Here is a 57,671-nt window from a genome sequence, read left to right as displayed (position 1 = left end):
ACCGCCCAGGCCTGGTCCGCGCTCGGTGGCCCACTGCCGCTGCTCGACGGCGTGACGTACCACCGCGCGCCGGGCGCGCTCCCCGCTCGGCTGCCCGTCCTGCGGCTGGCCCGGGCCACGGTCGGGGTCTGCTCGCTCGCGGCCGCCGAGTTGCTGGCGGTGCGCAACGGCGGTGCGGTGCCGGCGCTGGAGGTGGACGAGGCGGCGGTGGCCACGGCCTTCGTGAGCGAGCGTCAGCTGCGGATCGACGGACGGGCCCTGACCGCCTTCGCCCCGCTCTCCGGCTTCTGGCGCACCGCCGACGGGTGGGTGCGCACGCACGCCAACTACCCGCACCACCGGGAGCGGCTGTTGGCCGCGCTCGGCACCACGCCCGAGCGGTTCGGTGCCGAGCTGGCGGGGCGGGCGGCGGTCGAGGTGCAGGAGACGGCGTACGCGGCGGGGGCGCTGGCGGTGGCGGTCCGCGAACCGCGGGCGGGGGACCAGCCGTTGGTGGAACGCGGCTCGAACGGTCCGACCGCCCAGCGGCTCGCCCCCGCCCCGCTCCCCGCCACTGGCGTGCGCGTCCTCGATCTCACCCGGGTGATCGCCGGCCCCGTCGCCACCCGCACCCTCGCGCTGCTCGGCGCGGACGTGCTGCGGATCGACTCCCCGCGCCTGCCCGAGAGCGAGGACGCGCACGCGGACACCGGCTTCGGCAAGCGCTCGGCGCTCCTTGACCTGGACCGCCCTGCCGACCTCGCCGTGCTGCGCGAGCTGATCGCCACCGCCGACGTGGTCGTCACCGGCTACCGCCCCGGCGCGCTGGAACGGTACGGGCTGCTGCCGGACGGCGTGATCGTGGCCCGACTGCGCGCCTGGGACCGGCGGGGGCCGTGGGCGGACCGGCGCGGCTTCGACAGCCTGGTGCAGGCAGGCTGCGGCATCGCCGCCATCGAGGCGAGCCCGGACGGGCACCCCGGCGCGCTCCCCGCGCAGGCGCTCGACCACGGCACCGGCTACCTGCTGGCAGCGGGAGTGCTGCGAGCGCTGACGGAGCGCCAGCAGAGCGGCCGAGCGACCCTGCTGCGCCACTCGCTGGCCGGCACCGCCCAGTGGCTGCTCGGGATGGACCGCGAGACGGCGGACGGCGAGCCGGGCACCCCCACACCCCGGCTCGCCGAGACCCCCTCCCCCTACGGCCTGCTCCGCCACGCCCGCCCCCCGATCGGCTACGCCGGCGCTCCCGCCACCTGGGCGTCCGGTCCGACCCGCTGGGGCAGCGACTACCCTGCCTGGACCACCGGCTCCTGAAGCTCCGTCACCCAGCAGGCCCGGTCCTCGGGGCACTCCAGGTAGAGCTCCCTGGTGTACCCCGTCGACCGCCAGCCGTTGGCGTCGATGGTCGGCTCGTAGTAGGCGATGCCCGGCCCGGCGGGGTCAGCCGGGAGTCCGCCACTCGCCGGCACAGCTCGTCGAAGAGCGGACCGGCCACCGGGCCGATCTGCTCGGGCTGGTAGCCGCCCGCCACCGCGCTCAGCTCGGCGACCCGGACTGCCGCGATCGGCACCACGAGCCCGCAGCCTCGATGTCTCAGCTGAGGCGGGGAGTTGTTACCTTCGATGACGATCTTCATGTGCGGGCTGGACCGTTGCCGGTCAGTGCGAGTCGGCGGGGACGGGCGAGAGCCGGTAGGCGCCCTCATGAGTGACGACACGGCCGGCGGTGGGCGGCGCGAAGTGGGTGCCCAGGACGAGGGTGTCCGTACTGGCGAGCGAACCGAGCAGCCTGCGGCGCGAGGCTTCGGACTGCTCGGGCTCGATGTCGACGCAGGCACCGATGGTGGGGTGGGCGAGCTGGACGGGGTGGTGGATGCAGTCGCCGGTGATCAGTGCCGTCTCTGCGCGGCTGGTCAACTCAAGGGCGATGTGGCCGGGGGTGTGCCCGGGGGTGGGGATCAGTCGCAGGCCCGCGACGACTTCGACACCGTCTGCGGGGACGTCGACGAGGTCGAGCAGTCCCGCCTCCTCCACCGGGATCACGGAGTCGCGGAACATCTGCTCGCGCGCCTCTTCCATGTCGTACCCGGCCCAGAACTCCCGCTCGACGCGCGAGGTGATGTAGCGGGCGTTGGGGAAGGTGGGAACCCAGTCTCCGTCCACCTCGTGCGTGTTCCAGCCGACGTGGTCGGCGTGCAGGTGGGTGAGGATCACCAGGTCGACGGAGTCTGGGGGGAATCCAGCCGCCGTGAGGCGCTGAAGGTAGTCGGTGTTCAGGTTGTGCCAGGCGGGGTTGGCCCGCTCCTTGCCGTTGCCGATGCCGGTGTCCACCAGGGTGCGCAGCCCGCCGACGGTGAACGCGAAGCTGTGGCTGTCGATGTGCAGGACGCCCTCGTCGTCGGCGAAGTGGGGGCGCAGCCAGTCCTGCCCGGCGACGACGTCCGGGGTGGCGTCGGGCAGCAGCCACGGTCCGGTGGCGGGCGGCAGGAGGACCTCGTCGATGCGGTGGACGGTGACGTCGCCCACGGTCCAGCAGGGGATGGCGGTCGGGTCGGTGGTCGGTGGAGTGCTCATGATCGGTTGTTTCCTCTGGTCTCGTTACGGAAGGTCGTTGTGTGCGCTATGGGCTGCCGTGCGTCTCGACATGGCGAGTGCAGCCAGGCCCGCGACGGCGAGCAGGGCGGCGGTTACGGCGTAGGCGTGGGCGGCGGTGTTAAGCCCGTAGTGCTGGGTGGCGGCGCCCGCGGCGATGGCGGGCAGGCTCATGGACAGGTAGCTGAGGACGTAGTAGGCGGCCAGGGTCGCGGCGCGGTCCTGCTCGTCGAGTGAGGCGAGCGTCATGCGCAGCGCCCCTTGGGAGACGGCCCCGAAGGCGACGCCCGCCAGGGCCGCGCCGCCGTAGACGGCGGGCAAGCCGGAGCCGTGCATACCGAGCAGGCTCAGGGCCGCGGACGCAATGACGGCCAGGCTTCCGCCGGCGGCGGCGCGCGGCGCTGTGCACCGCAGTGTCCACACGGTGAGCGTGGCCGCGGCGGTGAGCACGAAGAAGACCATGCCGCCGGCCGCCTGTGAGGCACCGGGGGCCACGAGGTGCACGAGCGCCGGTCCGAGGGAGGAGTAGAAGCCCCCCAGGGCCCAGACGGCGACGACAGCGGTGCCGACCGCCAGCAGGGCGCTGCGCGCCGACGACGGCACCGCGAGGTGAGGGCGCAGCGACCGCAGGGCACCGGCGTGTGCGCGGGCCGTCTCCGCGGTGAACGTGACCGCGATCGCTTGGGCAGCGAAGAGGACCGCCAGTAGGACGTACACGGTGACCGTGGGCGCGGGGGCGAAGCGGACGAGGACGGTGGAGGCCAGGACGCCGGCGGCCATGCCCGCCACCGGGGCGATGCTGTTGGTCAGGGCGGACCGGCCCGGGCGCAGGGGGTCCTGCAGGTCGAGGAGGGCCGCTCCCGCGGCGCTGGTGGCCGCGCCGGTGGCCGCTCCCTGCAGGATCCGGGCGGTGATCAGCGCTCCGGCGCCGTCCGCCGAGGCCAGCAGCACCATGGAGGTGGCCTCCAGCAGCAGGGCGCCCACTAGGACGGGGCGCCGCCCGAGGTGGTCGGAGAGCGCACCTGTGATGAGCAGCGCCAGCAGCAGCGTCAGGGAGTAGGCGCTGAAGACCACGGTGATGGTGAGCGCGGACAGGTCCCAGGCGTGCTGGTAGTGGGGGTACAGCGGCGTCGGCGCACTGGATGCCGCGAGGAGGGCCGCCAGGATCGAGGCGTCCAGGACGAAGGACGCCGCGTGCTTGGCGGTCTGGGTGCGGGCTCCCGGGCGGCTGGATTGCGCAGGTGCGCGGGGTGTGACGGTGGGCATGAGATTCCTCGGCGCTAAACGCAATGAGTTTGCTTTAAGCCACCGTAGGCTCTACCGTCGACTAACGCAAACCTTTAGCTTTTGGTCGGGGATTGCTCCGCCCCTCCAGCCCTGAGGAGAGAGAAGTCCATGTCCTGCGCTGAACTCACCCCGCCGGAAGCGGCCCGCTGGGCCGCCCGCACCGGGCTCCCGCTGCCGGCCGACCGCCACGCTGCGGTCGCAGCCACCGCCAACCACATCCACTCCGTCGTCGCGGTCCTGCGGGAGCTGGACTTCGGGGACACCCCGCCCGCCCCCGCCTACCGCGCGGAACAGGAGATGCACGATGCAGCCGTATGAACTGTCCCTGAACGCAGCCGCCGAGGCGATCCGGGCTCGGCAGCTATCCCCCGTCGAGCTGGCTGACTCCGTCCTGGAGCGCGTCGAACAGGTGGACCCGCACCTTCAGGCCTACGTCACCGTCACCGCCGAGCACGCCCGCCGGGCCGCGCGCGAAGCCGAGAACGACATCGCGGCCGGCCACTACCGTGGTCCGCTGCACGGCATCCCGATGGGCCTCAAGGACCTGATCGACGTCGCCGGCGCGGCGACGTCGGCCAGCTCCCGTGTCCGAGCCGACCACCGCGCGCAGGCCGACAGCACCGTCGCCGCACGCCTGTCGGCGGCCGGAGCCATCCTGGTCGGCAAGACCCATACCCACGAGTTCGCCTACGGGCTGACCACCCCGCAGACCAACAACGCCTGGGACACCGGCCGGATCGCCGGCGGCTCCAGCGGCGGATCCTCCGTCGCCGTCGCCGCGGGCACCGCCACCTTCACCCTGGGCACCGACACCGGCGGATCGATCCGGGTGCCCGCCGCGCTGAACGGGGTGGTCGGCTTCAAGCCGACGTACGGCCTCGTCTCCCGCCACGGCATCACGTCCCTGTCCTGGTCACTGGACCACGTAGGCCCGATCACCCGCACCGTTGAGGACGCGGCCCTGGTCCTGACGGCGCTGGTCGGACACGACCCCCGCGATCCCGCCTCCCTGCCCGCACCCGGCACGGACTACCGGCCGGTCGCGGACGCGGACCTGACGGGCCTGCGCGTGGGCGTGCCGCGTACCTACTTCTTCGACCACGTCGATGCGGAGGTGGAAGCCGCCGTACGGCGCGCGATCAACCAGCTCCGGACCCTTGGCGCACGCCTCGTCGACGTCGAGATCCCCATGACCCGCTACATCCAAGCCACTCAGTGGGGCCTGATGGTGCCCGAGGCAACCGCTTACCACGAGCGCACCCTGCGCACGGTCCCCGAGCTGTACCAGGCCGACGTCCGCATCCTCCTCGAGGCCGGCGAACTGATGCCCGCCGGGGACTACCTTCGCGCCCAGCGCGCCCGCACCCTCATGCGGCAGGAATGGGCGCGCATGCTGCAGGACGTCGACCTGGTCGCCGCCCCCACCGTCCCGGCAACCGCGGTCAAGGCCGGCCAGGAGACGATCACCTGGGCCGACGGCACGGTCGAGGGTGTCTCCGACGCCTACGTACGCCTTTCATCCCCTGCCAACATCACCGGGTTGCCGTCCCTGTCGGTACCGGTCGGCCACGATGCGGCGGGTCTGCCGATCGGCATGCAGCTGCTCGGGCGACCGCTTGGAGAGAGCGTGCTCATGCGAGTCGGCCACGCCTACGAGCAGACCCAGCCCGCCCGCGAGCTCGCGCGCGCAGCCTGAACGAGTGCTGCCGGCCCGGCCGAACCATTCCATCCGGGCCGAAGGCGCCGCTCCTCGCAGGCATGCACGAGGTGGCGGTGCGTACACGGCTCGTGGCGAGAAGGTCGTCGAACGAGTGGCCGGTTCGTCGCCCGGAGGTTGGGTTCGCTAGACGCAATGATTTTGCTTTAAGGTGGGTTCTATGAGCAGGCAGATGGTGCGCCCTGGTGGGCGCAGCGCCCGGGTCCAGGCGTCGGTCCACGCCGCCGTACACGAACTCGCGTCGGAGGTGGGCCGGGACGCCCTGACGGTGCCGCTGGTCGCCCAGCGTGCGGGTGTGACGCCGTCGACGGTCTACCGCCGCTGGGGGGACCTGCAGGAGCTGTTGTCGGACGTAGCGGTCAAGCGTCTGCGGCCCGATACCGCGCCGGGGGACCACGGTGCCCTGGCATCCGACCTGACGGCCTGGGCCGAGCAGTTCCTCGACGAGATGGCCCATCCCGCCGGTCGCTCCTACATCCGCGATGCCCTGCTCGGCGACCCGGACGGCAGCAACGCCGGCCAGTGCTCGGCCTACGCCGCCGACCAGATCGACTTCATCCTCACCCGAGCAGCTGAACGTGGGGAGAAGACGCCCGACGTCGAGACGGTCATCGACCGCGTCGTCGGGCCCATGATGTACCGCATCCTCTTCCGTCCGGACGGACTCGACGCCGCGTACGCGCGCCGACTCGTGGCGGAGATCCTCGGCTCGACCGGCCCGTGACCAGGGGGTCGCACCGGCGTGCCCCTCTGGCAGTGCCTCCGATGACCCTGACACGGTGTGAGGGTCAAGCGCCGGCGACACTACGCGAAACGGCCTGACCCCGGCAGGTCGGCCGCGCCGCGCCGGGCCTACGCTCCGAGGATGACCGAGATCACCGAGATCACCGAACCGCTGCGCACCGTCCGCACCGAGCGGCTCGAACTGCGGGCCGTCGGCCTCGACGACCTGGAGCCGCTCTTCGCGATCAACTCCGACCCCGAGGTCTGGCGGCACCGGCCGCAGGGACGGCACACCGAGATCGGGCAGACCCGGGAGTGGATCGAGCGGGCGGTGGAGGGCTGGGCCGACGGGCTCAGCTACTGGACGGTGCGGCTGCGCGGCCCGGGCGGCGCCGGCGGTGAGAGCGCCGGCGGCTCGGGTCCGGTGGTCGGCATCGGCGGCGTGCAGACCCAGGTGGCGCGCGCCCACTGGAACCTCTACTACCGGCTGGCGCCCGCCCACCAGGGCAAGGGCTACGCGACCGAGCTGAGCCGGGCGGCGCTCGCCGCCGCCCGGCAGCACACCCCGCAGCTGCCGGTCTTCGCCTGGATCCACCCCGACAACCCCGGATCCCGCTCGGTGGCCGGGCGGCTCGGGCTGATCGACCACGGGCTGCGGCTGGACCCGATCTACCACGACCTGCTCCACCTCTACGCGGACCGCCCGCAGTCCGAGTGGCCGGCCAGAGCCGTCTTCGCGAACAGCTGAGAATCAGTCAGCCGCCGGCGACCCTTCGCCAGTTCACTACGACTTCACCATCGGACAGCTCCTGCCTCCTGTTGCGTTCAGGGCCGCTGTGGCAGCCTGTGGCACGCACGACGGGGGGCACCGCTGTGCTCCCCGGACGGCGATCTACGCGCGTTCCGTCGCGGGCGCGCGATCGCGCCCAGAGAGGGAGCAGGATGCGCAAGAGCAAGGTGCTGGCCCTGTCGCTCGCGGCCGGGCTGGGGCTCGGGATGATGTCCGCGGGAGCGGCGTCCGCCGCGCCCGACCACCATCGCCCCGGCCAGAGCAGCTGCCAGATCTCGTCCGACGGACGCGATGTGCAGCACGTGATCTACCTGCAGTTCGACAACGTGCACTTCAGCCGGGACAACCCCAACGTGCCCTCCGACCTCGAGCAGATGCCCCACCTGCTCGACTTCCTGGAGAGCAACGGCACGGTGGACGACAACCACCACACGCCGCTGATCGCCCACACCGGGGACGACATCCTGACCTCGATCACCGGTCTGTACGGCGACCGGCAGGGCCAGGCGGTCTCCAACTCGTACCGCTACTACAACCCGAACGGCACCACCAACTCGGCCAGCAGCTTCGCCTACTGGACCGACGGCGTGGCCGACTCCTCGGTGCCGACGCCGTCCGACTCCGCGCCCACCATGGTCGGCCAGGACGGCAAGATGGCGCCGGCGCCATGGGCCGCGTACACCAAGGCCGGCTGCGACTTCGGCTCGGTCTCGATGGCCAACACCGTCCTGGAGAACACCAACGTCGACATCAACAAGGTGTTCGGCGCGAACTCCCCGCAGGCCGCCGAGGCGAAGGACGACCCGGCCAAGGCGCAGGCGGACTACGTCGGCATCGGCATCCACTGCGCGCAGCAGTCGGCGCTCTGCGCCAAGGGCGGCGCCAGCGCCGACCCGCTGCCGGACGAGCCGGGCGGCTACCAGAACTACCAGGCGCTGTTCGGCGCCAAGAGCGTGGACCCGGCGATCAGCGCGAACGGCGTGGTGAAGAGCACCGCGGGCAAGCCGATCACCGACCCGAACGGCAACCCGGGCTTCCCCGGTTTCGACGCGATGACGGCCGACAACTCGCTCGGCTACGTGGCCCAGATGCAGGAGTCCGGCGTCCCGGTCACCTACGGCTACATCTCCGACGCGCACGACCAGCACGGCGCCGGCGCCGGCGCGTTCGGCCCGGGGGACCCCGGCTACACGGCGCAGTTGAAGTCCTATGACACCGCCTTCGCCAACTTCTTCCAGCGGATCCACCAGGACGGCCTCAACGCGGACAACACCCTCTTCGTGGTGACCGCGGACGAGAACGACCACTTCGTGGGCGGCCGGCCCACCCCGGCGAACTGCGACGGGGTCGAGATCCCGTGCAGCTACAGCCAGATCGGCGAGGTCAACGCCAACGCCCGTGGCCTGCTGGCCACCCAGCAGGGCGTCACCACCCCGTTCCAGGTGCACGCGGACTCCGCGCCGAACTTCTACCTGAACGGCAATCCGAGCCCGAACGCCCCGGTCACCCGGCAGTTCGAGCAGGCCTGGTCCAAGGTGACGGCGGTCAACCCGATCACCGGCAAGACCGACACCGTCTCCAACTACCTGGCCGACCAGGCGGAGCAGAAGATCCTGCACATGCAGACCGGTGACCCGCTGCGGACACCGACCTTCACCTCTTTCGCCAACCCGGACTACTACGTCTACGCGGGCGGCAGCAGCTGCGCCACCGCCGCCTCCTGCGTCGCGCTCGGCCCGGCGTACGCCTGGAACCACGGTGACTTCTCGCCGGACATCAACACCACCTGGCTGGGCCTGGTCGGTCCCGGCGTGCGCAACCTCGGAGTGACCGACGCGGTCTGGTCCGACCACACCGACATCCGGCCCACCATGCTGGCGCTGCTCGGACTCTCCGACCCGTACACCCACGACGGGCGGGTGCTGACCGAGTTCCTCAACCGCTGGGCGCTGCCGCACAACCTGGTCAAGGCCGGTCAGGACTACCAGCGGCTGGCCGCGGCCTACAAGCAACTGGACGCGGGTGTCGGCCGGTTCGCCACCGCCACGCTGCAGGCTTCGACCAAGGGCATCGAGTCCACCAGCCCGGGTGACAGCCGGTACCAGGCGAGCAGCGCGAAGCTGACCGCGCTGGGCGACCAGCGGGACAAGCTGGCCGGGCAGATCGCCCAGTTGCTGGACCAGGTGGCCTTCGGTCACCAGCGGCTCGGCCACGACCAGGCGCGTGACCTGACGGCGCAGGCCGACCGGCTGGTGAAGCAGGCGCAGGCGCTGGCCTCCTGATCAAGCGTCAGATTCCGATCTTCCGCCCCGGGTTCGCCAGGACCCGGGGCGGAAGGTTCGGGGGAGACTGGTGGTGGGCATGACACATGAGCGTCGCCCAGCGGCCGCCCGGGAGTCATCTCGGCGCGAGACCGTCAGGGTCTGCCCGCGCATCCTGGAGGGGGATTGGGCATGCCGAGACCGCCGTCAACCACCGCGCCCGCCGCACGGCTGGGGGAACGTGCCCTGGCCTGGGCCTTCCTGTTGCCCTCGCTCGCCGTCTTCGCCGTCTTCCTCGGCTACCCGCTCTACCGCACGTTCTACCTGAGTGCCCACGCCAACGACCTCTTCGGCGCCCCCTCGCGCTATGTCGGACTGCGGCACTACACCGATCTCCTCGGCTCCGCCGAGTTCGGCCGCACGCTGGCCACCACCGCCCTGTTCGTCCTGCTCACCGTGGTCCCCGGGGTGATCGGCGCGCTGCTGCTGGTGCTGCTGCTGGAGAGCCGGATCCGGGGGGTGCGGGTGCTCCGCTCGGCCTTCGCGCTGCCCTTCGCCTTCTCGGTGGCGAGCGCCGCGGTGGTCTTCGGCGTCTTCTACAACCCGGCCACCGGCGTGCTCAACGGCCTGCTGTCGCACCTGGGTTCGGGCCCGGTGCCGTGGCTGACCGACCGGCACCACGCGCTGCTCTCGGTGGCCCTGGCCACCATCTGGCTGAACCTCGGCTACAACGTGCTGGTGCTCTCGGCCGGGATCGGCTCGATCGCTCCCGAGATCACCGAGGCGGCCCGGCTGGACGGCGCGAGCGGCTGGCGGCTGGCCCGCTCGGTGACGGTGCCGCTGCTCGGGCCGCACCTCTTCTTCCTGGTGGTGGTCTCCACCATCAACGCGCTGCAGAGCTTCGGCCAGATCAACATCCTGACCCAGGGCGGCCCGGACGGCGCCACCCGCACCCTCGTCTACTCGGTCTACGAGAAGGCCTTCGCCTACGGCTCCAGCGACTTCGGCGCGGCCAGCGCGCAGGCCGTGGTGCTGCTGGTGGTCGTGCTTGCCTGCACCGCCGTGCAGTTCGGGCTGGTCGAACGGAGGGTGCACTACTCGTGAGGCGAACCCTCGGCCGGCTGGCCGTCCACCTGGTGCTCGCCCTGGCCGCCGGCACCGTGCTCTTCCCGGTCTACTACGCGGTGGTGGGTGCCTTCATGACACCCGCCGACCTGGCCACGTATCCGCCGGCGCTGATCCCGCACCACCTGACGACGGCGAACTTCGGCGCCGCGGCCCGCTCGGTGCCGCTGCTGCGGCAGTACCTCAACTCGGCGGTGGTGGCGGGCGTGATCACCGCCGCCCAACTGCTCACCTCGATCCTGGCGGCCTACGCGCTGGTCTTCCTGCCGCTGCGCCGGCCGGCGGCCGTGTTCGGGATCTTCCTGGCCACCCTGATGGTGCCGTGGGAGGCCGTGATCATCCCCAACTACCTGACCATCTCGGGGTGGGGGCTCGGCAACACCTACTTCGGGCTGGTCCTGCCCTTCCTGGCCTCCGGCTTCGGCACCTTCATGCTGCGGCAGTCCTTCCGCCAGTTCCCGGCCGAGCTGCGCGACGCCGCCCGGATCGACGGGGCCGGGCACTGGCGGTTCCTGTGGCGGATCCTGGTGCCGCTCAACAAGCCCTCGCTCGCGGCGATCGCCGTCTACGTCTTCCTGTCGGCCTGGAACCAGTACTTCTGGCCGCTGATCATCACCCGCACCGCGCAGATGCAGACCCTGCAGATCGGGCTGAGCAGCCTGCGCGTCGCGGACTCGGCCGCCCCCGGGCTGATCCTGGCCGGCGTGCTGCTCTCGCTGCTGCCGACGCTGGCCCTGGTGGTCTTCGGGCAGCGCTTCATCGTCCGTGGGCTGACCGCGGGCGCGGTCCGCTGAACGATCGTCAGAACGTCCGTCAGAAGGAGAAGCGACGTGCGCAAGCTGCTGGTAGCGACCGTGGTGGCGGGCCTGGCCCTGACCGCGTGCAGTTCCTCGGGTTCGGCCGGCTCCGCTGGCTCCGGGGGCGGCGGCTCGGCCGCGGCGCCGGGGGCGCAGGCCCTCCAGGACGCCAAAGGCGTCACCACGGTGACCTTCTGGCACTCGATGACCGGCCAGAACGCCGCCGTGCTGAACAGCCTGATCGCGGCCTTCAACCAGGCGCACCAGGGCAAGATCGAGGTCACGGCGCTGTTCCAGGGCACCTATGACGACGCGATCGCCAAGTACAAGGCCGCGGTGCAGCAGAAGGCCACCCCCTCGCTGATGCAGGTCTACGACATCGGCACCCGGTTCATGATCGACTCTCAGCAGACCATCCCGACCCAGGCCTTCGCCGACAAGGACGGCTACTCGCTCGCCGACCTCGAACCGGGGATCCGCAACTACTACACGGCCGGCGGCAAACTCGTCTCGATGCCGTTCAACTCCTCGATGCCCCTGCTCTACCTCAACGCGGACGCCTTCAAGGCGGCCGGGCTCGACCCGAGCCGGCCGCCCCGGACGCTGGCCGAACTCGCGGACGACGCGCGGAAACTGACCGTCAAGAACGCGAGTGGCCAGACCACCCAGTACGGTTTCGGCGCCGCGATCTACGGCTGGTTCGTCGAGGAGCTGCTCGCCGAGTCCGGCACCCTCTACTGCGACCAGGGCAACGGGCGGGACGGCAAGGCCGGCAAGGTGGTCTACGACGACGCGCAGGGCGCGCAGGTGTTGCAGTGGTGGGCGGACCTGGTCAAGGGTGGCTACGCGGTGGACCTCGGACCGGTCACGGCGGACGCGCAGGCCGCGTTCAAGTCGGGCCGGATCGCGATGAACCTGGAGTCGACCGGCGTGCTGGGCGCCTACACCCAGGCGGCCAAGTTCAGCGTGGCAGCCGCGCCCTACCCGAAGATCGACGCGAGTGACCCGGGCGGTCCGGCGATCGGCGGTGCCTCGCTCTGGATCGACGGTCCCGGGCACTCGGCCGCCGAGCAGCGTGCGGCCTGGGAGTTCGTCAAGTTCCTCAGCGACCCGGCGCAGCAGGCCACTTGGCACGCGGGTACCGGCTACTTCCCGGTCAACAGCAAGGCCCTGGCCGAGCCGGCCGACCAGGCCTGGGTGGCGAAGAACCCGCAGTTCCGGACCGCGATCGACGAGTTGAACGCGACCAGGCCGAGCGCGGCCAACGCGGGCTGCCTGCTGGGTGTGATGCCGCAGGCCCGCAAGGGCGTGGAGACGGCGCTGGAGCAGACGATCAGCGGCTCGAAGTCGGCGCAGCAGGCGCTGGCCGACGCGGCGAAGGCGATCCAGCCGGCCATCGACAGCTACAACAGCTCGGTGGGGTGAGGGTGGAGTCGAGCGGGCAGCCGGCTGAACGTTCGGGGTGAATGCGGGGCGCAGCTCGGGAATTCTGCACTGGGAGCCGAACCCTGGGCCCACGCTTGCGAGTTCGTCCGGTATTCTCCGTCGGACTTCCCCGCGGGCCCAGGGATCTCCATGGGCGCGGCTCTTGATGATGAGGTGCGTACGCCCATGCATCGTTCTCTCGCCCTGGCCGCGATCGGCGCGCTGGCCTGCTCGGCCGTGCTGGCCGGAGCCCCCGCCGTGTTCGCGGCGCCCGGCACGCCGGTGACCAGCCCGGTGCCCGCGGTCTCGGCCGGCGCGTCCGGGGCGCGGCAGGTACAGCTCGACCAGGCGGTGCCGGACGCGGTCCGGCCCGGGCTGCGGGTCGAGGGGCTGCCGAACGAGATCACCGCCGGCGGGCAGCCGACCACCTTCAGCGTCGAGCTGACCAACCGCTCGGCCGGTGACCTGGTCTTCTACCCGGCGGTCAAGGTGAACGACCAGGCAGGCAAGCTCGACAACACCACGCTGCTGCTGGACTACCAGAAGAGTCGCCAGGACTGGGCCGAGAGCACCATCCCGACCTTCATGAACGACGTCCGGCTGCTCGGTCCGGTGGACGGGACCGGGGTGCCGGCGCCGAGCGCGCTGATCTTCGTCAAGGCGGGCAAGTCGGTCTCGATCAAGGTGCGGCTCGGGCTGCCGGACGGCAGCCCGACCGGGCCGGCCTTCGCGCAGTTCATCGCGTACTGGTTGCCGGTGGACGCCGCACCCGACCAGCCCGGTGTGCTGTCCGCGAGCACGCCGTCCTACTTCTGCGTGCTGCCGCCCGGGGACGGCCACCCGACCGGCAGCCCGTCGGCGAGCTCCTCGGCCGCCACGGGCTCGCCGAGCCCGAGCGGCAGCCCGTCGGGCAGCTCGACCGGCAGCCCGTCCAGCTCGGCGTCCGCCGGGGGCGGCACCCCGTCCGCCTCGCACTCGTCGCCCTCCTCCTCGTCGGCCGCGTCCTCCGCGTCCTCCTCGTCGGCCTCGGGCAACACGGTCACCCCGTTCCCGGTGCAGTCGCCGCAGGCCGCCGCCGTGCCGATCGCGGCCGCCGGGGTGCAGCAGGCCAAGGCCGTCGAGGCGGCGGACGAGAAGAGCCTGGCCTTCACCGGCGGTGGCGGCGATGCCACGCCGATCGCCGTCGCGGGTGCTTCGGTGCTCGCCGCCGGGGTCGGCACCCTGGTTCTGCTGCGTCGCCGCAGGGGTGGCGCACGGCACGCCTGACCTGCTGAGTCCGTTGAACGGACCGGCCGTGAGCGCCCCCGGACCCGGTCGAGCGGCCGCTCCGGCCGGTTCGGGGCTCGCTGTGGGTGATGTCACAGCCAACGGGCTGTTCCATCTGATCGCATAGGATGTCCGGCCGAGGGGGCCGGTGCGGGGAAGAGGAACAGAGGTGCGCGGAGCGAGCGCGGACAACAGTGCGAGCGACTACGGGTCGGATACCGGCCGAATCGCAAGCCTGCCTGTCCGCAGACACCACGTGCTCCTGGTCGCTTGGACGGTCATCTGGTTCCTGATGGTCGAGCCCAGTGGCGGGTTCTCCTGGCATTACCTGCGCCAGGGCGAGCAACTGCTCTTCAGCGGCGGCGAGGGCGGCGGTCTCGCCCTGTACGCGCACCACCCGGAGCTCCAGATCGGCCCGGTGAGCCTGGCAGCCGCCCGGCTCTTCGCGCCGTTCCCGGCCCACATCGGCCAGGTGCTGGCCGAGGGGACGATGTCCGTCCTCGGCCTGATCATGCTGGTCCTGGTCGGCCGCACCGCCGCCTGGTACTACCGGGGCACCGGCACCAACCACCGTCGGCTCCAGCAGCGGATCCTGATCGCGGGCCTGGCCTTCATCCCGATGTGGGTGGAGGTCTCGGTCCGCTTCGCGCACATGGACGACGTGCTGGCGCTCTTCTTCACCATGCTCGCCGTGCACGCGCTGGTCCGGAACAAACCCGCCGCCGTGGGCATCTACCTGGCGCTGGCGGTGGACTCCAAGCCGTGGGCGATCTCCTTCCTCCCGCTGATCCTGGCGCTGCCCCGGCCGGACTGGAAGCGCTCCTTCCTCTGGTGCGTCGGGCTGATCGCGATCGCCTGGCTGCCGTTCTACCTGAGCAACCTGGGCTCGCTGTCGGCCGCCAAGTTCACCATCCCCAACCAGCCGGCCTCCTCGCTGCGCTGGCTGGGCGTCTCCGACCCGTCCACTCCCTGGTGGGACCGCCCCGCGCAGTTCGCCGTCGGGATGGGCCTGGGCACCCTGGCGGTGCGGCGCGGGCGCTGGCCGGCCGTGGTGCTGGTCGGCGCGAACGCCCGGATCCTGCTGGACCCGAGCGTGTACACGTACTACACGGCCTCGATCCTGCTCGGCACCCTGCTCTGGGACGCGGTCGGCCAGCGCCGCCTGGTGCCCTGGTGGAGCTGGATCGCGCTGGCTTCGCTGTACGGCGGCACGCTGCTGATCCCCTCGGACTCGACCAAGGGCATGATCCGGCTGGCCTTCGTGGTGATCTCCACCGCCTACGTGCTGCTCTGGCCGACCAAGAAGCCGCGCCGGGGCCGTGGCAGTGCCCGCGGCGGCGGGAGCCGGGGCAGCGGTGGGCGCCGGGCCAAGAGCCGGGGCACCATCCCGCGGCAGACCGGCGGCGAGGTCCGTACCCCCGCCACCATGGGTGGCTGAACCGAGCCGTACCCGCGCGGGGTACTGAGGCGACCGACGGCACTGGCGGGATCTTGGCGGTCGTAGTCGTCCGCGCCACTGTCGGTGGCCGGGGCCCGGGGCGGAGGATCTTCCCACAGCCCGGTAATCCCCCACCGCCAAGGAGTCGACGATGACCGCCGCCGCCACGACCACGGCCGCCACCTCGCCCGCCACCTCGCCCGTCACCGAGATCCCGGCCCTCGCGCCGGAGCGCGCCTTCGCCTTCTTCGCCGAGCGCCTCGGCTGCCAGGCCGACCCGGCCGACGTCTGGTACGCGCTGCGCGACGGCAGGCAGGACTTCACCATCGTCGACGTCCGGATCGAGGGCGCCCACCGCAGGACCCACCTGCCCGGCGCGATCAGCCTCCCGCTGGCCGAGATCACCCCCGAGCGGGTCGCCGAGCTGCCCCCGGGCCTGCTGGTGGTCTACTGCTGGGGCCCGGCCTGCAACGGCTCCACCAAAGGCGCGATGAAGCTCGCCGCGCTCGGTCGCGAGGTCAAGGAGATGATCGGCGGCCTGGAGTACTGGATCCGCGAGGGCTGGCCGACCGAGGGCCGCCGCCCCGTCGACCCGAAGACCGCCACCCCCGCCGACCTCGGCCTGGTCTGCTGAGGCCCGGATCCCGAGCCGCGCCCTAGGCCGCCCCGGTGCCGAAGGAGCGCCGGTAGGCGGTCGGCGAGGTGCGCATGGTGCGGCTGAAGTGGTGCCGGTAGGTCGCCGCGCTCTCGAAGCCGACCGCCGCGGCGATCTCCTCCACCCTCCCGTCCAGCGACTCCAGCAGCGGCAGGCTGGCCGCGATGCGCTGGGTGATCACCCAGCGCATCGGGCTGCTCCCGTTGCGCGCGGTGAAGTGCCGCAGGTACGAACGGTCGGACATCCGGGCCGCCCGGGCCAGCAGCGAGACGGTCAGCGGTGAGCCGAGGTGGTCCAGCGCCCACCGCATGCTGCGCGCGATCCCGTCCTCCTGCTCGGCCACCGGCTGGACCGCGGCCTCGATGAACTGCGCCTGCCCGCCGTCCCGGTGCGGCGACACCACGAACCGCCGGGCCACCGTGTTGGCCACCTTGGCGCCGTGGTCGGTGCGCACCAGGTGCAGGCAGAGGTCGATGCCGGCCGCGCTGCCGGCGCTGGTCAGCAGGTCGCCGTGGTCCACGTAGAGCACGTCCGGCTTGACCCGCACCGCCGGGTACCGCTGCTGCAGCAGCTCGGCGTACCGCCAGTGGGTGGTGGCCTCCCGGCCGTCCAACAGCCCGGCGGCGGCCAGCGCGAAGGCACCCGAGCAGATCGAGACGATCCGGGCCCCGCGCTCGTGCGCCGTGCGCACCGCGGCGACCAGCTCCGGTGAGACCTCCCCGCTGAACGCGTTGGCCACCCCGATCACGATCACCGTGTCGGCCGCCGCCAGCTCCGCCAGCCCGTGCCGCGCCGTCAGCGAGAACCCGCCGACCGCCTCGAGCGGCGTCCCGGGCCGGTCCGCGCACACCTTGAGCCCGTACCAGGGCGCGGCCAGCAGCCCCGCCAGCTCGGGCCGGGCCAGCCCGAAGACCTCCACCACCACCCCGAGCTCGAACGGCGCCATCCCGTCGAAGACGTACACCCCCACGGTGTGCACCGGCTCGGGGCGCCGCCCGATCGCCACGTCCACCGGCCGCGATGTCCCTCGCTCGGTCATGGACCCCCCTGTGCACGTGGCGAAACCGCTTGCGAGTGTAGTGCGCGGCCGGCTGACGGAGGATCATCTCCGGGCCCGGCCGAGCGCCGCCGACCGATCGGTGACCGACGCTGCAAGAAGCGGCTCGACCCTGGCGCGCGGCTGACCCGGAGCTGCCGTTTCACCCCGGACCCGGTCGACCCCGGCGAGATACGCGTGGGGCCCGCACCGGTCGGCCGGTGCGGGCCCCACGCAGGTCGTTCCCGGCCGGATCAGCCGCTCAGCGAAGCCATCCAGGCCTCCACCGCGTCCGCCGTGCGCGGCAGCGCGGCGGAGAGGTTCTCGTTGCCGTCGGCGGTCACCAGGATGTCGTCCTCGATCCGCACCCCGATGCCCCGGTACTCCTGCGGCACCGTCAGGTCGTCCTGCTGGAAGTACAGGCCGGGCTCCACGGTCAGGCAGACGCCCGGCTCCAGCAGCGCCTCCACGTAGGACTCGCGGCGTGCGTGGGCGCAGTCGTGCACGTCCAGGCCGAGCATGTGGCCGGTGCCGTGCAGGGTCCAGCGGCGCTGCAGGCCCAGTTCCAGGACCTTCTCGACGTCGTAGAGCGAGGCGTCCAGCAGGCCCCAGGCGAGCAGGTGCTCGGCCAGCACGCGCTGGGCGGCGTCGTGGAAGTCACGGAACCGGGCGCCCGGCTTGACGGCCGCGATGCCGGCCTCCTGGGCCTCGTACACGGCGTCGTAGATCTTGCGCTGCAGCGGCGAGAAGGTCCCGCTGATCGGCAGCGTGCGGGTGACGTCGGCGGTGTAGAGGGTGGTGGTCTCCACGCCGGCGTCCAGCAGCAGCAGTTCGCCGGGGCGGACCTCGCCGTCGTTGCGGACCCAGTGCAGGGTGGTGGCGTGCGGGCCGGCGGCGGCGATCGAGCCGTAGCCGACGTCGTTGCCCTCGACCCGGGCGCGGCGCCAGAAGGTGCCCTCGATCCAGCGCTCGGAGGTGGCCACGGCCTGGCTCAACTCCCGCACCACGTCGGTGAATCCGTTGACCGTGGCGGTGCAGGCGGCGCGCAGCTGTCCGATCTCCCAGTCGTCCTTGACCACCCGCAGGCCGCTGAGGAAGACCCTCAGCTCCTCGTCGCCCTCCTCGGTGCTGGTGACCGCGGCCTCCAGGGTCGCGTCGTAGCCGCGCACGATCCGGGTGGGGACCGAGGCGTCGGCCGCAGCGAGCTCCTCGGCGACCTTGCGCACGTCCCGGGTGGGCAGGCCGAGCAGCTGCGCGGCCTCGGTCAGGCTGTTGCGGCGGCCGACCCAGAGCTCGCCCTGGCCGTCCAGCCAGAACTCGCCGTTCTCCCGGTTGGAGCGCGGCAGCAGGTAGAGGGCCTGGTCGTGGCCGCCCTCGGCACGCGGCTCGAGGACCAGCACGGCGTCCTCGCTCTGGTCGCCGGTCAGGTGCACGTACTCGCTGGCGGCGCGGAAGGAGTACTCGGTGTCGTTGGCGCGGGTCCGCAGGTTGCCGGCCGGGATCACCAGGCGCTGACCGGGGAAGGCGGCCGAGAGCGCGGCGCGCCGGGCGGCGGTCCGGGAGGCCTGCTCGATCGGGGCGAGCCCGCGCAGCTCGGTGTCGGCCCAGCCGGACTTCATCGACTCGGCCAGCTCGTCGGAGACCTCGCCGTACAGGCCGTTCTTCCGACCCTTGATCGGCTGCTCCACCGACTCCTCCTCGGTGCCGGCCCCCTCGGGGTTGTCCGCCGTTGCCGGGGTGCGGTCCTCGGTCACGCTCGTCGCCTCCTCGCAAGTCACTCCGCCCCGGCGTGTCGGATCGCGACACGTGCCGGGCGGCTGTGGCTCCCATGGTACGGATGACCTGCCGCGCCACCCCCCCCGGTGGCTCCGCCCGCCCCGCTACTCGAAGCGCGCCGCGAGCAGCACCAGGTCGTCGGTGGCCTCGCCGGGGCCGTCGGCGCAGCAGTCCAGCAGGTGCGCGCAGAGCCGCTCCGGGTCGTGCCGCACCTCGCGCGGGGCGTCGGCGGCGGCCTTGCGCAGCCGCGCCTGGCCGGCGTGCAGGGTGGCGCCGCAGCGGCGGGCCAGGCCCTCGGTGTAGAGCAGCAGCAGGTCGCCGCGCTCGGCGTTCAGCTCCACGCCGGGGGCCTCCCAGCAGCTGAGCATGCCGAGCGGGGCGGAGAGCGAGGTCTCGACGAAGTTGGCGCCGTAGCGGGTGACCAGCAGCGGCGGGCAGTGGCCCGCGCCGGCCAGGGTGATCCGGCGTTCCACGGGGTCGAGGCAGGCGTAGACGGCGGTGGCGGTGCGAGCCGGCTCGCAGGCCTTGAGCAGCAGCTCCAGGTCGCCGAGCACGGCCACCGGGTCCTCGCCCTCCAGCACGGCGTAGGCGCGCAGCGCGGCCCGCAGCCGGCCCATCGCGCTGGCCGCGCCGGTGGCGGAGGCGGGACCGGCGCCCGGCCCGTCACCGGAGACCGAGCCGACGGTCAGTCCGATCGAGCCGTCCGGCAGCGCGATCGCGTCGTACCAGTCGCTGCCGGACGCGTGCTCCAGGCCGGCCGGCAGCCAGCGGGCGGCCAGTCGCAGCCCGGGCAGGTAGGGCAGGTGGTCGGGCAGCAGGCCGCGGCGCAGTGCCTCGGTGGCCCGTCGGCCGCGCTCGGCGGCCAGCCGGCCGGCCAGCAGCGGGGCCGCGAAGGCGAGGTAGCTGCGGGCCAACTCCTGTTGCAGCTCGGTGGGTTGGCCGGCGGTCGGGTAGAACCAGACGGCGGCGGCGAGCGGGCCGTCCTGTTCGGTGGCGACCGGCAGCGCGAAGCAGGCGCCGAGGCCGAGGTCGGCGGCCACCTCGCGGAACCGGGGGGCCACCTCGGGGACCGTGGCGGTCAGGTCGCGGTGCAGCAGCTGGCGCGGGCGGCCGGTGGTGCGCAGCAGGCCGGCGAACGGGCCGTGGTCGACCGGGACGGTCTCCAACGCGCCGATCGCGCAGTGGTCCAGCGCCAGGCCCACCATCGGGCCGTGGCCCGCGTGGTCCTGCCAGGCGGCTCCGGCCGGGCCGCGAACAGCGGCTGGGCTCAGCGAGTCGGCGGCTGGGGTCGGCCGGTCGGCGGGCGGCCGGCTCTCGCCGCCCTCCCTGGCCACCGGGACGAGCAGCGCGCGGCGGGCGCCGAGCAGGTCGCCGCCGGAGTCGAGCAGGGTGGCCAGCGTGGCGGCCAGTCCGCGGGCCCTGGCCAGCCGCTCGGTGTGCCGGTGCAGCTGCTCCAGCGCCGCGAGCCGTTCCGGGGGCGGCAGTTGGTCCAGCAGGCTGCCCGGCTCGCCGGGCACCTCACCGGCCGGCACGCCGAGCGCGCGGCCGGCCGGTGGGTCGGGCAGCTCGCCGGATGCGTCGCCGGACGATCCGCCCGGCGCCTCGGCGGCCCGGCTGGACTGGGCTCCGGGGACGGCGGGTTGCGGCAGGTCGAGCAGCGTGGCGAGGCTGCCGAGCGAGGGTGGCGGCCCGTCTCCGCCCCCCGGGCTCTCGGCCGGGTCCGACGATCCACCGCTCGTGCCGCCACTCGTGCCGGCCGCGCCGGACGGACGCTTGTCACTCATGTCGCGACTCCCAGCGCTGTGGCCATACCGCACAAAGGCCTGCCAAACCACTCCAATGCCCCACTTCTACACAGGACGTTCTACACAGGACGATCGGGCGTGTCCAGGATCGGGGCCCGTCGGATGGCTGGTTCTACGCCGTGCGTGGACGGCACCGTCAGCGGGCAGAAGCTGTCCAGAGGTTGCCGGACCCTGCCCGGAGCGTAGGGATCCCCCCGCCCGGTAACCGGTCTGACCAGATGTCACTCACTCGTACGGTGGAACCAGAGGCCGCCGAAGGGCGTCCATCTGGTCGCATGAGGGATTCTCGTTCCAGGGACGCACCCGAGGCCTGCCCGGGTCGGCGTCCCGTCGCGCATGACGCCGAGCACATCCTGCGGCTCCCCGGCCGCGCCAGCTGTTCAGCCGGTTCGGTGGCTGCCGAGCAAGTAGCCGTCGAACCAGTCGGTCGTGAGCCGGTCCGCCGGCGGTCCACCCGGTCTTGATCCACCCGGTCGCGGAGAGGAACGAGTGCCCATGCGTGACTCGCGGGAGTTGTCCAGCAGGCACCGCAGGACCCGGCAGGCGCTGCTCCAGGCGGCGCTGACCTGCGCGGAGCGGTGGCGCTGGCCGGTGGTGCCCGGCGCGGTGCTGGTCGAACGGGTCGGCGGCCTGGGGGACCTGGGCGTTCCCGGTGAGCCGGGCCCGGGCGAACCGGTGGCGGGTGAGCCGATGGTGATCTGCTCCTGCGGTGACGCGCGCTGCGCGGTGCCCGCCGCGCACCCGCACGACCAGTCCCTGCTGGCGGCCACCACCGATGCCCGGATGGTGCGTTGGTGGTGGGAGCGGCACAGCCCGCAGGCGCCGGTGATCGTGGCGACCGGCGGGGCGGTGGCGGCGGTCAGCCTGCCGGCGGTGGCGGGCGGGCGGCTGCTGGAGTACCTGGCGGCGCTGCGGCTGCCCACCGGCCCGGTGCTGGCCGGCCCGACCCGTTGGGCGCTGCTCGTCGCGCCGTACTCCTACCCGGAGTTGGCGGAGCTGTTGGTGGACCAGGAGCGGACCCTGTGCTCGGGCGGGGCGCCCGGCGAGGTGCCGAGCTCGGTGCGCTACCACGGGCCCGGCGGCTTCCTGGTGCTGCCGCCCTCGCGGGTCGGCGACGGGGGCACCCCCGGCCGAAGGCTGCGGGAGGGCGCCGGGGTGCGCTGGGTGCGGCGACCGGTACCGGGGCCGGGCGGCGGGGTGTGGCTGCCGCCGGTGGCGAGCCTGCTGGAGGCGCTGGTGGCGGCGGGATCCGCGGCACCGGACGGGAGTCGACTGGCCTACTGACGGCCCACTCGAAGACCTGCTGAGACCCTGTTGAGACCCTGTTGAGATCCACTGACAGGCCGTCGGGAACGACACGACGGCCGATATGGAAGATCCGGCCGCTGGCGACGGGGGATGCACCAGCGGCCGGACTGTTTTAGACAGTAACAAGGATTCGCGCCGCCGCCAATTTCCTGACGCGACCCGACCCCGATAATCGGCACTTCCGAGGGTGAATGTGACTGGAGTCACATTCATGTGATCAGAAGCGATCACAATACGCCATGTCCGGTCAGTTCAGGGTGACCTGACGACTCACCAGATTGGCGCGGGCCCGGCGCTCGTCCGCCGTCAGGGGCGCGGTGACGCTCAGCGCGCCGGTCAGCCGCTCGGCGAAGGCCGCGGCCGGCTTCTCGCAGTCGGCCGCCGACATCGCCACCGGCAGGTCCCAGACCGGCACGGTCAGCCCGTGCGCGCGGAACGAGCCGACCAGCCGGGTGCCCTCACCGATCGAGGCCTCGCCGGTGGCGGAGAGCCGGGCCAGCGCGTCCAGCAGCTGCTCCTCGGGCACGGTCATCACCCAGCGCAGGTGGTTCTTGTCCGGCGTGCCGCACCAGTAGGCGCTGTCCACGCTGCCCAGCTTCTCGGTCGGGATCGCCGAGGCGTTGGCCCGCTCCAGCGAGGCGGCGACCTCGCCGGTGGCGGCCTCGGCGTCCTCCAGCCAGAACTCGAAGCCGGTGTGCACGGCCGGGACGAACGGCGCGGTGGGGTCGAGCAGGTCCTGCAGCCGCGGGCCCTCGGCGGCGGCCCGGCGGGTCGGCACCGGGTTGCCCGGCTCGGTGACCAGAGCCTCGGTCAGCGCGTCCGCCAGGTCGCGGCTCAGGTCGCCGGAGGAGGACTGGGTCTGCAGCCCGAGCAGGATCGAGCCGTCCGGACGGCGCAGGGCCGGCCAGGCCAGCGGCAGCACGGTGGCCAGGGTGACCGACGGGACCTCGCCCGACGCGCCGTCGGTCACGCCGGCGGCCAGCGTCAGCGGCACCGTGGCGGCGGGCACCAGCTCGCGCAGCGCCACCCAGTCGGCCTCACCCGGCAGTCCCTCGAACGGGCGGTGCACCAGCTCCTGGACGGCGTGCGCGGCCTGCCGGCCGTGGCAGGCCTTGTAGCGGCGGCCCGAGCCGCACGGGCAGTCCTCGCGGGCGCCGACGGCGGGGACGGTGCCGCCCGGCACGGCGGTGCGGCTCGGCTGGGACGACTTCTTGGCGGCCTTCTTGGCCATGGTGCGGCTCTCCCGGGAGTGATGGGCACTGTTCTCCGGGGCAGCCTACTGAGATTTCCGGCCCGGCCCGCCGCGGCGCCGGGCCGGTGACGGCAGACGCGCGTGCGCTCGCGCGCGGAGCACGGAGCACGGACAGGCAGCGCGTGACGAGCCTGCCCGGCGGGTTCCGCCCCGGGTGTCAGGCCGAACGGCGGGCCGGCTCGTCGTCCCAGGCCGCCAGCGCGGCCCAGACCGTCACCTCGCCCGGCGCGTCCCGCACGCCCCACTCCACGGCCAGCTGCCCGACGATGCTCAGGCCGCGCCCGCCCTTGGCGGTGAGCGAGGGGCTGGCCGGCAGCGGCCTGGTGCTGGCGCCGCCGTCCGTGACCTCCAGGGTCAGCAGGCCGTCGCCGTGCACGTGCCAGCGCACCAGCACCCCGCCGGGCTGCTCGGCCGGTCCGGCCGCCTCGCGCACCTCGTGCGCCGGGGCCTGGCGCCGGTGGGCACCGGCGCCGACCAGCAGCGCGTCGAGCGCGGCGGCTTCCTCGACCGCGATGTCGACCTCGATCTCCACCTCGACGTCGGCCGTCCCGGCGGTGGAGTCCGTCCGGTCCGCCGGCTTCGCCGAATCGGTGGGATGCAGCGGGAATTCCTCGGTCGCCCCCCCGGCGAGTTCCAGCAAAGGCGCGAGCGGCCGCGCATAGCGGCAGGAATTGCTGAGCAGTTCGGAAAGGATCAGAACCGCGTCATCGATGACCGTATCGGGCACCTCGCGCGCACCCAGATCACGCCGCAGCCGGCGCCGTGCGGCCCCCACACTGGCTGGGCCGTGCGGCACCGCCATGGTCGATGAAGTCGGCACTTCACGCGCCACCATCAACGCCACCCCCGGACCTCCTTCAGCGTTTGCCGAGGGATGGATGCCCCGAGGTAATGCGCCGGAAACGGGTTGACTCGCTCGTGGTCCGTCAATTGTGAAGTCGCCGATGGTGCCGCAACGCGCTGTGCGCAAAAGGTGATTAACTGCTTACGCTGCGTCAATCGAGGGAGTGGATTCCGTCCGCCGGGGCCCACCACGTCACCCGGTTTCGCGCCCGCGTACGCCAACTCGGCCACCCCGCGCGGGCGGTCAGCGGCCCAGCTGGCTCAGCACGTCCCGGGGCCGGTTGGTGATGATCGCCGACACTCCGAGCTCCAGGCAGAGCGCGACGTCCTCGGGGCGGTCCACCGTCCAGACGTGCACCCGGTGCCCGGCGGCGCGCAGCCTGGTGACCAGTTCCGGCCTGCGGCGGACCAGTTCGATGCCGGGGCCGGCGATCACCGCGCCGGCCGGCAGGCCCGCGCCCGGCCACGCCCGCAGCAGCGCCGGGTGCTCGAAGAGGTACACCCGGGGGAACTCCGGCGCAGCCGTCCGCAGCCGCCCGAGCGCCAGTCCGGAGAAGCTCATCAGCCGCGCGTGCGGCCGGTCGGGGTCGCCCTCGCCGCCCATCGCCCCGCTGATCCCGAACCGGCGCAGCATCCGCACCAGCTCGGCCTCCACCGCGCCCCGGTAGCGCACCGGGTGCTTGGTCTCGATCGCCAGGTCCACCCGCCGGCCGCAGTCGGCGACCAGCTCGAGCAGGCTCTCCAGGGTCAGCACCGACCGCCGCTCGGGGTCCGCCGCCGCGCCGCTCGCGCTCCCGTCCGCCGTCGCGTCGGCGTCCGGCTTCCAGGAGCCGAAGTCGTACGCCTGGAGCTGCGCCAGAGTGCGGGTGGAGACCACCTTGCTGCCGCCGTCCGAGACCCGCGCGATGGTCCGGTCGTGCACGCAGACCAGCTGCCGGTCCCGGGTCAGCCGCACGTCGCACTCGACCGCGTCGGCCCCCTCGGCCAGCGCCCGCCGGTACGCCGCCAGGGTGTGCTCGGGCAGTGCGGCGGAGGAGCCGCGGTGGGCGACCACCTGGACCGCCGGCGCGGTGTGGGCGGGGTCGGCGGTCCAGAGATCGGGAGTCGTCACAGGCTCACCCTAGAACGAGCCGGTGACGCGGACGCGACGACCGCCCGAACACCGGGTTCCGCAGGTCAGCCGGGTCGGGCGGCACGGCTCGACCCGGTCAGGCGGCACGGCTCAGCCGGGTCAGGCCCAGCGTCGCCAGCCCGGCCACCAGGAAGGAGAAGAGCGAGGCCGAGGTCCACTCCTGCGGGGTGAAGTGCAGCCAGCCCTGCAGGTCCGTCCAGAAGTGCGTCCACTTCCCCGCGTTCTGGGTCGGGGCCAGGAACTGGTAGGTGCAGAAGCCCAGCGCCCAGGGCAGCAGCATCAGCGGCCGGGCCGGCGCCTGCTGGGAGAGGTCCCAGCCGTGCCGTCCGCGCCCGAGGAAGTAGTCGGCGGCCAGCACCGCCAGCAGCGGCACGAAGACCGAGCCGATCAGCCCGAGGAAGGCGTAGTACGCGTTGGTGTACGAGGTGATCTGCAGCGCCAGCACCGTCACCAGCACGCCGAGCCCGCCGGTCAGCAGCCGCCGGTCGACCCGCGGGAACAGGTTGTGCACCGACATCGCGGTCGAGTAGACGTTGGCGAACGACTGGTCCGCCTCGCGCAGCACCAGGACCAGCAGGAAGGCCCAGCCGGCCGTCACCCCGGTGAAGGAGTTCAGCAGGTTGTCGGCGTTGCCGTGCGACTGGAGCAGCGCGATCAGGCCGAGCGCGTAGCACCAGACCTGGGCGATGGTGTAGCCCGAGAAGGTCCCCAGGAAGGCGGCGCGCCCGGTGCGCGAGTGCCGGGTGTAGTCGGCGGCCAGCGGCACGAACGAGATCGAGACCGCGATGATCGCGTCGGTCGCACTGAGGAAGCCGGTCCAGTTGCCGGCCCCCGGGTTCGGCCAGCCCTGCCGGCCCAACTGCACGGTGAAGTAGACCATCGCGACGCCCACCGCGATCGCCACGTACTTGCGCAGCGCGGTGATCGAGCCGAGCGGCCAGATGGTCAGCACGGTGGTCAGCGCCCCGGCCAGCACCACGAAGAGCCAGCGCCAGCCCTGGGTGCCGGCCACCGTCTGGGCGCCGCTGGAGATCACGATCAGCTCGTAGACGCCCCAGCCCACGCACTGCAGGATGTTCAGCACGGTCGGCAGGTACGACAGCCGGGTGCCGAAGAGCCCGCGCAGCACGGCCATGGCCGGTGCGCCGGTCCGAGCGCCGATCAGCGAGGCCACGCTCAGCATCGCGGTGCCGATCACGGTGCCGGCCACGATCGCGGTCATCGCCGCGGTGAACGAGAGCTCGCTGCCGGGCTGCCCGAGCACCGTGGCGGCGCTGGTGAACCCGATCAGGCTGATCCCCAGGTTCGCCCAGAGCGCGAACTGGTCCTTGAAGCCGAGGGTGCGCGGCGGCGCGGTGTCCAGCACCAGCGGCGCCTCGGCGCGGCCGCCGTCCGCGGGCCGATCGAGCAGAGCGGTCGAAGCAGGGGAAGGCGAATCAGCCGTCATGGCACAGACTCCCTACGCCGGCATTACCCGGACAGGTTCCGGCGGTCTGCGCTCCCTCGGCCGCACCGGCGTCATCGCCATGGCGTACGGTCGACCAGCGCACTCTCAGCCTGGTGGGTCCAAGCTCCCGCGTGTCGATGTTAAGAAGCGACAGGGTAGCCCGGGGCTCGGCTCACGCCAAGGCGGGACAGCGCACCGTCCGGATCGCGGGACGCCGTCGGGGAGGCCGTCCGGGTGTCGCGAGTAGGGCGAACGGGGGCTGTTCGGTCTGTCTAAGGATTCTTACCAGTTCTTCAGGCGGCCCCTTACGGCAACCAGATCGGGCATAGGAAAAACTAGGGGCCAACGTCCCTGTCAGCTATGGAGGTCGTCCGTGAGCACCGAGCACGAGAGTGGTTCCACCGGTCCGCAGGGGGAGCAGCTCTCCACCGGGCACGGCGAGCCGGGGGGGACTTCGACGGTCGGTGACACTCCGACAGCGAGCGAGCCGACGGCGCAGCTTCCCGTGGTGAGCGACAGCGCGAGCGAGCCCGCGGGCCGCCAGCCGGTGGCGCCGGCCCAGCCGACCCTGGCGCTGCACAAGGTGCCCGCGCCGGAGGAGGCCCCCGCGGCCGCACCCGCCGCCGAGCCCACCGTCATCGACGCGCCGCCGGCCCCGTCCTACCTGGACGCGCCGCCGCCGGTGCTCTCGACCCCCGCGGTCGAGCCGCCCCGCAACCCGTACGCGGCCCCGGCCGCCCCGCCCGTCGCCCCCCTCACCGCTCCCGTGGCGGGCGCAGCGCCGATCACCCCCGGCGGGCCGGCCGCCGCCCCGCAGGGCGAGCCGCACCCGTTCGGTACCGGCACCCCGCACGGCGACAGCTGGTCGGCCCCCCAGCAGGGCTACCCCGCAGGTCCGGACTACACCGCAGGTCAGGACTACTCGGGCGGTGCCGGCTACCCGGGTGGCCCCGGCTACCCCGGCGAGTACCCCGGCGGCTTCGCGCCGGCGCCCGCGCCGCGCAAGAAGGGCAAGGGCAGCCTGGTCGCGCTGATCGCCGCCGTCGCCCTGGTGGCGGGCATCGCGGGCGGCGTGACCGGTGCCGCGCTCAAGGGCGGCAACTCGGGTTCGGCCGTCACCAGCGGCAACAGCCGCAACAGCACCACGACCACCACCGCCGACAACACCGCCGCGATCAACCGGGCCCCCGACTCGGTGGCCGGCATCGCGAACGCGGCGCTGCCGAGCACCGTCACCATCAAGGCCGAGGGCAGCACCGAGTCCGGTACCGGCACCGGGTTCATCTTCGACACCCAGGGCCACATCCTGACCAACAACCACGTGGTCGCCCCGGCGGCCAACGGTGGCAAGCTGACCGTCAAGTTCTCGGACGGCAACAGCTACCCGGCCTCGGTGGTCGGCAAGGCCTCGGGCTACGACCTCGCGGTGATCAAGCTGGACGCCCAGCCGAGCGAGAAGCTGACCCCGCTCCCGCTGGGCGACTCCGACAAGGTCGCGGTCGGCGACGCGGCGATCGCCATCGGCGCGCCGTACGACCTGGAGAGCACCGTCACCTCCGGCATCATCAGCGCCAAGAACCGCCCGGTCGCCTCCGGCGACCAGGCCAGCACCCAGACCTCCTACATGAACGCGCTGCAGACCGACGCCTCGATCAACCCGGGCAACTCCGGCGGCCCGCTGCTCAACGCGAGCGGCCAGGTGGTCGGGATCGACTCGGCGATCCAGTCCAACTCCAGCGGCAGCGGTCAGGCCGGCAGCATCGGACTGGGCTTCGCGATCCCGATCAACCAGGCCAAGCGGGTGGCCCAGATGCTGATCACCACCGGCACCCCGGTCTACGCGACCCTCGGCGTGCTGCGCAACGACGACTACAGCGGCGACGGCGCGCAGATCATGACCTCCCCGGTCCAGGGCACCGCACCGGTCACCGCGGGCGGCCCGGCCGACCAGGCCGGCCTCAAGCCCGGCGACGTGATCACCAAGCTCGGCGGCGAGATCATCGACAACGGCCCGGCCCTGGTCAGCGCCATCTGGACGCACGCCCCCGGCGACAAGGTCGACGTCGACTACACCCGCAACGGCACTCCCGGCCACACCACCGTCACCCTGGGCAGCCGCTCCGGCGACCAGAACTCCTGACCCACCCGCACCACGAACCGGTGCACCGAACCCTCGTGGACCCGTTAGGCTGACCTCCGCTTGGAGAACTGCCCGAGCGGCCTAAGGGAACAGTCTTGAAAACTGTCGTGCGGTGACCCCGCACCGTGGGTTCGAATCCCACGTTCTCCGCCACGGACCGGCCCCTGACCAGCGAAAGCGGTCGGGGGCCGAGGTCTTTCCAGATCTTCAGCTGGTCTTCAGCTTGGCCTGGCAGGGTAGGGCGCATGACGACTGCTCAACTGCGGCCGAGCGAGCCGGTCGCCACCGCCGGGCGCCTGCTGAGCAAGGTGCCCGAGGTCACGGCGCTGTTCTGGGTCACCAAGGTGCTCACCACCGGCATGGGCGAGGACGCTTCGGACTACCTGGTCCGCACGCTGAATCCGATCCCGGCCGTCGGGCTGGGCGGGGTGCTGCTGCTGGCGGCGCTGGCCGTGCAGTTCCGGGCGAAGCGGTACGTCCCGTGGGTGTACTGGCTGGCGGTCACCATGGTGAGCGTCTTCGGGACGATGGCGGCCGATGTGCTGCACGTCGGGTTCGGGGTGCCGTACCTCGTCTCGGCGCCGGGCTTCCTGGTCGCACTGCTGGTGATCTTCGCCTGGTGGCGCAAGAGCGAGGGGACGCTGTCGATCCACAGCGTGTGCACGCCCAAGCGCGAGTTCTTCTACTGGGCGGCCGTGCTGGCCACCTTCGCGCTGGGCACGGCGGTGGGTGACCTGACGGCCTCCACCGGCGGCTTCGGCTACTTCTCCTCCGGCGTGGTCTTCGCCGTCGCGATCACGCTGCCCGCGCTGGCGCACTGGAAGCTGCGGCTCAACGCGGTGCTCGCCTTCTGGCTCGCCTACATCCTGACCCGGCCGCTGGGCGCCTCGTTCGCCGACTGGATGGGCGCCGACCGCAGCCACCACGGTCTGGGCTGGGGCTTCGGACCGGTGAGCCTGGTGCTCACCGCGCTGATCGCGGTGCTGGTGGGTGTGCTGACGGTGCAGGGACGGCAGAGCGGGCGCCGGCGCCACGCCGGCTGACGGTACGTCACACTGGCCTCCTCCGAGGACGAGGAGAGGGCCAGTGATGAGCGAGCTGATGGACCGCCTGCGGGCGGGGCTGCCCGAGGCGGCGGTGGTCGTCGATCCGGCGGTGACCGCCGCCTACCGGCATGACATGGCCGGCTTCTGCGAGGCCGGCGAGCCGGCCGTGCTGGTCTTCCCGAGCACGGTCGAACAGGTCCAGCACGTCCTGCGCACCGCGACCGAGCTGCGCGTCCCGGTGGTCCCGCAGGGGGCCAGGACGGGGTTGTCCGGCGGGGCGAACGCGGTGGCGGGCTGCATCCTGCTGTCGCTGCTGAAGATGGACCGGATCCTGGAGCTGGACCCGGTCGACCGGATCGCGGTGGTCGAGCCCGGGGTGGTCAACGCCGCGCTCTCCCGGGCCGCCGAGGAGCTCGGCCTGGCCTACCCGCCGGACCCGTCCAGCTGGGAGTCCTGCACCATCGGCGGCAACATCGGCACCGGCGCGGGCGGCCTGTGCTGCGTCAAGTACGGGGTGACCAGCGAGTACGTGCTCGGTCTCGACGTGGTGCTGGCCGACGGCCGGCTGCTGCGCACCGGGCGGCGCACCGCCAAGGGCGTGGCCGGCTACGACCTGACCCGGCTCTTCGTCGGGTCGGAGGGCACCCTGGGCGTGGTGGTCGGCGCGGTGCTGGCGCTCAAGCCAGCGCCCGCGCCGCAGTTGGCGCTGGTGGCGGAGTTCGGCGGCGCGACGGCGGCCTGCGCGGCGGTCAACGCGATCACCCAGGCCGGCTTCACGCCCTCGCTGATGGAGCTGATGGACGCGGTGGTGGTCAGGGCGGTCAACAGTTACGGGCGGATGGGGCTGCCGGAGCACACCGAGGCGCTGCTGCTGGTGGCCTTCGACGGTCCGGAGCGGACCCGGGAGCTGACGGCGGTCGCCGAGCTGTGCCGGGCCGCGGGGGCCACCGAGGTGGTGCCGGCCGAGGACCAGGCCGAGTCGGAACTGCTGCTGCAGGCCCGGCGCCTGGCGCTGACCGCGATGGACACCCTGGGCACCACGATGGTCGACGACGTGGCGGTGCCGCGTTCCCGGATGGCCGAGATGCTGACCGGCGTGGCCGAGATCGGCGAGCGTTGCGGGCTGACCATCGGCGTCTGCTGCCACGCGGGCGACGGCAACACCCACCCGATCGTCGCCTTCGACGCGAAGGATCCGGACCAGGTGGCCCGGGCCATGGAGTCCTTCGAGGCGATCATGGCGCTCGGTCTGGAGCTGGGCGGCACTATCACCGGCGAGCACGGGGTCGGACTGCTCAAGCGGGAATGGCTGGCACGGGAGCTGGGGCCGGTCGGACTTGAGCTGCAAAAGCAGATGAAAGGATTGTTCGACCCGCTGGGAATCCTCAATCCGGGCAAGCTGTTCTGAGCCATTCCGGGGTGGCGCGGGTGGGGTGGCGCGGCCTGCCGTCGTGCTGGGACCAGGCTGGTCACGGGTGGCCTTGGCCGAAGAACGGCCTATGGATATCGGCATTTCGGGGCCGCGGGTTTAGCGTTCCGACTTCACGCGATCGAGCTAATTGTCGAGTGGGGGCTGGCGGATCGGCGGGTGGCCGCTGAATGCTGATCTCGGCGTCGCAGCCCGCAGGAGTTCGTCTGGCCGCGAACTCCCGCAGCAATCAGTCCACTTCCGGATTTCTGGAGGATTCCATGGCACGCAACCGCACCGCTCGGGTGATCGTCGCACTGGCCGCCGCTCCGCTCGCCGCAGGCCTGCTGCTGGCCGGCGCCGGAGCGGCCTTCGCCGACAACGTGGGCGGGGCCAACGACGGGTCCAACAGCAGCGTCGTGTCCAACGTGGGCAGCGGCAACATCTTCGGCTCCGTCGACGGCAACTACAACGCCACCCAGCAGACGGCGACCGGCAGCGGCGCCTCCAACCAGAACAACACCGTTGGGGTGAAGGACAACTCGGGCTGGGTCTACGCGGACCAGTCGAACAAGGACGTCAAGATCGACTTCGCGCCGATCATCAAGTGAGTCGGTGACGGGCGGCGGAAAGGGTCACCGCGCCCCGAGCCGGTGGGCGGTGTCGGCAACGGCACCGCCCACCGGCATGTCCGGCGTCGGCCCGGTCCGGCGCTGCGCCGCCCGGGTGATCCTGGAGCGCGTGGGCGGCGCGTCCGCCCCCGGATCGCCCGACGAGCCGTCAGACGCGGCCAGTATCGAGGGATGGTCCGCTACCTGCGTTCGGCGGCGCTGTCGGCCGCCGCCCTCGTTCTGCTGCTGGCCACCGACGGAAGTGCGGTGCGGGGCTTCCCGCTCGCGTACGCCGAGACGGCCAGCCGGACCCCGGCGTCGGGGCACCCGGGATCCCCAGGGCACCCGGGACACCCAGCACACCCGGGACACTCCGCGCATCCGGCGTCCAACGCCCCCGTGCCGCCGCCGGATTCAGCCCCGGACGCCCCGTCAGCTCCAGCCGCCCCGGCCGCGCCGCCGACCGTGCTGCCGGATCCAGGTGCGGCCGCGCTGGCCGCCGGCCCGCAGACCGTCTTCACCGGCAGCGCCTTCGACACCTGCACCGCCCCGTCGCTGGACGCCATGCGCGCCTGGCGCGGCGCCTCCCCGTACGGCGCGGTCGGCGTCTACACCAGCGGCCGGCAGCGCGGCTGCACCCAGCCCCGGCTGACCGCCGACTGGGTGCGCCAGGTCCGGACGCTGGGCTGGCGGCTGATCCCGACCCACGTCGGACGGCAGGCGCCGTGCAACGACACCCCGAACAAGCCCCAGCGGATCGACCCGGCGCAGGCCGTCGACCAGGGCCGGCAGGAGGCGGCCGAGGCGGTGCACGGCGCCCAGCGGATCGGCATCGGCCCCGGCAGCCCGGTCTACCTGGACATGGAGGACTACCGCGGCGGCGACCCGGGCTGCGCGAAGGCGGTGGTGGACTTCACCCTCGGCTGGACCCAGGCGCTGCACAACGCCGGCTACTTCGCGGGGTTCTACTCCAATCTCGACAGCGGCGTCGCCGACCTGGCCGCCGCCGCCCGGGCCGGGGCTGCCCCGCTGCCCGACGCCGTCTGGTACGCCCGCTGGGACAGCCGCACCAGCCTGGACGGCGGCGGCGTCCTGACGGACGACCAGTGGTCGGCGCACCGTCGGGCCCACCAGCTGCGCGGCGAGGTCACCGAGTCCTACGGTGGCCTCAAACTCACGCTCGACCGCGACCAGTTGGACGCCCTGGTCGCCCGCTAGGGCCTGTACGGCGGATCTTTCCGGGCCCGCGACGCCGGGCATCCCGGCTGGACGCACGCCCGAATCGCCCAAGTACGTCCAGTACGAGGACGACTCGGGCGCACGCCCAGCCGGGCGCCCAACGCCGCGGGCTCATCCGAAAAGATCCGCCGTACAGGCCCTAGGCCGCACGTCACTCACGCGTCTGGGAAGAGCACCTTGGCGACGTGCTGGGTGTCCGCGTACTCGCGCACCGTCGCGATCCGGCCCGCGCGGACGGTGAACACCCCCAGACACTGGTTGTCGTACCGCGCACCGGCCACCGTCACTCCCTCGGAGCGCCACTCGGCGACCACCTGGTCGCCGTCCGCCAGCACGTTCGTCAGGGTCACCGTCGGCGCCCCGTCCGGGGCGAAGAGCGCGCCCGCGCCGACCAGGAAGTCGTTGACGATCGCATCGCGGCCGGTCCACACCCGGGTCAGCGGGACGTCGCCGGGGTAGCACCAGGTGGCGTCCTCGGTGAAGCTGTCCACGATGGTCGCCAGGTCTCCCGCGGCGACGGCGTTGACGTAGCGGACCACCACGGCCTTCGGGGTGAGTTCCTCGCTCATGACTCTTCCTCTCCCAATGCTCGTGAATTGCATGTCAGTTGACGGTCAGTACGGCGTTGCCGCGGATCCGCCGCCCGCGCAGCTCGGCCAGCACCTCGCCGGTCCGCGTCCAGTCCCGGACCGTGCCGATTTCCGGGTGCAGCCGCCCGTCGGCGGTCAGGCGTACCAGGGTGGCCAGGTCGGGCCCGTCCGGCCCGTCCACGTCGGCGTAGCTGAACTGCCGGATGGTGGCGCTGACCGGCCCGTTCAGGATGGCGAAGAAGTCCAGCGTCACCGGCTGCCGGCTGGCCTGCCCGAACCAGAGCAGCAGCCCGCGCGGCGCCAGCCGGTCCAGTGCGAGCGGCAGGTCGGCGCCGCCGGTGGACTCCAGCACCAGGTCGAACGGCCCCTCGGCCTGCTCGACCTGCCGCACCACCTCGGCCGCGCCCAGCTCGCCCAGCCGCCCGCCGCGCTCGGCCGAGGCACTGACGGCGGTCACCCGCGCGCCGGCCGCGGCGGCGAGTTCGGTGACGTAGTGCCCGACCCCGCCGGAGGCGCCGGTGAGCAGGATCCGCCGGCCCGCCAGGTGTCCGGTGTGCCGGGCGGCGGTGCGCAGCAGGCGCAGCGCGGTCAGCCCGGCCAGCGGGAGCGCGGCGGCCTGGGCGGTGCTCAGCCGATCGGGGATCGGGGCCAGCGCGGTGGTCGGCACCGCGACGTACTCGGCCCAGCCGAGGGCCGGCGGGTGGGCCACCACGCGGCGCCCCACCGGCGGCCCGGAGCCGTCCGGCGCGGCCTGGACCACCAGCCCGGCCACGTCCTTGCCGGGCCGCCAGCCGGCCGGCGGGCGCTCCAGCACGAAGGTCTCGCCGCGGTTCACCGAGTACGCCTCGACCTTGACCAGCGCCTGGTCGGGCCGCTGCACCGGCTCCTCGACCTCGGCCAGGCGCACGGTGGGGCCGAGCTCGTGCGGTGTGCCGGTGGGCACGAACGCCTTCATCCGCCTGCTCCTTCTCGAGTTCTCGAGTTCTCCGACTGCTCCGAAGCTCCGTGCTGCCGTGCTGCCGTGCTGCCGTGCTCACAGCCAACCGCCGCCGCCCGGGGCCGGGCCAACAACCCGCCCGAGGCCCCGACAACCGACGGTTGTCGGTCAAGATGAGGGGCATGGACCTCGACCTCGCCCAGGTGCGCGCCTTCGTCGCGACCACCGAGCACCGCCACTTCCGGCACGCCGCCGAGGAGCTGTCGATCACTCAGCAGGCGCTCTCCAAGCGGATCGCGCGACTGGAGGAGGCGCTGGGGGAGCGGCTGCTGGAGCGGGACGGGCGGGGCGGACGCGGGGTGGAGCTGACGGCGGCGGGCGAGCGCTTCCTGGAGCCGGCCCGCGCACTGCTGTCGGCCGGGGAGGCGGCTGTGACGGCCGTGCGCGGGACGGTCCGGCCGCTGCGGCTGGACGTCTGGGGGCACCTGTTCGCACCGCTGCGGACGGTGCGTCAGGTGCTCGACGCGCAAACGCCGTCGGCCGTCGAGATCGGGCACGGACGCGACCTGCCCTCGGTGGCCGGTGCGTTGCTGCGCGGGGAGGTGGACGCCGGGTTCGGCCGCTACCACGCGCTGGGGGACCGGCGGGACCAGGAGCTGGCGCACCGCCTGGTCCGGCTCGAACCGGTGGACGTGATCCTCGGGCCCGGCCACCCGCTGGCCGGAGCCGACGCGCTGCGGCCGGCCGAACTGCGCGGCGGGCGGCTGCTGCTGCCGGCCGCGCTGGAGCGGTTGGACTTCCTGCAGCGGTTCGCCGAGCGCTTCGAGCTGGGCGCGGCGCTGGTGCCGGAGGCCAACCTCGGCGCCGAGCACTTCCTGGCCCAGCTGCGGGAGCACCCGGACGCTTTCGCCCTGCTCCCGGCCGACGTCCCGCTGCCCGAGGGGACGACCCCGGCGGGGCTGCGCGCCGTGCCGCTGGTCGACCCGACCCCGCTCTACGCCTGGTCGCTCAGCTGGCCGCGCCACGCCGCCCACCCGGCCGTCGCCGCCCTGCTGCGCGGCTTCGCCGAGGTCGGGCGCCGCAACCGCTGGCTGGAGTACCGCCCGGAGCGGGACTGGCTCCCGGAGGCGGAGCGGGCGGAGCTGACCGACCTGACCGACCTGCGCTGAGCCTGCCGGCCGCATGATCGACTGGCACCCGCCGACCTGCGCGGTGCCGCCGAGTCCGGGCCGGATCCGGCCCCGAGCCACCCCGCGACCAGCGGCTTTTGAGCCGATCGTCTCATTCGCCCCGGAGCTACTGACATCCGCTTCCGCCAGGGCCAGAATCGGCAGCGGGCCACCCCTGCTACCTGCCGGTAGCCGGCGCGGTGGCCGAAGGCAGGCAGCCCGGTCAAGGAGGACCCGCGTGTTCAGCACCATGCAGGACGTACCGCTCACCGTCGCCCGCATCCTGGGGCACGGCGCGACCATCCACGGGCGCTCCACCGTGACCACCTGGACCGAGAACGGCCCCGAGGTGCGCAGCTTCGCCGAGGTCGGCGCCCGCGCCGCGCAACTCGCCTACGCCCTGCGCGACGAGTTGGACGCCACGCCCGACACCGTCATCGGGACCTTGATGTGGAACAACGCCGACCACCTGGAGGCCTACCTCGCGGTGCCGGCCATGGGTTCGGTGCTGCACACCCTCAACCTGCGCCTGCCGGCTGCGCAGTTGGCATTCATCATCGACCACGCGGCCGACCACGCGATCATCGTCAACGGCAGCGTGCTCCCGCTGCTGGCCGCCGTGCTGCCGCGGTTGGCGCCGACCCTCAAGCACATCGTGGTCAGCGGCCCGGGCGACCGCTCGCTGCTGGCCGGCTTCGCCGGCACCGTGCACGACTACGAGGAACTGCTGGCCGGCCGCCCCACCGACTACCCGTGGCAGGAGGAGCTGGACGAGCGCCGCCCGGCGATGATCTGCTACACCTCCGGCACCACGGGCGACCCCAAGGGCGTGGTCTACAGCCACCGTTCGCTCTACCTGCACTGCCTGCAGGTCAACTCGGCCGCCACCTTCGCCCTCACCCAGCAGGACATCGCGCTGCCCGTGGTCCCGATGTTCCACGTCGGCGCCTGGGGCATCCCGCACGCCGCCTTCATGTCCGGCGCGAGCCTGCTGATGCCCGACCGCTTCCTGCAGCCGCAGCCGCTGGCCACCATGATCGAGCGGATCCGACCCACCGTCAGCGCGGCCGTGCCGACCATCTGGAACGGATTGCTGGACGAGCTCGATCACCCGACGGACCGTCAGCAGTCCTACGACACCTCCTCGTTGCGCCAGGTGGTGATCGGCGGCTCGGCCTGCCCGCCCGCGCTGATGCGCGGCTTCGAGGAGCGCCACGGTATCCGGGTGGTGCACGCCTGGGGCATGACCGAGACCTCCCCGCTGGGCACCTTCGGCCTGCCCCCGGCCGGCCTGACCGAGGACGAGGAGTGGGCCTACCGGATCACCCAGGGCGTCTTCCCGGCCTCGGTCCAGGCCCGGCTGACCGGCCCGGGCGGCGAGCGGGTGCCGCACGACGGCGTCTCGGCCGGTGAGCTGGAGGTGCGCGGCCCGTGGATCGCCGGCGCCTACTACGGCGGCCCGGACCGCGAACCCGAGCGCCCCGAGGACAAGTTCACCGAGGACGGCTGGCTGCGCACCGGCGACGTGGGCACCATCACCCCCGACGGCTTCCTCACCCTCACCGACCGGGCCAAGGACGTGATCAAGTCCGGCGGCGAGTGGATCTCCTCGGTCGAGCTGGAGAACCACCTGATGGCTCACCCGGAGATCGCCGAGGCCGCGGTGGTCGCCGTTCCCGACGAGAAGTGGGGCGAGCGGCCGCTGGCCACCGTGGTGCTGCGCCCCGGCGCCACCGTCGACCTGCGCGGCCTGCGGACCTTCCTGGCCGGGCGGATCGCCTCCTGGCAGCTGCCCGAGCGCTGGGCGCTGGTGCCCGCGGTGCCGAAGACCTCGGTCGGCAAGTTCGACAAGAAGGTGATCCGCGCCTCCTACGCCGCGAAGGAGCTGGACGTCACGGTGCTCGGCAAGGAGTGACGCCGCGTCGGCGCCGGACCCCGCGACGGGGCCCGGCGCCGACCCGTCAGCCGACCTGTCAGCCGGCCGCAGTCACCTCGCCGAGCGAGCCGATCCGTCCCAGCAGGTCCACGATCCGCGCCTGCACGTCGGCGCTGGTGGAACGCTCGGCCAGGAAGAGCACGGTCTCGCCGGTGCGCAGCCGCGGCAGCTCGGCGGGGTCGAGGTCGACCGAGGTGTAGACGACCAGCGGGGTGCGGTGCAGGCGGTCGTTGGCGCGCAGCCAGTCGAGCAGGCCCATCCGGCGGCGGCGGATCTGCAGCAGGTCCATCACCACCAGGTTGGGCTGCACGCTGCTCGCCTTGGAGACGGCGTCGTTCTCCGAGACGGCGTGCTCGACGTGCATGCCGCGCCGCTCCAGGCTGCTGGTCAGTGCGGCGGCGATGTCCGGGTCGCTCTCCACCAGCAGCACCCGGGCGGCGTGGTTCTCACTGTCCCTGGGCGCCAGCGCCCGCAGCAGCACGGCCGGGTCGGCCCCGTACGCGGCGTCCCTGGTGGCCTGGCCGAGACCGGCGGTGACCAGCACCGGCACCCGGCTGTTGAGCGCGGCGGTGCGCAGCGACTGCAGCGCGGTACGGGTGATCGGGCCGGTCAGCGGGTCGACGAAGAGGGCCGCCGGGTACGCGGCGACCTGGGCGTCCACCTCCTCGCGGGAGCGGACTATCACCGGGCGGTAGCCGCGGTCCTGGAGCGCCTGCTTGGTCGACGGGTCCGGCTCCGGCCAGACCAGCAGCCGGCGCGGGCGGCCGTCGGCGGCCGGGTTGACCATCGTCGGGTAGTCCGGGTACTCGGGCACCCGTGGCGTGGCGTCGGCGGTGGCGGCGACCGGATCGTCCTCGCCGGAGAGCCGGGGCAGCCCGCTGTCGCTGTCGCCGGGGCCTGACGGCGTGCCGGTCGCGGCCGGGGCCAGCTCGGCGATCGGGCGCGGCGGCGTGCGCGGCTCGCCGGGGCCGGGCACGTGCGGGGGGCTCGGGACGGCGATGGCCGGCGTCGGGAACGCGGCCGGGAAGGCGCTGGCGAACCCGGCCGGGCGCGGCGGCGCCAGCTCGCCCAGCCCGCTGCCCACCGGCACCTGCTGCGGCAGCGGCGGGGTGCTCTGCGGCGGCACGGCGGGCAGCGACGGCGCCGGCTCGGGCAGCGCGAGCGCGCTGGACGGGCCGGCGGACGGCGCGTCGGGCGCGGGCCGGGCCGCTTCCAGTGCGGGCTGGGCCTGCTCCAAGGCAGGCTGTGCCGCGCCAGGGATGCCGAGCCGGCGGCGCCGCCCGGTGGGCTGCTGCTGTTCGGGAGCCGCGGCGGCCTCGACGATCGCCGGCTCGCTCGGCACGGGCGGCAGCGCGTGCTCGAGACCCGGGTAGAGCGGGGTGCCGGGCCCCGGCACCCCGGGCAGCGCGAGCGCCGCGGCCGGCGGCTCGGGCTCGGTCGGCTGTGCGGGCAGCGCCCGCCGCCGCCGGGCCGACTGGGTCGGCTGCTGTTCGGTGGGGTTCGGGCCGGGGCCGAGCGCGATCGGACCGCGCCCCGCCGATTCGCTCGGGCCGCTGGAACCGTCCGGGCCGCTGGGACCGTCCGGGCCGCTGGGACCGGGGCCAAGGGCGAGCGGTCCACGCTCGGCACGGCTGCCGGCCGCGCCACCGACCGCTGCCGGGGCGCCCTCGGTCGAGCCGGTCTCGCCGTCCGACCTGTCCGCCCCGTTCGCCCCGTTCGTCGCCGGGCTCTCGGCCGGCGCGGTGGGTCCGCCCGCCAGGCCCGGCAGATCGGGCAGCACCGCCGTGTCGGTCTCCCGGGGCACCAGCCGCCCGCCGTTCGCCGCCGCCCGGGCGGCCGCGGCCTTGGCCGTCGCCGGGTCCAGCGGCAGCTCCACCACATAGGTGGTGCCCGCGTGATTGGGCAGCTCGTGCGGCTGGAGCACGCCGCCGTGGCGCTCCACCAGGCCGCGCGCGATCGGCACGTGCACCCGGCTGCCGCCCCGCCCGGGGCCGCGCACCTCGATCCGGGCCACCTCGCCGCGCTGCGCCGCCGCCAGCACCACCGTCGGCGGCTGGCCGCCGCCGGTGCCGGGGCCGCCGGTCAGCTCGGCGCCGCTCACATCGGCCACCAGGTGGGCGAGTGCCTGGGCGAGCTTCTCGTGGTCGGCGTTCACCTCGACGGGGGCGGCGTGCACCGAGAAGCGCAGCCGGCCCGGGCCGACCAGCTGCCCGGCGAACTCCACCGCCCGCGCGACCAGCTTGTCCAGCGAGGTCTGCGTGCGGTCGAGCGCGTCGCCGCCCTCGCGTCCCTCCGCGCCGGCGGCCGGTTCGTGCTCGTGGCGCTGGTGCGCCAGTACGCCGTCGATCAGCAGGCCGAACCGCCGGCAGTCGTCGGCGAGCGCGCGCAGCGTCCAGTTGGCCTCCGGCCACAACTGTCCGGCCGGGTCGCCGGCCAGCGTGTCGATCCGCTGCCGCAGCGCCTCCAGGGCGCCGCTGACCTCGGTCTCCAGCACGGCGGTCAGGTGCTCGGCGCGGGCGGTCAGGGCCAGCTCCCTGGTCCGGTCGGTGAAGGTCATCACCGCGCCGACCAGCTGGTCGCCGTCGCGCACCGGAGCCGTCGTCAGGTCGACGGTGACCGCTCTGCCGTCCTTGCGCCACAGCGTGGCCCCGCGCACCCGGTGCTTGCGGCCCGAGGTGAGGGTGTCGAGCAGCGCGGACTCCTCGGCGGCCAGCGGCGTGCCGTCCGCCCGGGAGTGCTGGACCAGCGGGTGCAGCTCGCGCCCGCCCAGCTCGCTGGCCCGGAAGTCCAGGATGTGCGCGGCCGCCGGATTGACCAGGACGACCCGGCCTTCCAGGTCGACGCCGAGCACGCCCTCGGCCGCCGCCCGCAGGATCATCTCGGTCTGCTTGTGCTGGCGGCGCAGCTCCGCCTCGACGCCGAGCCGGCTGGTGAGGTCGCGGACCAGGAGCAGCAGCAGGTCGCCCGCGTTCGAGCCGCGTGCGCCGCCGTCCCGGTAGGAGTCATAGGAGGTGTGGGAGGAGAACGCGTAGCCGCGGCCCTCGCTGCCGTGCTCGTCGGCGAAGTCGTTGCCGGAGACCTCGACCGGGAAGGTGCTGCCGTCGGTGCGCCGTGCGGTCATCCGGACCGGCTTGTCGACCTCGTCACGGTCACGGGGCGCGGGACGCATCGAGCCGGGAATCCGGCTCGGGTCGAACTCGGGCAGCAGGTCGAGCACGCCCATCCCCACCAGCGAGGTGCCGGGGGTCTGCATGCTGCGGACGGCGGCCTGGTTGGCGTCCACCACCGTGCCGTTGCTGTTGACCAACAGCAGTGCGTCGGGCAGTGCGTCGAGTATCGCGGCGAGGCGAGCAGCGCCTCGGATCGGCCTGCTGCTCACGTCGACAGGTCTCCTCACGACTTACGACTTGCGGTTCGCGCTCGCGGACCGGGCTGCCTCCGGGGGTTGGAGTATCCCATTGTTTTTGCCGAGAGGACGACCCGCCTAGTAACGTAAGCGGTGGTTGGTGCCGGAGCCCCGAGCTGTGGCATCATCGCATGCACGCGGTCCGCACCGGAGACGGTGATGGGCCGAGTGGATGGAGGCTTCGCCTAGTCCGGTCTATGGCGCCGCACTGCTAATGCGGTTTGGGTCTTAAAGCCCATCGAGGGTTCAAATCCCTCAGCCTCCGCCCGATGAGAGCCCCGCCGACCTCGGTCGGCGGGGCTCTCGCCATCGGTGGCACCGGTCGACCTGCCCGGAACTTATCGATTTCACCCCAGGTCGACGGTCATGTAATGTTGTCCCCGCACCGCCCCGGTGGCCAAGTCACCAGGGCGAGCGCTCATAGCTCAACGGATAGAGCACTTGACTACGGATCAAGAGGTTGCAGGTTCGAATCCTGCTGAGCGCACCAACCCACCGCTCGCGGTCGCCTTTTCGGGGCCGTCCGAGCGCTCATAGCTCAACGGATAGAGCACTTGACTACGGATCAAGAGGTTGCAGGTTCGAATCCTGCTGAGCGCACCACCTGTCGAAGGCCCCTCAGTCGAGGGGCCTTCGGCGTTTCCGGCTCCGGCCCGGCGGGCCCGTCCGGGTGATTCGCAGGCTGTTCGATCGGGTGGCGTGCGTGACGGACCGTTAGATCGTGATTCCTTCTTGTCACATCGTGTGCACAGGAGGGTCTCATGCCCGCGGGAACCACCCGTCGAACGGTCGTGGTCGCGGCGGCGCTGGCCGTCGGGCTCACGGTCGGCTGGCTTCCATCCGTCTCGCAGGCGCAGCAGTCGCCGGACGCGTGGTCGGACAATCAGCGAGCGGTGCTGCGCTCCGGGCTCGACGTCGACCTCGACTTCGCCGCCGTCCCCGGGATCACCGCCCGACCCGCGCCCGGCACGCTGGACGCCACCGGCGCGGCCGGCTACGTCGACGGGGTCCGCCCCGGGGCGCCCGCCGAGACCTTCCAGCTCGGCGAGGACCGCCCGCAGGTGGACGGCAGCTGGCGCACCCTGGGCACCCTGCGGCTCAGCTTCTCCCGGCCGGTCCGCAACCCCCGGCTGCACGTCAGCGGCCTGGCCGGAGCGGCGGACGGGCCCGGCGGCCGGGTCAGCTCGGCCGTCCGACTGAGCGTCACCGGCGGCAGCCCGGGCGGTCCGGCGCTCACCACCCGCTCGCCCTGGCGGGGCTGGACGGCGGACGGCGGCACGCTCACCCCGAGCAGCACCGACGGCTCGGGCGACGCGACCGCGGACCCGGCCGGCAGCCTCGAACTCGACGGCACCTTCGACACCGCGACCTTCCGGGTCGAGCGGCGGGACACCGCGGCGCCCGGCACCACCACCGCACCCCCGGCGCTGCGGCAGGCGTTCACCGTCACGCTGGACGAGACGCTGGGCAGCGCGCCGCTCGGGTACGGGAACGCCTCGCACGTGATCTCCGACCTCTTCCTCGGCAGCGACGCGGGCAGTGCGGTGCCGACCGCCGGACTCGGCCACCGGGGCAGCGGGCCGCAGCCCGCGCCGCCGGAACTCCAGCCGGGCCGGGTCGAGCACACCGCCAACGACCCGACCCTGGTGTTCCCGGCGACCGCCGCGATCGGCGGCTACTACGACGTCACCGTGCCGATCAACCCGGGCCAGAGTGCCGCGACGCTGGCGGGCTGGATCGATTTCGACCGCGACGGCCGCTTCGAGCCGACCGAGCGGGCCCAGGTCGACGTCCCGCCCGGGGCGAGCAGCGCGACGTTGGAGTGGATCGTGCCGCCGAGCGTCGCCGCCGGCGACACCTGGGCGCGGCTGCGGATCGCCCGCGACCCCGCCCAGGTGGTCGCGGCCGATGGTTTCGCGGACGCCGGTGAGGTGGAGGACCAGGCGATCCGGCTGGGCGTCGGCGCGGCCGAACCGGAGCTCGCCAGCCCCGTGTCGGGCACCGAGATCGGCGAAGCGCGGCCGCAGTTCGCCGGCGACAACGGCGTGCCGGGCGCGATCGTGGCGGTTCAGGAAGGCACGGTGACCCTCTGTCAGGCCACGGTGGCGCGGGACGGCAGCTGGACCTGCCGGCCGGAGGCGGCGCTCACTCAGGGCGAGCACACGGTACGGCCGGCCGAGACCACCAGCGGGGGCGTGGCGCAGGCCGGGGAACCGGTCCGGATCACGGTCAGCACGACGCCGCCGGTCGTGCCGGTCCTCACGCTGCCCGAGTACACCAACGACCCCGGGCTGCTGCTCACCGGCACGGGCGGACCCGGGAGCACGGTCTCGGTGACGGACGGGGGCGGCAGTGGCAGCGGCAACGAGCTGTGCCGGACGGCGGTGAAGGCGGACCGGTCCTGGTCCTGCCTGCCGGTCGAGGAACTGGCCGAGGGGCCGCACGTGCTGACCGCGACCGCCGTGGACGAGGCGGGCAACCACGCGGTCGGGCGCCCCACCACGCTGGTGGTGGACACCGTGCCGCCCGCGAAGCCGGTGCTCACGGTGCCCGGGCCCGGTGAGGAACTGCGCGTGCTGCGCCCGCGCCTGGCGGGCAAGGGCGAGCCTGGAACCACGGTGACGGTGGTGGCCGGCGGGGACGGGGCGCTGTGCGCGGCGGTCGCGGCGGTGGACGGCAGCTGGCGGTGCAACGCGATGCGGGACCTGGCGGCGGGGGAGCAGCTGCTGACCCCGACGGCGACCGACCGGGCCGGCAACACCACGGCGGGCGACCCGGTGCGGGTGCGCGTGGTGGCGGGGGGCGCCAGTGCGAGTGTGCCGCCGACGTCGACGCCGAGCCCGACTCCAAGCCCGAGCCCGAGCCCGAGCCCGACTCCGAGCCCGAGCCCGAGCCCGACTCCGAGCCCGACTCCGAGCCCGACTCCGAGCCCGACTCCGAGCCCGACCCCGACTCCGACTCCGACTCCGACTCCGAGCCCGACCCCGACTCCGACTCCGAGCCAGACTCCGACTTCGAGTCCGAGTTCGAGCGCACGCCCCAGCCCGAGCGGCAGCCCGAGTCCGAGTGTCGGCATGGGTCTGAGCCCGGGTGCCAGTGCGAGCGCCCGCCCGAGTGCCGGCGCGAGCGCCACCCCAAGGCCGAGCGCGACCCTCCGCCCGAGCGTCAGCAGCAGCCCGAGCGTGAGCCGCAGCCCGGGTGCTGGTGCCGGCGCGATCTCGAGCAGCAGCGTGCCCAGCGCCGCACCGACACCCTCCCCGTCCACCTCCACCTCCACCTCACCTTCCCCAGCGCTGGTGGCCCCGCCGGCTTCCCCCTCCGTCCTTCTGCTCGGGCCGCCGCCGGTGGCGGACAGCTTCCCGCTGCACCGGAGCACGCTCGGAGGCTGGCGGGCGGCGAGTTGTGGGGTGCTGCTGATCCTCACGGGGCTGACCTTGATCACCAGGCGGCTCCTCGCCCGTGGTCCGGGTGCTCGACGCCGCTGAGTCGGGTCGGGCCCGACGCCACCTCGGTGAACCGACACACCATCAGCCAAATGTCGCATTTGCTGACTTATGTCCTTAACCTGACTGCGCGTAACAAACCGACTCTGAGGATCCCGCATGGACGTCCCCCGCGATTTCCCCCGCGATCTCGCCCGCCGCTCCCTCGCCGGCGCGACCCCGCTCCCGAAGGGGTCGATCGGCACCGGTCCCGGTCCCGATCCCGTCGCGCTCCTGGCCCCGGCTGCTCATCCACAACGTGTGGACACCCGTGCCGAGGTCGCCGCCCGCCGCCCCCCGAAGGTGGACCCGGAACTGCGTGAGCGGGCGGCGTTCGCGCTCCCCGGATGGGTGGCCCTGCTCGCGCTGCTGCTCTCGTTCGGCTCGGTCGGCCTGGTGCTGGCCCGGGTCGGGCTGATCCCGCAGCTCGCCGACCCACTGCCCGACCTGCGCGGCAGCGCTGCCCGGCTGGCGGGTGGGCCGGTGGTGACCGGGTGGGCACTGGCGGCGGCGACCGTGGGCGCGCTGGTCGGCCTGGTCGTGCTGGCAGGGCTGCTGGCCAACGCGGGCGGTGAGACCCGGGTGCTCAGCCGCTGGGGGCGCTACCGGGGGACGGTGCGTCGGGCGGGGCTGCTCTGGGTGAACCCGCTGGTGCGCCGGCGCCGGGTGGACGTCCGGCTGCGGCACTGGCGCAGCGACCCGGTCCAGGTCACCGACCGGTCCGGGACGCCGATCGTGGTCCGGTTGCTGGTGGTCTGGCGGATCAAGGACAGCGCCCGCGCGGTCTTCTCGGTGGGCGACCACGAGGAGTACCTGCGCGAGCAGATCCACGCCGTGCTGACCCGCACCGCGAGCACCCTGCCCTGCGACAGCAACGCGGCCCCGGGCCCCGCGCTGCGCGACGGGCAGTGGTTCGCCGACGAGTTGACCCGCGCGTTGGCGGCCGAGGCGGCTCCGGCCGGGCTGGAGGTGTTCTCCGTGCAGCCGCTGGCGCTGGAGTACGCGCCGGAGGTGGCCGAGTCGATGCGCCGCCGCCGGCTGGCCGACCTGGACGCGGGGCTGCGCACGGTGCTGGTGGACGACGCGGTGGAGGCCGCCGCGCTCGCGGTGCGCCGGCTGGAGCGGGCCACCACCCACGAGCTGGACCAGGCCGCCCGCAGCGCACTGATGGAGCAGCTGCTGGTCGCCTTCGTCGCACCCGCCGGGGTGCCGAGCGCGCTGCCGGGCACCGTCCCGGCACCTGCCGCCGGGCATTCCGTTGGGCGCGCCGCGAAGAAGTAGGAAGGGAACCGCACATGAAGATAGCCACCGACCCCGCCCTGATCGGATTCGAGGAGTGGCACGGCGAGTCACCGGTGCCGCAGGCGTGCAGGTGCCCGCACTGTGTGGCCCGGGCCGGTTCGCGGGCCTGGCCGGCTACTCGGCCCGGCCGAATACCGCGGCTCAACCGCACGGTCCGGGGCGCCTGCCTGGCCACCACCGTCCTCGCGGGGGCCGGCGTGCTGGGCCTGGGCCTCGATGCCGGGACCGCCGCCGCCGAGTCGGCCCCGAGCGGCCCGGGCTGGGACGGTTCGCGCTACTGGTTCAAGAACGAGTCGGGGGAGTGGCGCTACACCAGCCACTACGACGTCTATCTGAGCCGGACCACTGCCACCACCAGCAGCACCAGCACCACCAGCGAGAACGGCATCCAGCAGGGCTGGGACGGCTCGCGCTACTGGTTCAAGAACGCGGCGGGCGAGTGGCGTTACACCAGCCACTACGACGTCTACCTCAGCCGCATCGGCGCCACCAGCGGCGCCCCGTCCCCCGCCGCCCCCACCAACAGCAGCACCGAGCCGGCCATCGCCTTCGCGCTCGCGCAGCTCGGCAAGCCCTACGTCTGGGGCGGCAACGGGCCCAGCGGCTACGACTGCTCAGGCCTGGTGCAGCAGGCGTACCGCCGGGCCGGGATCGACCTGCCCCGGGTGGCGGACGACCAGTACGCGGCCACCACGCCGATCAGCGCCGACCAGTTGCGCCGCGGCGACCTGCTCTTCTGGTCGGACAGCGGCCGCGCCTCCGGCATCCACCACGTGGCCATCTACCTGGGCGACGACCAGTACGTCGAGGCCCCGCGCCCGGGTCGCGGCGTCCGCATCTCGACGCTCAACGCCGGCTACTTCCCGACTCAGCTGGGGCGGCCCTAGGTCCTGTCAGCTCCTCGCAGGCCCCGCGTCGATCCCTGTCCACAGGCTGTGGACAGGGATCGACGTGTTCCGCCGTCACGCCGAGGCGGCGTCCAGCAGTGCCAGCTCCTCGCCGGTGAGCCGCAGCGTGGTGGCGGCCAGCAGCGGGGCGAGTTGCTCGACGGTGCGGGCGCTGGCGATGGGGGCGGTGACCGTGGGCTGGGCGATCAGCCAGGCGAGCGCCACGGCGGCGGGTTCGACCTGTTGGGCGGCGGCGACGGTGTCCAGCGCGGCGAGCACCCGCGGGCCGCGCGGGTCGGCCAGGTGGCGGAGCGCGCCTTCCGCGCGGCGGCTGTCCACCTGCGGGCCGTCCACCCGGTACTTGCCGGTGAGGAAGCCGGCGGCGAGCGCGTAGTAGGGGACGGCGGCCAGCCCGTGCTCGGCCACCACGGCGGCCAGCTCGCCCTCGTAGGTGGCGCGCGAGACCAGGTTGTAGTGAGGCTGCAGGGCGACGTACTTGGCCAGGCCCTCGCGGTCGGAGAAGTCGAGCGACTCGGTCAGCCGTTCGGCGCTGATGTTGGAGGCGGCGATCTCGCGGACCTTGCCCTCCTTCACCAGCTCGTCCAGCGCGCCGATGATCTCGGCCACCGGGACCTCGGGGTCGTCGAAGTGGGTGTAGAGCAGATCGATCGTCTCGATGCCGAGCCGGCGCAGCGAGGCCTCGGTGGCGGTGCGGATGTTCGCTGCGCGCAGGCCCATGGCCTGCGGGTGCCGGCTGATCTTGGTGGCCACCACGATCTGGTCGCGGTTGCCGCGCGAGCGCAGCCAGTTGCCCAGGACGGTCTCCGACTCGCCGCCCTGGTGGCCCGGGACCCAGGCGGAGTAGCTGTCGGCGGTGTCGACGAAGTTGCCACCGGCGGCGGCGTAGGCGTCCAGGACCGCGAACGACTGGGCCTCGTCGGCGGTCCAGCCGAAGACGTTGCCGCCGAGCGCGAACGGGTGGACGGAGAGCTGGGAGGGGCCGAGGGGGACGCGGGCGACGTCGGTGGTGGTCATGGTGTGAACAACCAGCGCCGTCCGATGGCCATTCCGGGGCGAGGGGTGAGCGGTCGGGCCATCTCTCGCTCTTTTGGATCAGCCGCTCACCCCGGGCTGTCCCGGGCAGGCCCGGATTGGTTAGAGTCCCATGCCATGGCTGAGAACAACTATGAAGACCCCGCCGGCAGCACCCAGATGTTCCGGGCCTTTGTGGAGACGCCGGCGGCCCAGGCCCCGAGCAACGTCTCCGTTCACCGCAGCAACGGCGGCGGCCGCGGCGGCCTGATCGCGGTCGTGGCGATCGTCGCGGTCGTCGTGGTGGTCGCGGTGGTCTGGCTCGCCGCGAGCTGACCGCTGGTCAGGACAGGCCGACCCGGGCGCGGGTCGTGATCAGCACGGCTCGCGCCAGGCGTCCAGGTTGAGGTGCTTCTCCATCGAGCTGAGCTGGAGCTGCTTGGACTGCGCGCAGTACTGGCTGTTCGGCACGTTGTACTCGACGTGCAGCACCGCCTTGCCCTCCTTGATGAAGGGCGTCAACCCGTTGCACTCCTGGAACTCGGCGCACTGCTCGTCGACCGAGAAGTCGAAGTAGTCGACCAGCTGCGGGACCTGGTTCACGTCGTTCTTCAGGGCCACGCCGAGGCCGCGTTGGTGGGCCAATCCGGCGATCATCTTGTTGAAGGCGAGTTGGTCGTCGGCGGTGACCGGGAAGCCGGAGTTGTTGGAGTAGGCCTCCAGCAGGTCGGGCTCGACCGCGTCGAAGCCCTTCTCCTTGCACATGTCGAAGCGCTTGGCCAGCAGCGGCTCCAGCACGTTGAGCTGCCGGATGTCGAACCACTTCTCGCCCTTCCAGCCGTCGGCCGAGCCGAGCGCCGAGCCAGGGAAGGCCGAGGCGTCGGGGCGGAAGCTCTCCCAGGCGCCGACGTTGAGGTAGCAGATCACCTTGCGGCCCTTGGCATGCAGCGCGGCGACCACCGAGGCGTCGTTCTCGAAGCCGTCGATGTCGTAGACCGGGACGTCGACGGACTGGTCGACGGTGCCGCTGAGTTGCCACTGCCAGGCGGTGCCCGGCGCGGGGTGCCAGTAGGCCGGGGCCGCACCGCTCGGCGACCCGGACGCCGCCCCCGACCCGGACGCGGATGGGCTCGCAGGCCGGCTCGGCGGCGCGGAACTCGGTTGTCCGGTCGCCGAGTTCGCCGCGCTGCCGGTCGGGATCGGCTCGGGCGAGTCCGAGTCGTCGCCGCCCCCGTCGCTGGAGCAGGCGCTCGCCAGCAGCGCGGTGGTCAGGCTCAGGGCGGCCAGCAGGGCAGCGGTACGACGGCTCACTGCGGACACTCCAGATGCCTCGGATCCGGCGGTGGCGGGGCAGGGCTTCCCATGCTGTCCGACGGTACGTCAGTTGTGCCCAGCCCGTGCGGCGACGTGGCCCAGGGGTTGTCGCCGCTCCCGGGTACCGCGCAGCCGAAGCCGGCCCGGCGGGAGGTGATCAGCGCGGCCGCCGCCTCGGCCCGCTCGGCCGGGACCTGGTAGACCAGGTGGCAGAACCGCTCGGCCGGATGATGAGCCGTCCAGAGTGGCAGCACCAAGGCGCCGTACTCGGTCCAGCTGCCCTCGAAGGTGACCAGCAGATCACCGAACTCCGGCTCCGCGTACGATGGTTCAGGATGCAGACCGTGGCCGAGCACGACCAGGTCGCAGCCGGCCGCGCGGGCCGCGGTGGCCAGCCGGCGGTAGTGCGCGAGGGCCGCCGGGTGGGCCGCGACCTGGTCGAAGTAGACCCCGGTGGTGCCGTACCACTGACGGTGGTTCAGCAGCTCGGCGATCACGCAGGCGTGCGGGCGCCGGCCGTAGCCGGTGTCCACGTAGCCGAGCAACGGGATGCCGGCCTTGGTCAGTTCGGCCGCGGCCTGCATGAAGACCGGTTCCGGCTCCGCGCCGGGGCCGTCGGCGATGTTGAGCACGACCGCCCGCACCCGCTCGGGGCCGGCGGCCGCGACCGCCTGCCAGGCCGCCGGGTCCACCGCGGGGTGGACGTACAGCGGCACCAGCAGGCGGATCGGGGAGGTGCTGGTCATCGGGTGCCGGCCGCCTGTGGGCCGGCGCTCGACGCGGTGTTCGGTGGGCCGCTCGCCGCGGTGCTCACGCTGCTCCAGAGGTCGCGCAGGCTCTGGTCCAGCGCGATCCGGGGCCGCCAGCCGAGCGAGAGCTCGGCCGCCGAGATGTCCCCCTGGTGCCAGGAGACGTCGGCCGAGCGGTCCGAGCCGGTCCCGGTCTCCTCGATCCGGCCGGTGAAACCGGCCGCCGCCGCCAGTCCCTCGGCGATCGCCCGGACGGGCTGGGCGCGCCCCCCGGCGACGTTGAGGATCCGCGGCAGCGGTGCGGCGGCCAGCGCGGCGGCGACCACCGCCGCGCCGACGTCGCGGGCGTCCACGAAGTCGCGGTAGGCGGACAGGTCGCCGACCGTCACCACCCCGCCGGGGCGGGCGGCCAGTTCGGCGGCCAGCCGCCCCGGCAGTGAGGCGGCCGAGGCGCCGGGGCCGATCGGGTTGAAGACCCGCAGTGAGACCGCGTCCAGTGCGGACTCGGCCACCGCCAGGGTCCCGGCCAGCTTGGTCGCCCCGTAGATGCCGGTCGGGCGCGGCAGGTCCCGTTCGCTCAGCGAGCTGCCGGGATCGGCCGGGCCGTACTCGCCGGCCGACCCGAGGTGGATCAACCGTGCCTTGGGGCAGGCGAGTTCGAGCGCCTCGACGAGTACGGCCGGGCCCCGGGCGTTGACCTCGCTCTGGTGTCGGGCGCTGCCGGCCACCGCTCCGGCGCAGTTGACCACCAGCTCCGGTGCCAGCCGCCCCAGGCCGACGGCCAGCAACTCGACCTGACAGTTCGTCAGATCAACCCGCAGGTCGTGGGCCGCACGCCGACCAGCGGTCGCCAGTTCGGCTCCCGGCAGTTCCCGCAGGGCGGTGGCGACGTGCCGGCCCAGGAAGCCGTCCGCGCCGAGCAGCAGGATCCTCACGCGGCCCGCCCGTCTGCCGCGCCGACCGGGGTGGGTTCGTCCAGTTCCAGCTCGACGGCCTCCTCGACCTGGGCGCCGGTCCGGCTGAGCTCGTTCAGCGCGCGCTCGGTGCGGTCGTCCCGCAGCAGCATCGAACGGCGGCCGGCGAACTCGGCGTTGGCCCGGTCGTAGTCGTCGGGACGGCCGATGTCCAGCCAGTAGCCGTCGAACTCGTAGGCGGCCGGCGGGGTGTCGGCGCCCAGCAGGTCCAGGACCAACTCGTCGAACCCGAGCGGAAGTCCGGGGGTGTAGCCGGCCAGGGCCGCCCGCGAGACGCCGTAGACGCCCATCGAGACGCGGTAGTCCATGCTCGGCTTCTCGCGGAAGGCGGTGATGCTGCCCGCCACGGCGGTCAGCACCCCGAAGTCGATCTTGACCTCACGGGCATAGGTCGCGATGGTCAGCGGCGCCCCGGAACCCTCGTGGTGCTTCAGCACCCCGGCGAAATCCAGGTCGGTGAGGATGTCGCCGTTCATCACCAGGAAGTTCTCGGGCAGCCGGTCGAGCATGGTCAGCAGCGGGCCCATGGTGCCCAGTGGCGTGTCCTCGACGGCGTAGCCGACCCGCAGCCCCCACTGCGAACCGTTGCCGACGTAGGCGCGGATGATGTGGCCGAGGTGCCCGATGGCGAGCGTGACGGTCTTGAAGCCGGCGGCGGACAGCTGGCGCATCACGATCTCCAGGATCGCGTGCTGGTCGCCGATCGGAACCAGCGGCTTGGGCAGGGCGGTGGTGTAGGGCCGGAGCCGAACGCCTTTGCCCCCGGCCAGGATCACTGCGTGCATGGTGGTCTCCCCCACGATGAGGTGGACGTGCTCAGACGAAGTTGACGTGGACGGGCTCAGACGTTGTACAGGTCGGTCTTGTAGCGGGCCAGGTTGGCCGGGTCGCGGAAGAAGGCGATGGTCTTCTCCAGGCCCGCCTCCAGCGAGTACGCGGGCGCCCAGCCGGTGGCCGCGCGCAGCCGGCCGGCGTCGCAGACCAGCCGCATCACCTCGGAGCCGGCCGGGCGCAGCCGCTGGCTGTCCTCCTTCACCGTCAGCTCGACCTCCATCAGCTTGCCGACCAGGGTGACCAGGTCGCCGACCGAGATCTCGCCGCCGGTACCGGCGTTGAAGGTGCGGCCGACCACGGTCGCGGCCGGCGCGGTGCCCACCGTGTGGAAGGCCGCGGCGGTGTCCTTGACGAACATGAAGTCCCGGGTGGGTCGCAGGTCGCCCAGGGTGATCTCGCGGGCCCCGGCGGCGATCTGCGCGATCACGGTCGGGATCACCGCGCGCATCGACTGGCGCGGGCCGAAGGTGTTGAACGGCCGCAGGGTGACCACCTGGGTGTCGAAGCTGGCGTGGTAGGAGTCCGCCAGCCGGTCCCCGCCCGCCTTGGAGGCCGAGTACGGGGACTGGGTGTTGATCGGGTGGTCCTCGGTGATCGGGACGGTCTGCGCGGTGCCGTAGGTCTCGCTGGTGGAGGTGTGCACCAGCCGCGGGATGTCCTGGTGGCGCACCGCCTCCAGCACGTTGAGGGTGCCGCTGACATTGGTGTCGATGTAGGAGTGCGGTGCCTGGTAGGAGTACGGGATGGCGATCAGCGCCGCCAGGTGGTACACCGCCTCCGCGCCCTTGACCAGGCCGTTCACCGAACCGGGGTCGCGGACGTCGCCGAGCACGATCTCCACCGAGTCGAGCGTGTGCGCGTCCAGCGTCTCCAGCCAGCCGAACGAGGAGAAGGAGTTGTACTGGACCATGGCTCGTACCCGGTGCCCGTGGGCGACCAGATGCTCGGTCAGGTGGGAGCCGATGAAACCTTCGGCTCCGGTGACTGCGACAGTGCTCATGTCAGTGAACTGCCTTCGCTGTGTGGTGTGGTGACAGACCATCAGTGTGGAGGTCCGGAGTGCGTCGCGGCGCCATACTGGAGATTTCCCAGCGCTTGTTCAGCGGTTGTTCAGCAATGGTGAAAGTTGTACGCCGGTCTTTCAGCGGTGCCGGGTGGTGCGCCCGAGGACGACCACGGCCAGCGGTACCAGCAGTGCGGCGGCTGCTCCGCAGCCGTACAACTGGACGCTGCTCGGGTCGCCGCCGGTCAGGGCGGCGGTGATCTCGAACCCGGCCGCCGCGAGACAGAGGCCCGAGGTTCGCCAGGCGACCGACAGGGCCTGCAGCAGCAGCGCCGTCCACAAGGTGGCGGCGAGCAGCAGCAGCGCGGTCAGCCGGGTCGGACCGATCAACGGGGCCCGTGCCCACACGGCGGTGGCCGCGTAGTCCAGTGCGGTGACCGCGAGCAGGTAGCCGAGCAGGCAGCCGGCCAGCGCCAGGGCGGTGCGGCGGCGGAAGTCGGCCGAGCTGGTGCTGCTGCGCAGCGCCCGGGTGGCCAGGCTCCGGTAGCGGTAGAGCAGCCATTCGGCCAGGCCCAGACTCAGCGTGAGCGCGACCAGGGCGGGCCCGGTGGCGCCCGCGCCGGGTACGGCGGGCGCGGTGGGGCGCACCGCGTGGTGCAGGGCCGGACCGAGCCCGGCGATCATGGTCAGGGTGCCGACGGCCAGGCCGAAGAGCCCGGACGCGGTGGTCGCGGACCAACTCGGCCCGCTGGCCCGGGCTCCGCCGCCGCTGAGGCGACGGCCCAGCTGCCAGGCCGCGAGGCCCACCGCGGCGACCAGGGTGGCCAGCAGGATCGCCGCCTTGGCCCAGGCGGGCAGCCGCACCGCCAGCACCAGCGCGGCACCGGTGGCGGACGGTGCCAGCGCCGCGAGCAGCAGCTTCTCCTGGCCGAGCACCAGCAGCGCGGTGGCCGCACCCAGGTAGAGCGACTGCCCGATGATGAAGAGCAGCGCGGCCAGCGGACCGCCCAGGAGCCAGCCGGTGCCCGCGGCCAGCAGCGCGCCGAGCGGTGCGCCCAGCGCCAGCGTGCGGGCCGCCGAGCGGCGGTCGGCCAGGCTCAGCCAGCCGTACGCGCGGTGCGCGAGCGCCTGGTTGAAGGCCCAGCTGAGCAGGGTCGCGGCGGCCAGCGCGGCCATCCCCGAGGGCAGGCCGAAGCGCAGCCGGTGGGCGCTGAACAGGTCGGCGCCGAGCAGGTAGGCGAGCCCGGGCAGCGCGAAGACCAGCCCGCGCAGCAGGCAGCGCCACGGGTCGGCCCGCCAGGGATCGGCGTCGGCCGGGGCCGGCCCCGGGTAGCGGCGGGCGACCTTGGCGAACAGGTCCTCGGCCAGCGTGAAGGCGTCCGCCCGGCCGTAGACCAGCGCGGCCTGCTCGTCGGTCAGGCCGTCCGACTCCAGGAACGCCGCGATCTCGTAGGGGTGGACCGCGTCCGCGCACAACTCGGCGAGCCGGTCGGCGAGTTCGTCCAGCGGGTCGGGCGAGAGCTCGGGGTGGGCGGCAGCCGGCACCGGCCGCTGGCGGCGGCGCGGCAGGGTGCGCAGCCGCATCGTCTCCTCGGCCCACCCCGGCGTGCCCTCGTCCGGGACGAGCCTGAGCGGCCCGCTCATGCGGCGCCCTCGGCGGCGAGCAGTCTGGTCGACTCCGGCCGCTGTCCGAGCAATTCGGCGTAGATGCCGCGGAAGGCGTCGATCGTCTGGCGCAGGGTGAACTGTTCGACCACCCGGATCCGGGCGCCCGCGCCCATCACGGCCCGGCGCTCGGGGTCGCGCAGCAGCTCCAGGGCGGCCCGCGCCATCGGCTCCGGCTCGCGCGGCGGCACCACCAGACCGGTGTCGCCCACCGCCTCGCGCACCCCGCCGACATCGGTGGACACGGTCGCCCGCCCGGAACTCATCGCCTCGATCAGGGTGAACGGGAAGCCCTCGCTGATGCTGCTGAGCATCACGATGCTGCCGGCCGCGTACGCGTCCTTGATGTCCTCGACCCGGCCCTCGAAGGCCACCGAGTCGGCCAGCCCCAGCTCGGCGGCGAGCGCGATGCAGCCGTCCCGGTAGCCCTCGGCGCCCCGCGCGGTACCGCCGAACAGGCGCAGCCTGGCGTCGGGCAACTCGGCCTTGACGATCGCGAAGGCCCGGATCAGCGTCTCCAGGTCCTTGATCGGGTCGACCCGGCCCGCCCAACTCATGGTCGGCAGCTCGGGCTCGGGCCCGGCGGCCGGGAAGAGCTCGGGGTCCACCCCGTTGTAGACGGTGCGGATGTTGGCCGAGGGCGTGCCCCCGCGCTCCTCCCAGCGCCGGTTGTACCGGTTGCCGGGGGTGACCAGCGCCGCCCGCGCGTAGCTCTCCTCGGCGAGCATCCGGTAGAAGCCGAGCAGCAGCGCCTTGACCGGCCAGCGGTACGGTCCGGTCCGGTAGCCGAGGTAACGTTCCCTCAGGTAGATGCCGTGCTCGGTGAGCAGGAACGGCACGTTGTGCTGCTGGGCCGCGATCAGCCCGGGCAGTGCGGCCAGGCCTCCGCTGACCGCGTGGGTCACTCCGTCGCTGGGCGCCTCGACGACCAGCGGGCGCAGCGCGTGCTCCAGCAGGTCGGTGGCGTGCAGCGCGTCGTGCAGGGTGGGTTCGGCGGCGGCGGTGGGCAGGTAGGGGCGGGTCCAGACCTCCTGGAGGGTGCGCAGCGCCGCTTCGCCGCGCAGTGCCGGACCGAGCAGGCCGCGCCGGGCGAAGTCGGCGAAGCCGTACAGCTCGGTGCCGAAGTGCGTGGCGTAGACCGGGTCCAGGACGGAGTGCAGGAAGCGCTCGTAGGCGTCCAGGAAGCGGCGCAGCTCCCGGCCGCGCGGCGGCTTGCCGGGTGCGGCCGGGCCCCAGAGCGGGGCGGTGGTGACCTTGCGGACCCAGCCGGGCAGTTGCCAGGCGAGCTCCTCGTTGCCGGTGCCGGTCACCGCGATGACGTCGAACTCGACGTCGGGCATGCCCTGGACGAGCTGGTCGCACCAGACGCTGACGCCGCCGTGCGCGTGCGGGTACGTCCCCTCGGTGAGCAAGGTGACACGCATCTTGCTTCCCTTCCCCCCAAATCGGTTGCGCCCGCTGGCGATCGGGCGCGCTGCGGCAGCTCCGGGCCGCGCGGGGTCGCCGCGCGGCCCGGACCGGTCGCGTCCTGGTGCTCGTTGGTGCTGGCGGTGCTGTGCTGTCGTGCGGCTGGTGCCCGAGTTGCCTCTGGCCGGCGCTACTTCTGGTCGCCGGTCGGCACCAGCGAGCCGGCCCTGGTCCGCTGGGTGTCACCGGGGCCGACGGCGACCGGCTTGGCGGCGCCGGCCGGGACGGTGGTCCTCGGTGCCTTGACGACCTTCTTCGCGGCGCCCGCGGCCGCGTTGACCGTGCTCGACGAGGCCTTGGCCGCGCTCGGCGTGGCCGCCGACGCGAGCCGCAGGTTCACCGTGCCCTGGAACGGACCGGGAGCCACCCAGCCGGACAGCTCACCGGCGTAGGCGGTGCCGAACTGCGAGCCGCCCAGCAGGAACTGCTGGATGGTGCCGGTCGGCATGGTGGCCTCGACCCGTACGCCCGACGGCGCCTGCACGGTGACCGTGCCGCCGATCCGGTAGCCGGTCACCTGACCGGCCGCGACCGCCGCGTTCCAGGCGGAGCGCTGCTGCAGCTCGGTGCCGATCTGGCTCTCCCGCAGGTTCACGATCGGGGTGTTGGCCGCGTACAGGTTCTTGTAGGTGCCGAGGATCGAGTCGAGCACCGGGTAGGCGATCTGGTCCTCGGCGAAGTTGGACTGGTGGATGAAGTTCGGCCGCGGGTCGTTGTCCAGCACGTAGCCGAGGTCGATCCTGGTCTGCGTCGGCACGATGTACGAGGCGTAGCCGGTGCTGGTGTTCAGCGGCGCGGGCAGGCAGGTGGAGTTGGCCGAGCTCTCGCAGATCCCGCTGCCGCCCTGGGCCTTGCTGGTGTAGATCCAGTTGTACTCGTCCACCTCCTCGTTGGTGTGACCCGCGTTGTAGAAGACGTTCATCGGGTAGCGCGGGACGGTCAGCGTGCTGCTGCCCACCGCGCGCTGGTTCGGCTCCCGGGAGGCGTCCGAGCCGGTCCACTTGATCCCCTCGGCGGCCAGCGCGGGCGCCAGGTTCGGGTTGTCGACCGGCTGCTGGGGCAGCGTCAGCAGGCCCGAGTGCTCACCGGTGATCAGCTCGGTCGGGTCGATCGGCAGGCCCTGCTGCCCGGCCCAGGTGAGGTTCTGCTGGATCTCGCTCTGGATGGTGGCCTGGTCGACCCACGCGGTGTTGCCACCGGCGTCCGTCGTGCACTGCCACGGCACCACGGTGACGTTCTGCACGCAGCCGAGGAACGGGTGGTCCCAGGTGTGGTTGATGAACCGGAACGAGCCGGCGTCGGCCTTGAAGGCGGTCAGCAGCGGGTCGGTGGTGGTGTTGTTGTCGGACTCCCAGTCGCCGCTGCCGCCGCCGTTGAAGGCGAAGTCGAGGGTGAAGCCGTTGGCCTTCTCCCACTGCGCCAGCGTGTTGACGTCGGCCGGCGTCATCCGGATCGGGTTGTTGTCGGTGTTGCCGCTGCCCGGCGGGCAGGTGACGTCACCTGGGGTGCACTTGAGCGTGGTGTCCCAGCGGTCGTCGGAGAGGAACAGGTCGTCCACGTGGACCGCGAAGTAGTTGCGGTCGTAGCCGAGGTGGATGCCCTGGGTCAGCCAGTCCACGAAGCCGCGGGCGAGCAGGCGGTACTGCTGCTGGTACTGGTTGTAGACGAAGGTGACCACCAACTCCTTGCGGCTGTCGTGGTCGTACTCGCCGACCAGCGAACCGCGCGAGCCGCTGCCCGGGATCGGGGCGTCCACCAGCGGCGTGAAGGAGGCGCCGGCCGGCAGCGTGGTCAGCGGGGTGGCCAGGTAGCCGTAGCTGGTGCTGA

At 73.0% G+C, this 57,671-nt stretch carries 44 protein-coding genes, 4 tRNA genes, 2 pseudogenes and 1 riboswitch (2 of these 51 running past the window's edge); of the genes and pseudogenes, 28 read left to right on the top strand and 22 right to left on the bottom strand.

The window, feature by feature from the left end; translation table 11 throughout:
* Window positions 1-1,293, top strand: partial view of a CoA transferase gene (locus P3T41_RS18900; RefSeq protein WP_280691106.1) — the 3' portion only. The gene continues 30 nt to the left of window position 1, outside the view; only the last 1,293 of its 1,323 coding nucleotides appear in the window; the start codon falls outside the window, past its left edge; its stop codon occupies window positions 1,291-1,293.
* Here P3T41_RS18900 and P3T41_RS18895 read toward each other — a convergent pair.
* The 3 genes and pseudogenes from P3T41_RS18895 to P3T41_RS18885 form a co-directional block, all read right to left on the bottom strand.
* A pseudogene (locus P3T41_RS18895) lies at window positions 1,266-1,543 on the bottom strand (MerR family transcriptional regulator); the annotation flags it as partial. The gene P3T41_RS18900 and the pseudogene P3T41_RS18895 overlap by 28 nt on opposite strands.
* A gap of 94 nt (window positions 1,544-1,637) precedes the next feature.
* Entirely contained in the window at window positions 1,638-2,552 is a 915-nt protein-coding gene (locus P3T41_RS18890) for an MBL fold metallo-hydrolase (protein WP_280691104.1), read from the bottom strand.
* Window positions 2,553-2,576: 24 nt separating this feature from the next.
* The gene (locus tag P3T41_RS18885) at window positions 2,577-3,836 is read right to left on the bottom strand and encodes an MFS transporter (protein WP_280691102.1); all 1,260 of its coding nucleotides are present in this window, start codon (window positions 3,834-3,836) and stop codon (window positions 2,577-2,579) included.
* Window positions 3,837-3,965: 129 nt separating this feature from the next.
* Here P3T41_RS18885 and P3T41_RS18880 point away from each other — a divergent pair, with 129 nt between their 5' ends.
* The 11 genes from P3T41_RS18880 (at window position 3,966) to P3T41_RS18830 (ending at window position 16,033) form a co-directional block, all read left to right on the top strand.
* On the top strand, window positions 3,966-4,175 hold the full coding sequence (locus tag P3T41_RS18880; protein WP_280691100.1) for a hypothetical protein: 210 nt from the start codon (window positions 3,966-3,968) through the stop codon (window positions 4,173-4,175).
* Window positions 4,162-5,553 carry an amidase gene (locus P3T41_RS18875; RefSeq protein WP_280691098.1) on the top strand — a complete coding sequence of 464 codons (1,392 nt, stop codon included), beginning with the start codon at window positions 4,162-4,164 and terminating at the stop codon, window positions 5,551-5,553. Before P3T41_RS18880 ends, P3T41_RS18875 begins: the two co-directional genes overlap by 14 nt.
* 181 nt (window positions 5,554-5,734) lie before the next feature.
* Window positions 5,735-6,298 carry a TetR/AcrR family transcriptional regulator gene (locus P3T41_RS18870; protein ID WP_280691097.1) on the top strand — a complete coding sequence of 188 codons (564 nt, stop codon included), beginning with the start codon at window positions 5,735-5,737 and terminating at the stop codon, window positions 6,296-6,298.
* A 141-nt stretch (window positions 6,299-6,439) separates the two neighbouring features.
* Complete coding sequence (locus P3T41_RS18865) at window positions 6,440-7,045, top strand: GNAT family N-acetyltransferase (RefSeq protein ID WP_280691096.1); 606 nt, start codon at window positions 6,440-6,442, stop codon at window positions 7,043-7,045.
* Between the two features lie 194 nt (window positions 7,046-7,239).
* On the top strand, window positions 7,240-9,369 hold the full coding sequence (locus tag P3T41_RS18860; protein WP_280691094.1) for a hypothetical protein: 2,130 nt from the start codon (window positions 7,240-7,242) through the stop codon (window positions 9,367-9,369).
* 171 nt (window positions 9,370-9,540) lie between these two features.
* Window positions 9,541-10,452: a sugar ABC transporter permease gene (locus P3T41_RS18855; RefSeq protein WP_280691093.1), complete on the top strand. Its 912-nt coding sequence runs from the start codon at window positions 9,541-9,543 to the stop codon at window positions 10,450-10,452.
* Window positions 10,449-11,267: a carbohydrate ABC transporter permease gene (locus P3T41_RS18850; protein ID WP_280691091.1), complete on the top strand. Its 819-nt coding sequence runs from the start codon at window positions 10,449-10,451 to the stop codon at window positions 11,265-11,267. The genes P3T41_RS18855 and P3T41_RS18850 overlap by 4 nt, the downstream gene beginning before the upstream one ends.
* Before the next feature lie 36 nt (window positions 11,268-11,303).
* Entirely contained in the window at window positions 11,304-12,695 is a 1,392-nt protein-coding gene (locus P3T41_RS18845; RefSeq protein ID WP_280691090.1) for an ABC transporter substrate-binding protein, read from the top strand.
* A 186-nt stretch (window positions 12,696-12,881) separates the two neighbouring features.
* Entirely contained in the window at window positions 12,882-13,961 is a 1,080-nt protein-coding gene (locus P3T41_RS18840) for a hypothetical protein (RefSeq protein WP_280691089.1), read from the top strand.
* Window positions 13,962-14,253: 292 nt separating this feature from the next.
* Window positions 14,254-15,399, top strand: a complete 1,146-nt coding sequence (locus P3T41_RS18835; RefSeq protein ID WP_280691124.1) for a hypothetical protein — start codon at window positions 14,254-14,256, stop codon at window positions 15,397-15,399.
* A 151-nt stretch (window positions 15,400-15,550) separates the two neighbouring features.
* Entirely contained in the window at window positions 15,551-16,033 is a 483-nt protein-coding gene (locus P3T41_RS18830; protein WP_280691088.1) for a rhodanese-like domain-containing protein, read from the top strand.
* A 22-nt stretch (window positions 16,034-16,055) separates the two neighbouring features.
* Here P3T41_RS18830 and P3T41_RS18825 read toward each other — a convergent pair whose 3' ends face one another.
* From P3T41_RS18825 to P3T41_RS18815, 3 genes are all read right to left on the bottom strand, one after another.
* On the bottom strand, window positions 16,056-17,093 hold the full coding sequence (locus P3T41_RS18825) for a DJ-1/PfpI family protein (RefSeq protein ID WP_280691087.1): 1,038 nt from the start codon (window positions 17,091-17,093) through the stop codon (window positions 16,056-16,058).
* 251 nt (window positions 17,094-17,344) lie between these two features.
* On the bottom strand, window positions 17,345-18,844 hold the full coding sequence (locus P3T41_RS18820; RefSeq protein ID WP_280691086.1) for an aminopeptidase P family protein: 1,500 nt from the start codon (window positions 18,842-18,844) through the stop codon (window positions 17,345-17,347).
* Between the two features lie 126 nt (window positions 18,845-18,970).
* On the bottom strand, window positions 18,971-20,650 hold the full coding sequence (locus tag P3T41_RS18815; RefSeq protein WP_280691085.1) for a PP2C family protein-serine/threonine phosphatase: 1,680 nt from the start codon (window positions 20,648-20,650) through the stop codon (window positions 18,971-18,973).
* A 516-nt stretch (window positions 20,651-21,166) separates the two neighbouring features.
* Here P3T41_RS18815 and P3T41_RS18810 point away from each other — a divergent pair.
* Window positions 21,167-21,955, top strand: a complete 789-nt coding sequence (locus tag P3T41_RS18810; RefSeq protein ID WP_280691084.1) for a bifunctional DNA primase/polymerase — start codon at window positions 21,167-21,169, stop codon at window positions 21,953-21,955.
* Between the two features lie 271 nt (window positions 21,956-22,226).
* Here the strand turns inward: P3T41_RS18810 and P3T41_RS18805 are convergent, their stop codons facing one another.
* The 4 genes from P3T41_RS18805 to P3T41_RS18790 form a co-directional block, all read right to left on the bottom strand.
* Window positions 22,227-23,210 carry a DUF5926 family protein gene (locus P3T41_RS18805; protein ID WP_280691082.1) on the bottom strand — a complete coding sequence of 328 codons (984 nt, stop codon included), beginning with the start codon at window positions 23,208-23,210 and terminating at the stop codon, window positions 22,227-22,229.
* Window positions 23,211-23,388: 178 nt separating this feature from the next.
* Window positions 23,389-23,958 (bottom strand): ATP-binding protein, encoded by a 570-nt coding sequence (locus P3T41_RS18800; RefSeq protein ID WP_280691081.1) that lies wholly within the window; start codon window positions 23,956-23,958, stop codon window positions 23,389-23,391.
* Between the two features lie 360 nt (window positions 23,959-24,318).
* Window positions 24,319-25,185 (bottom strand): glycerophosphodiester phosphodiesterase family protein, encoded by an 867-nt coding sequence (locus P3T41_RS18795; RefSeq protein WP_280691080.1) that lies wholly within the window; start codon window positions 25,183-25,185, stop codon window positions 24,319-24,321.
* Between the two features lie 97 nt (window positions 25,186-25,282).
* Window positions 25,283-26,653 carry a cytosine permease gene (locus P3T41_RS18790; protein ID WP_280691079.1) on the bottom strand — a complete coding sequence of 457 codons (1,371 nt, stop codon included), beginning with the start codon at window positions 26,651-26,653 and terminating at the stop codon, window positions 25,283-25,285.
* Window positions 26,648-26,794, bottom strand: a riboswitch (TPP riboswitch). It overlaps the preceding gene by 6 nt.
* Before the next feature lie 232 nt (window positions 26,795-27,026).
* Here P3T41_RS18790 and P3T41_RS18785 point away from each other — a divergent pair.
* From P3T41_RS18785 to P3T41_RS18760, 6 genes are all read left to right on the top strand, one after another.
* Entirely contained in the window at window positions 27,027-28,793 is a 1,767-nt protein-coding gene (locus P3T41_RS18785) for a trypsin-like peptidase domain-containing protein (RefSeq protein ID WP_348533670.1), read from the top strand.
* A gap of 62 nt (window positions 28,794-28,855) precedes the next feature.
* Window positions 28,856-28,946 (top strand) — tRNA-Ser (locus P3T41_RS18780).
* A 92-nt stretch (window positions 28,947-29,038) separates the two neighbouring features.
* Entirely contained in the window at window positions 29,039-29,836 is a 798-nt protein-coding gene (locus P3T41_RS18775; RefSeq protein ID WP_280691078.1) for a hypothetical protein, read from the top strand.
* 46 nt (window positions 29,837-29,882) lie between these two features.
* The gene (locus P3T41_RS18770) at window positions 29,883-31,247 is read left to right on the top strand and encodes an FAD-linked oxidase C-terminal domain-containing protein (RefSeq protein WP_280691077.1); all 1,365 of its coding nucleotides are present in this window, start codon (window positions 29,883-29,885) and stop codon (window positions 31,245-31,247) included.
* Window positions 31,248-31,528: 281 nt separating this feature from the next.
* The gene (locus P3T41_RS18765) at window positions 31,529-31,858 is read left to right on the top strand and encodes a hypothetical protein (RefSeq protein ID WP_280691075.1); all 330 of its coding nucleotides are present in this window, start codon (window positions 31,529-31,531) and stop codon (window positions 31,856-31,858) included.
* Window positions 31,859-32,050: 192 nt separating this feature from the next.
* Entirely contained in the window at window positions 32,051-33,076 is a 1,026-nt protein-coding gene (locus P3T41_RS18760) for a DUF1906 domain-containing protein (RefSeq protein WP_280691074.1), read from the top strand.
* 176 nt (window positions 33,077-33,252) lie between these two features.
* On the opposite strand, the gene P3T41_RS18755 is transcribed toward P3T41_RS18760, so the two are convergent.
* Window positions 33,253-33,666 carry a nuclear transport factor 2 family protein gene (locus tag P3T41_RS18755; RefSeq protein WP_280691071.1) on the bottom strand — a complete coding sequence of 138 codons (414 nt, stop codon included), beginning with the start codon at window positions 33,664-33,666 and terminating at the stop codon, window positions 33,253-33,255.
* Window positions 33,667-33,700: 34 nt separating this feature from the next.
* The gene (locus P3T41_RS18750; protein ID WP_280691070.1) at window positions 33,701-34,642 is read right to left on the bottom strand and encodes a zinc-binding dehydrogenase; all 942 of its coding nucleotides are present in this window, start codon (window positions 34,640-34,642) and stop codon (window positions 33,701-33,703) included.
* A 164-nt stretch (window positions 34,643-34,806) separates the two neighbouring features.
* On the opposite strand from P3T41_RS18750, the gene P3T41_RS18745 reads away from it, so the two are divergent.
* Entirely contained in the window at window positions 34,807-35,793 is a 987-nt protein-coding gene (locus P3T41_RS18745) for a LysR family transcriptional regulator (RefSeq protein ID WP_280691069.1), read from the top strand.
* 238 nt (window positions 35,794-36,031) lie between these two features.
* Complete coding sequence (locus P3T41_RS18740) at window positions 36,032-37,708, top strand: long-chain fatty acid--CoA ligase (RefSeq protein ID WP_280691068.1); 1,677 nt, start codon at window positions 36,032-36,034, stop codon at window positions 37,706-37,708.
* Window positions 37,709-37,766: 58 nt separating this feature from the next.
* Here the strand turns inward: P3T41_RS18740 and P3T41_RS18735 are convergent, their stop codons facing one another.
* A complete protein-coding gene (locus P3T41_RS18735; protein WP_280691067.1) occupies window positions 37,767-41,108 on the bottom strand; it encodes a PAS domain-containing protein in 3,342 nt (1,113 codons plus the stop codon).
* Between the two features lie 201 nt (window positions 41,109-41,309).
* Here P3T41_RS18735 and P3T41_RS18730 point away from each other — a divergent pair.
* The 6 genes from P3T41_RS18730 (at window position 41,310) to P3T41_RS18705 (ending at window position 46,806) form a co-directional block, all read left to right on the top strand.
* Window positions 41,310-41,400: transfer RNA gene (locus P3T41_RS18730), tRNA-Ser, on the top strand.
* A gap of 149 nt (window positions 41,401-41,549) precedes the next feature.
* A tRNA-Arg gene (locus tag P3T41_RS18725) sits at window positions 41,550-41,625 on the top strand.
* Between the two features lie 37 nt (window positions 41,626-41,662).
* Window positions 41,663-41,738 (top strand) — tRNA-Arg (locus tag P3T41_RS18720).
* 158 nt (window positions 41,739-41,896) lie between these two features.
* Entirely contained in the window at window positions 41,897-44,620 is a 2,724-nt protein-coding gene (locus P3T41_RS18715) for an Ig-like domain-containing protein (RefSeq protein WP_280691066.1), read from the top strand.
* 117 nt (window positions 44,621-44,737) lie between these two features.
* Window positions 44,738-45,898 carry an SPFH domain-containing protein gene (locus tag P3T41_RS18710; protein WP_280691065.1) on the top strand — a complete coding sequence of 387 codons (1,161 nt, stop codon included), beginning with the start codon at window positions 44,738-44,740 and terminating at the stop codon, window positions 45,896-45,898.
* 14 nt (window positions 45,899-45,912) lie between these two features.
* Window positions 45,913-46,806 (top strand): C40 family peptidase, encoded by an 894-nt coding sequence (locus P3T41_RS18705; protein WP_280691064.1) that lies wholly within the window; start codon window positions 45,913-45,915, stop codon window positions 46,804-46,806.
* A 75-nt stretch (window positions 46,807-46,881) separates the two neighbouring features.
* Here the strand turns inward: P3T41_RS18705 and P3T41_RS18700 are convergent, their stop codons facing one another.
* Window positions 46,882-47,841 (bottom strand): aldo/keto reductase, encoded by a 960-nt coding sequence (locus tag P3T41_RS18700; RefSeq protein WP_280691063.1) that lies wholly within the window; start codon window positions 47,839-47,841, stop codon window positions 46,882-46,884.
* 135 nt (window positions 47,842-47,976) lie between these two features.
* Here P3T41_RS18700 and P3T41_RS18695 point away from each other — a divergent pair, with 135 nt between their 5' ends.
* Entirely contained in the window at window positions 47,977-48,174 is a 198-nt protein-coding gene (locus P3T41_RS18695) for a hypothetical protein (protein ID WP_280691062.1), read from the top strand.
* Between the two features lie 39 nt (window positions 48,175-48,213).
* Here P3T41_RS18695 and P3T41_RS18690 read toward each other — a convergent pair whose 3' ends face one another.
* The 8 genes and pseudogenes from P3T41_RS18690 to P3T41_RS18655 form a co-directional block, all read right to left on the bottom strand.
* A complete protein-coding gene (locus tag P3T41_RS18690; RefSeq protein ID WP_280691061.1) occupies window positions 48,214-49,158 on the bottom strand; it encodes an endo alpha-1,4 polygalactosaminidase in 945 nt (314 codons plus the stop codon).
* The gene (locus tag P3T41_RS18685; protein ID WP_280691060.1) at window positions 49,146-49,898 is read right to left on the bottom strand and encodes a spherulation-specific family 4 protein; all 753 of its coding nucleotides are present in this window, start codon (window positions 49,896-49,898) and stop codon (window positions 49,146-49,148) included. Before P3T41_RS18685 ends, P3T41_RS18690 begins: the two co-directional genes overlap by 13 nt.
* Complete coding sequence (locus P3T41_RS18680) at window positions 49,895-50,836, bottom strand: NAD(P)-dependent oxidoreductase (RefSeq protein WP_280691059.1); 942 nt, start codon at window positions 50,834-50,836, stop codon at window positions 49,895-49,897. The genes P3T41_RS18685 and P3T41_RS18680 overlap by 4 nt, the downstream gene beginning before the upstream one ends.
* A 119-nt stretch (window positions 50,837-50,955) precedes the next feature.
* Window positions 50,956-51,660 (bottom strand): annotated as a pseudogene (locus P3T41_RS18675) (sugar phosphate nucleotidyltransferase); the annotation flags it as partial.
* 56 nt (window positions 51,661-51,716) lie between these two features.
* Entirely contained in the window at window positions 51,717-52,709 is a 993-nt protein-coding gene (locus P3T41_RS18670; protein WP_280691058.1) for an SDR family NAD(P)-dependent oxidoreductase, read from the bottom strand.
* 141 nt (window positions 52,710-52,850) lie between these two features.
* Window positions 52,851-54,356, bottom strand: coding sequence for a hypothetical protein (locus tag P3T41_RS18665; protein WP_280691057.1), 1,506 nt, complete (start codon window positions 54,354-54,356; stop codon window positions 52,851-52,853).
* Window positions 54,353-55,801, bottom strand: a complete 1,449-nt coding sequence (gene pelF / locus P3T41_RS18660; RefSeq protein WP_280691056.1) for a GT4 family glycosyltransferase PelF — start codon at window positions 55,799-55,801, stop codon at window positions 54,353-54,355. Before pelF ends, P3T41_RS18665 begins: the two co-directional genes overlap by 4 nt.
* Window positions 55,802-55,974: 173 nt before the next feature.
* Window positions 55,975-57,671: the 3' portion of a hypothetical protein gene (locus tag P3T41_RS18655; RefSeq protein WP_280691055.1), read on the bottom strand. 541 nt of this gene lie beyond the right edge of the window; only the last 1,697 of its 2,238 coding nucleotides appear in the window; its start codon lies beyond the right edge, outside the window; its stop codon occupies window positions 55,975-55,977.

The sequence above is a fragment of the Kitasatospora sp. GAS204B genome, assembly GCF_029892155.1.
GTDB lineage: Bacteria > Actinomycetota > Actinomycetes > Streptomycetales > Streptomycetaceae > Kitasatospora.
The sequence above is the reverse complement of the archived record's forward strand: the minus strand, read 5'-3'. Positions and strand labels throughout refer to the sequence as shown.

Bases quoted from the DNA above. Each gene is read 5' to 3' on its own strand.
- P3T41_RS18755 (WP_280691071.1), bottom strand. From the start codon at position 33,666: ATGAGCGAGGAACTCACCCCGAAGGCCGTGGTGGTCCGCTACGTCAAC.
- P3T41_RS18790 (WP_280691079.1), bottom strand. From the start codon at position 26,653: ATGACGGCTGATTCGCCTTCCCCTGCTTCGACCGCTCTGCTCGATCGG.
- P3T41_RS18665 (WP_280691057.1), bottom strand. From the start codon at position 54,356: ATGAGCGGGCCGCTCAGGCTCGTCCCGGACGAGGGCACGCCGGGGTGG.
- P3T41_RS18745 (WP_280691069.1), top strand. From the start codon at position 34,807: ATGGACCTCGACCTCGCCCAGGTGCGCGCCTTCGTCGCGACCACCGAG.
- P3T41_RS18830 (WP_280691088.1), top strand. From the start codon at position 15,551: ATGACCGCCGCCGCCACGACCACGGCCGCCACCTCGCCCGCCACCTCG.
- P3T41_RS18840 (WP_280691089.1), top strand. From the start codon at position 12,882: ATGCATCGTTCTCTCGCCCTGGCCGCGATCGGCGCGCTGGCCTGCTCG.
- P3T41_RS18805 (WP_280691082.1), bottom strand. From the start codon at position 23,210: ATGGCCAAGAAGGCCGCCAAGAAGTCGTCCCAGCCGAGCCGCACCGCC.
- P3T41_RS18760 (WP_280691074.1), top strand. From the start codon at position 32,051: ATGGTCCGCTACCTGCGTTCGGCGGCGCTGTCGGCCGCCGCCCTCGTT.
- P3T41_RS18890 (WP_280691104.1), bottom strand. From the start codon at position 2,552: ATGAGCACTCCACCGACCACCGACCCGACCGCCATCCCCTGCTGGACC.
- P3T41_RS18860 (WP_280691094.1), top strand. From the start codon at position 7,240: ATGCGCAAGAGCAAGGTGCTGGCCCTGTCGCTCGCGGCCGGGCTGGGG.
- P3T41_RS18685 (WP_280691060.1), bottom strand. From the start codon at position 49,898: ATGACCAGCACCTCCCCGATCCGCCTGCTGGTGCCGCTGTACGTCCAC.
- P3T41_RS18870 (WP_280691097.1), top strand. From the start codon at position 5,735: ATGAGCAGGCAGATGGTGCGCCCTGGTGGGCGCAGCGCCCGGGTCCAG.
- P3T41_RS18750 (WP_280691070.1), bottom strand. From the start codon at position 34,642: ATGAAGGCGTTCGTGCCCACCGGCACACCGCACGAGCTCGGCCCCACC.
- P3T41_RS18695 (WP_280691062.1), top strand. From the start codon at position 47,977: ATGGCTGAGAACAACTATGAAGACCCCGCCGGCAGCACCCAGATGTTC.
- pelF (WP_280691056.1), bottom strand. From the start codon at position 55,801: ATGCGTGTCACCTTGCTCACCGAGGGGACGTACCCGCACGCGCACGGC.
- P3T41_RS18835 (WP_280691124.1), top strand. From the start codon at position 14,254: ATGGTCGAGCCCAGTGGCGGGTTCTCCTGGCATTACCTGCGCCAGGGC.
- P3T41_RS18865 (WP_280691096.1), top strand. From the start codon at position 6,440: ATGACCGAGATCACCGAGATCACCGAACCGCTGCGCACCGTCCGCACC.
- P3T41_RS18875 (WP_280691098.1), top strand. From the start codon at position 4,162: ATGCAGCCGTATGAACTGTCCCTGAACGCAGCCGCCGAGGCGATCCGG.
- P3T41_RS18775 (WP_280691078.1), top strand. From the start codon at position 29,039: ATGACGACTGCTCAACTGCGGCCGAGCGAGCCGGTCGCCACCGCCGGG.
- P3T41_RS18700 (WP_280691063.1), bottom strand. From the start codon at position 47,841: ATGACCACCACCGACGTCGCCCGCGTCCCCCTCGGCCCCTCCCAGCTC.
- P3T41_RS18885 (WP_280691102.1), bottom strand. From the start codon at position 3,836: ATGCCCACCGTCACACCCCGCGCACCTGCGCAATCCAGCCGCCCGGGA.
- P3T41_RS18715 (WP_280691066.1), top strand. From the start codon at position 41,897: ATGCCCGCGGGAACCACCCGTCGAACGGTCGTGGTCGCGGCGGCGCTG.
- P3T41_RS18855 (WP_280691093.1), top strand. From the start codon at position 9,541: ATGCCGAGACCGCCGTCAACCACCGCGCCCGCCGCACGGCTGGGGGAA.
- P3T41_RS18710 (WP_280691065.1), top strand. From the start codon at position 44,738: ATGGACGTCCCCCGCGATTTCCCCCGCGATCTCGCCCGCCGCTCCCTC.
- P3T41_RS18765 (WP_280691075.1), top strand. From the start codon at position 31,529: ATGGCACGCAACCGCACCGCTCGGGTGATCGTCGCACTGGCCGCCGCT.
- P3T41_RS18670 (WP_280691058.1), bottom strand. From the start codon at position 52,709: ATGAGCACTGTCGCAGTCACCGGAGCCGAAGGTTTCATCGGCTCCCAC.
- P3T41_RS18810 (WP_280691084.1), top strand. From the start codon at position 21,167: ATGCGTGACTCGCGGGAGTTGTCCAGCAGGCACCGCAGGACCCGGCAG.
- P3T41_RS18880 (WP_280691100.1), top strand. From the start codon at position 3,966: ATGTCCTGCGCTGAACTCACCCCGCCGGAAGCGGCCCGCTGGGCCGCC.
- P3T41_RS18815 (WP_280691085.1), bottom strand. From the start codon at position 20,650: ATGAGTGACAAGCGTCCGTCCGGCGCGGCCGGCACGAGTGGCGGCACG.
- P3T41_RS18705 (WP_280691064.1), top strand. From the start codon at position 45,913: ATGAAGATAGCCACCGACCCCGCCCTGATCGGATTCGAGGAGTGGCAC.
- P3T41_RS18770 (WP_280691077.1), top strand. From the start codon at position 29,883: ATGAGCGAGCTGATGGACCGCCTGCGGGCGGGGCTGCCCGAGGCGGCG.
- P3T41_RS18825 (WP_280691087.1), bottom strand. From the start codon at position 17,093: ATGACCGAGCGAGGGACATCGCGGCCGGTGGACGTGGCGATCGGGCGG.